This window comes from Paenibacillus sp. ISL-20, assembly GCF_018613005.1.
Taxonomy (GTDB): domain Bacteria; phylum Bacillota; class Bacilli; order Paenibacillales; family Paenibacillaceae; genus Paenibacillus_AQ.
The window spans coordinates 115,344-173,014 of record NZ_JAGGRD010000014.1; the positions used below are offsets into that span (position 1 = coordinate 115,344).

At 46.7% G+C, this 57,671-nt stretch carries 54 protein-coding genes and 4 pseudogenes (1 of these 58 only partly in view); 12 read left to right on the forward strand and 46 right to left on the reverse strand.

Annotated features, from left to right (window positions below; translation table 11 throughout):
* Window positions 1-290, reverse strand: the 5' end (the start) of a protein-coding gene (locus tag J7E85_RS09050) for a dihydrofolate reductase family protein (RefSeq protein ID WP_215157024.1). The gene continues 298 nt to the left of window position 1, outside the view; 290 of the gene's 588 nt are visible here — the first part of the coding sequence; its start codon is at window positions 288-290; its stop codon lies beyond the left edge, outside the window.
* A 377-nt stretch (window positions 291-667) separates the two neighbouring features.
* Here J7E85_RS09050 and J7E85_RS09055 point away from each other — a divergent pair, with 377 nt between their 5' ends.
* On the forward strand, window positions 668-3,040 hold the full coding sequence (locus tag J7E85_RS09055; protein ID WP_215157026.1) for an S-layer homology domain-containing protein: 2,373 nt from the start codon (window positions 668-670) through the stop codon (window positions 3,038-3,040).
* A 282-nt stretch (window positions 3,041-3,322) separates the two neighbouring features.
* On the opposite strand, the gene J7E85_RS09060 is transcribed toward J7E85_RS09055, so the two are convergent.
* Genes J7E85_RS09060 through J7E85_RS09070 form a run of 3 tightly spaced genes read right to left on the reverse strand, consistent with a single transcriptional unit; the run spans window position 3,323 to window position 4,664 of the window.
* Window positions 3,323-3,916 carry a YdeI/OmpD-associated family protein gene (locus J7E85_RS09060; protein ID WP_215157028.1) on the reverse strand — a complete coding sequence of 198 codons (594 nt, stop codon included), beginning with the start codon at window positions 3,914-3,916 and terminating at the stop codon, window positions 3,323-3,325.
* A gap of 13 nt (window positions 3,917-3,929) precedes the next feature.
* Entirely contained in the window at window positions 3,930-4,490 is a 561-nt protein-coding gene (locus J7E85_RS09065) for a pyridoxamine 5'-phosphate oxidase family protein (protein WP_215157030.1), read from the reverse strand.
* Window positions 4,491-4,514: 24 nt separating this feature from the next.
* On the reverse strand, window positions 4,515-4,664 hold the full coding sequence (locus J7E85_RS09070; RefSeq protein ID WP_215157047.1) for a hypothetical protein: 150 nt from the start codon (window positions 4,662-4,664) through the stop codon (window positions 4,515-4,517).
* Window positions 4,665-4,951: 287 nt separating this feature from the next.
* Between J7E85_RS09070 and J7E85_RS09075 the strand changes: the two genes are divergently transcribed.
* On the forward strand, window positions 4,952-7,006 hold the full coding sequence (locus J7E85_RS09075; RefSeq protein WP_215157050.1) for a serine hydrolase domain-containing protein: 2,055 nt from the start codon (window positions 4,952-4,954) through the stop codon (window positions 7,004-7,006).
* A gap of 74 nt (window positions 7,007-7,080) precedes the next feature.
* Here J7E85_RS09075 and J7E85_RS09080 read toward each other — a convergent pair whose 3' ends face one another.
* Window positions 7,081-7,485 (reverse strand): nuclear transport factor 2 family protein, encoded by a 405-nt coding sequence (locus J7E85_RS09080; protein ID WP_215157052.1) that lies wholly within the window; start codon window positions 7,483-7,485, stop codon window positions 7,081-7,083.
* A 110-nt stretch (window positions 7,486-7,595) separates the two neighbouring features.
* The gene (locus J7E85_RS09085) at window positions 7,596-8,063 is read right to left on the reverse strand and encodes a DinB family protein (protein WP_215157054.1); all 468 of its coding nucleotides are present in this window, start codon (window positions 8,061-8,063) and stop codon (window positions 7,596-7,598) included.
* 194 nt (window positions 8,064-8,257) lie between these two features.
* Between J7E85_RS09085 and J7E85_RS09090 the strand changes: the two genes are divergently transcribed.
* Both J7E85_RS09090 and J7E85_RS09095 read left to right on the forward strand, forming a co-directional pair.
* Complete coding sequence (locus J7E85_RS09090) at window positions 8,258-9,160, forward strand: LysR family transcriptional regulator (protein WP_215157056.1); 903 nt, start codon at window positions 8,258-8,260, stop codon at window positions 9,158-9,160.
* Between the two features lie 195 nt (window positions 9,161-9,355).
* Window positions 9,356-10,279, forward strand: coding sequence for a S66 peptidase family protein (locus J7E85_RS09095; protein WP_215157058.1), 924 nt, complete (start codon window positions 9,356-9,358; stop codon window positions 10,277-10,279).
* 324 nt (window positions 10,280-10,603) lie between these two features.
* Here J7E85_RS09095 and helD read toward each other — a convergent pair whose 3' ends face one another.
* The 12 genes from helD to J7E85_RS09155 form a co-directional block, all read right to left on the reverse strand.
* Window positions 10,604-13,021: an RNA polymerase recycling motor HelD gene (gene helD, locus J7E85_RS09100; protein WP_215157060.1), complete on the reverse strand. Its 2,418-nt coding sequence runs from the start codon at window positions 13,019-13,021 to the stop codon at window positions 10,604-10,606.
* Window positions 13,022-13,320: 299 nt separating this feature from the next.
* On the reverse strand, window positions 13,321-13,716 hold the full coding sequence (locus J7E85_RS09105; RefSeq protein WP_215157062.1) for a MerR family transcriptional regulator: 396 nt from the start codon (window positions 13,714-13,716) through the stop codon (window positions 13,321-13,323).
* A gap of 50 nt (window positions 13,717-13,766) precedes the next feature.
* On the reverse strand, window positions 13,767-14,747 hold the full coding sequence (locus J7E85_RS09110) for an aldo/keto reductase (RefSeq protein ID WP_215157063.1): 981 nt from the start codon (window positions 14,745-14,747) through the stop codon (window positions 13,767-13,769).
* Between the two features lie 363 nt (window positions 14,748-15,110).
* Window positions 15,111-17,060, reverse strand: a complete 1,950-nt coding sequence (locus tag J7E85_RS09115; protein ID WP_215157065.1) for a beta-N-acetylhexosaminidase — start codon at window positions 17,058-17,060, stop codon at window positions 15,111-15,113.
* 207 nt (window positions 17,061-17,267) lie between these two features.
* Entirely contained in the window at window positions 17,268-19,532 is a 2,265-nt protein-coding gene (locus tag J7E85_RS09120; RefSeq protein ID WP_215157067.1) for a beta-glucosidase family protein, read from the reverse strand.
* Window positions 19,529-22,075 carry a glycoside hydrolase family 3 N-terminal domain-containing protein gene (locus tag J7E85_RS09125; RefSeq protein ID WP_215157069.1) on the reverse strand — a complete coding sequence of 849 codons (2,547 nt, stop codon included), beginning with the start codon at window positions 22,073-22,075 and terminating at the stop codon, window positions 19,529-19,531. Before J7E85_RS09125 ends, J7E85_RS09120 begins: the two co-directional genes overlap by 4 nt.
* Before the next feature lie 48 nt (window positions 22,076-22,123).
* A complete protein-coding gene (locus J7E85_RS09130; RefSeq protein WP_215157071.1) occupies window positions 22,124-23,008 on the reverse strand; it encodes a carbohydrate ABC transporter permease in 885 nt (294 codons plus the stop codon).
* 12 nt (window positions 23,009-23,020) lie between these two features.
* Window positions 23,021-23,890: an ABC transporter permease gene (locus J7E85_RS09135; protein WP_215157170.1), complete on the reverse strand. Its 870-nt coding sequence runs from the start codon at window positions 23,888-23,890 to the stop codon at window positions 23,021-23,023.
* A gap of 347 nt (window positions 23,891-24,237) precedes the next feature.
* Complete coding sequence (locus J7E85_RS09140; RefSeq protein ID WP_215157073.1) at window positions 24,238-25,752, reverse strand: ABC transporter substrate-binding protein; 1,515 nt, start codon at window positions 25,750-25,752, stop codon at window positions 24,238-24,240.
* Window positions 25,753-25,857: 105 nt separating this feature from the next.
* Complete coding sequence (locus J7E85_RS09145) at window positions 25,858-27,468, reverse strand: response regulator (RefSeq protein WP_215157075.1); 1,611 nt, start codon at window positions 27,466-27,468, stop codon at window positions 25,858-25,860.
* Window positions 27,443-29,230, reverse strand: coding sequence for a sensor histidine kinase (locus tag J7E85_RS09150; protein WP_215157077.1), 1,788 nt, complete (start codon window positions 29,228-29,230; stop codon window positions 27,443-27,445). Before J7E85_RS09150 ends, J7E85_RS09145 begins: the two co-directional genes overlap by 26 nt.
* A 97-nt stretch (window positions 29,231-29,327) precedes the next feature.
* Window positions 29,328-30,314: an alpha/beta hydrolase gene (locus J7E85_RS09155; protein WP_215157079.1), complete on the reverse strand. Its 987-nt coding sequence runs from the start codon at window positions 30,312-30,314 to the stop codon at window positions 29,328-29,330.
* A gap of 240 nt (window positions 30,315-30,554) precedes the next feature.
* Here J7E85_RS09155 and J7E85_RS33940 point away from each other — a divergent pair, with 240 nt between their 5' ends.
* A complete protein-coding gene (locus J7E85_RS33940; RefSeq protein ID WP_251035584.1) occupies window positions 30,555-30,917 on the forward strand; it encodes a site-specific integrase in 363 nt (120 codons plus the stop codon).
* Window positions 30,856-31,026 (forward strand): tyrosine-type recombinase/integrase, encoded by a 171-nt coding sequence (locus J7E85_RS34800; RefSeq protein ID WP_353049478.1) that lies wholly within the window; start codon window positions 30,856-30,858, stop codon window positions 31,024-31,026. The genes J7E85_RS33940 and J7E85_RS34800 overlap by 62 nt, the downstream gene beginning before the upstream one ends.
* Window positions 31,027-31,492: 466 nt before the next feature.
* Here J7E85_RS34800 and J7E85_RS09165 read toward each other — a convergent pair whose 3' ends face one another.
* The 13 genes and pseudogenes from J7E85_RS09165 to J7E85_RS09220 all read right to left on the reverse strand — a co-directional run bounded on the left by J7E85_RS09165 (window position 31,493) and on the right by J7E85_RS09220 (window position 41,176).
* Complete coding sequence (locus J7E85_RS09165; RefSeq protein ID WP_215157081.1) at window positions 31,493-31,855, reverse strand: DUF4181 domain-containing protein; 363 nt, start codon at window positions 31,853-31,855, stop codon at window positions 31,493-31,495.
* 232 nt (window positions 31,856-32,087) lie between these two features.
* Window positions 32,088-32,408 (reverse strand): annotated as a pseudogene (locus J7E85_RS09170) (glycosyltransferase); the annotation flags it as partial.
* Window positions 32,409-32,474: 66 nt separating this feature from the next.
* Window positions 32,475-33,350: an AraC family transcriptional regulator gene (locus J7E85_RS09175; protein ID WP_215157083.1), complete on the reverse strand. Its 876-nt coding sequence runs from the start codon at window positions 33,348-33,350 to the stop codon at window positions 32,475-32,477.
* A gap of 90 nt (window positions 33,351-33,440) precedes the next feature.
* On the reverse strand, window positions 33,441-33,860 hold the full coding sequence (locus J7E85_RS09180; protein ID WP_285228802.1) for an ADP-ribosylglycohydrolase family protein: 420 nt from the start codon (window positions 33,858-33,860) through the stop codon (window positions 33,441-33,443).
* A 13-nt stretch (window positions 33,861-33,873) separates the two neighbouring features.
* Window positions 33,874-35,388, reverse strand: coding sequence for a DUF4179 domain-containing protein (locus tag J7E85_RS09185; RefSeq protein WP_251035586.1), 1,515 nt, complete (start codon window positions 35,386-35,388; stop codon window positions 33,874-33,876).
* The gene (locus J7E85_RS33945; protein WP_251035587.1) at window positions 35,343-35,684 is read right to left on the reverse strand and encodes an RNA polymerase sigma factor; all 342 of its coding nucleotides are present in this window, start codon (window positions 35,682-35,684) and stop codon (window positions 35,343-35,345) included. Before J7E85_RS33945 ends, J7E85_RS09185 begins: the two co-directional genes overlap by 46 nt.
* Window positions 35,685-35,807: 123 nt before the next feature.
* Window positions 35,808-36,629 carry a DUF5643 domain-containing protein gene (locus tag J7E85_RS09190; RefSeq protein ID WP_215157085.1) on the reverse strand — a complete coding sequence of 274 codons (822 nt, stop codon included), beginning with the start codon at window positions 36,627-36,629 and terminating at the stop codon, window positions 35,808-35,810.
* A 284-nt stretch (window positions 36,630-36,913) separates the two neighbouring features.
* On the reverse strand, window positions 36,914-38,164 hold the full coding sequence (locus J7E85_RS09195) for an MFS transporter (protein WP_215157087.1): 1,251 nt from the start codon (window positions 38,162-38,164) through the stop codon (window positions 36,914-36,916).
* Window positions 38,165-38,283: 119 nt separating this feature from the next.
* A complete protein-coding gene (locus J7E85_RS09200) occupies window positions 38,284-38,679 on the reverse strand; it encodes a VOC family protein (RefSeq protein WP_215157089.1) in 396 nt (131 codons plus the stop codon).
* A gap of 102 nt (window positions 38,680-38,781) precedes the next feature.
* A pseudogene (locus J7E85_RS09205) lies at window positions 38,782-38,988 on the reverse strand (SRPBCC domain-containing protein); the annotation flags it as partial.
* Window positions 38,989-39,325: 337 nt separating this feature from the next.
* Window positions 39,326-39,823, reverse strand: a complete 498-nt coding sequence (locus J7E85_RS09210) for a DinB family protein (RefSeq protein ID WP_215157100.1) — start codon at window positions 39,821-39,823, stop codon at window positions 39,326-39,328.
* A 233-nt stretch (window positions 39,824-40,056) separates the two neighbouring features.
* Entirely contained in the window at window positions 40,057-40,284 is a 228-nt protein-coding gene (locus J7E85_RS09215) for a hypothetical protein (protein WP_215157102.1), read from the reverse strand.
* 117 nt (window positions 40,285-40,401) lie between these two features.
* Window positions 40,402-41,176 (reverse strand): annotated as a pseudogene (locus tag J7E85_RS09220) (TerC family protein).
* Window positions 41,177-41,822: 646 nt separating this feature from the next.
* Here J7E85_RS09220 and J7E85_RS09225 point away from each other — a divergent pair.
* Entirely contained in the window at window positions 41,823-42,230 is a 408-nt protein-coding gene (locus J7E85_RS09225; protein WP_215157104.1) for a FixH family protein, read from the forward strand.
* A gap of 6 nt (window positions 42,231-42,236) precedes the next feature.
* Here the strand turns inward: J7E85_RS09225 and J7E85_RS09230 are convergent, their stop codons facing one another.
* Window positions 42,237-42,923: a sulfite exporter TauE/SafE family protein gene (locus J7E85_RS09230; protein WP_215157106.1), complete on the reverse strand. Its 687-nt coding sequence runs from the start codon at window positions 42,921-42,923 to the stop codon at window positions 42,237-42,239.
* Between the two features lie 300 nt (window positions 42,924-43,223).
* Between J7E85_RS09230 and J7E85_RS09235 the strand changes: the two genes are divergently transcribed.
* Window positions 43,224-43,763 carry a hypothetical protein gene (locus J7E85_RS09235; RefSeq protein ID WP_215157108.1) on the forward strand — a complete coding sequence of 180 codons (540 nt, stop codon included), beginning with the start codon at window positions 43,224-43,226 and terminating at the stop codon, window positions 43,761-43,763.
* A gap of 87 nt (window positions 43,764-43,850) precedes the next feature.
* Here J7E85_RS09235 and J7E85_RS09240 read toward each other — a convergent pair whose 3' ends face one another.
* From J7E85_RS09240 to J7E85_RS09255, 4 genes are all read right to left on the reverse strand, one after another.
* A complete protein-coding gene (locus J7E85_RS09240; protein ID WP_215157110.1) occupies window positions 43,851-44,486 on the reverse strand; it encodes a flavin reductase family protein in 636 nt (211 codons plus the stop codon).
* A 147-nt stretch (window positions 44,487-44,633) separates the two neighbouring features.
* The gene (locus J7E85_RS09245; protein WP_215157113.1) at window positions 44,634-45,065 is read right to left on the reverse strand and encodes a disulfide oxidoreductase; all 432 of its coding nucleotides are present in this window, start codon (window positions 45,063-45,065) and stop codon (window positions 44,634-44,636) included.
* 366 nt (window positions 45,066-45,431) lie between these two features.
* Entirely contained in the window at window positions 45,432-45,668 is a 237-nt protein-coding gene (locus J7E85_RS33950; RefSeq protein WP_251035588.1) for a hypothetical protein, read from the reverse strand.
* A 20-nt stretch (window positions 45,669-45,688) separates the two neighbouring features.
* Window positions 45,689-46,162 carry a MarR family transcriptional regulator gene (locus J7E85_RS09255; RefSeq protein ID WP_251035589.1) on the reverse strand — a complete coding sequence of 158 codons (474 nt, stop codon included), beginning with the start codon at window positions 46,160-46,162 and terminating at the stop codon, window positions 45,689-45,691.
* Window positions 46,163-46,270: 108 nt separating this feature from the next.
* On the opposite strand from J7E85_RS09255, the gene J7E85_RS34530 reads away from it, so the two are divergent.
* Entirely contained in the window at window positions 46,271-46,399 is a 129-nt protein-coding gene (locus J7E85_RS34530; RefSeq protein ID WP_285228803.1) for a hypothetical protein, read from the forward strand.
* Window positions 46,400-46,450: 51 nt separating this feature from the next.
* On the opposite strand, the gene J7E85_RS09260 is transcribed toward J7E85_RS34530, so the two are convergent.
* The 7 genes from J7E85_RS09260 to J7E85_RS09290 form a co-directional block, all read right to left on the reverse strand.
* Window positions 46,451-47,995 carry a right-handed parallel beta-helix repeat-containing protein gene (locus J7E85_RS09260; RefSeq protein WP_215157115.1) on the reverse strand — a complete coding sequence of 515 codons (1,545 nt, stop codon included), beginning with the start codon at window positions 47,993-47,995 and terminating at the stop codon, window positions 46,451-46,453.
* Between the two features lie 139 nt (window positions 47,996-48,134).
* Window positions 48,135-48,449, reverse strand: a complete 315-nt coding sequence (trxA, locus tag J7E85_RS09265; protein WP_215157117.1) for a thioredoxin — start codon at window positions 48,447-48,449, stop codon at window positions 48,135-48,137.
* Window positions 48,450-48,504: 55 nt separating this feature from the next.
* Complete coding sequence (locus J7E85_RS09270) at window positions 48,505-49,395, reverse strand: class I SAM-dependent methyltransferase (protein ID WP_215157119.1); 891 nt, start codon at window positions 49,393-49,395, stop codon at window positions 48,505-48,507.
* 427 nt (window positions 49,396-49,822) lie between these two features.
* The gene (locus J7E85_RS09275; RefSeq protein WP_251035590.1) at window positions 49,823-50,524 is read right to left on the reverse strand and encodes a hypothetical protein; all 702 of its coding nucleotides are present in this window, start codon (window positions 50,522-50,524) and stop codon (window positions 49,823-49,825) included.
* A 20-nt stretch (window positions 50,525-50,544) separates the two neighbouring features.
* Entirely contained in the window at window positions 50,545-51,255 is a 711-nt protein-coding gene (locus tag J7E85_RS09280) for a fluoroquinolone export ABC transporter permease subunit (protein WP_215157123.1), read from the reverse strand.
* On the reverse strand, window positions 51,252-52,106 hold the full coding sequence (locus J7E85_RS09285; RefSeq protein WP_215157125.1) for an ABC transporter ATP-binding protein: 855 nt from the start codon (window positions 52,104-52,106) through the stop codon (window positions 51,252-51,254). Before J7E85_RS09285 ends, J7E85_RS09280 begins: the two co-directional genes overlap by 4 nt.
* Window positions 52,103-52,735, reverse strand: a complete 633-nt coding sequence (locus tag J7E85_RS09290; RefSeq protein WP_215157133.1) for a TetR/AcrR family transcriptional regulator — start codon at window positions 52,733-52,735, stop codon at window positions 52,103-52,105. The genes J7E85_RS09285 and J7E85_RS09290 overlap by 4 nt, the downstream gene beginning before the upstream one ends.
* Window positions 52,736-52,896: 161 nt before the next feature.
* Between J7E85_RS09290 and J7E85_RS09295 the strand changes: the two genes are divergently transcribed.
* The 3 genes from J7E85_RS09295 to J7E85_RS33960 all read left to right on the forward strand — a co-directional run bounded on the left by J7E85_RS09295 (window position 52,897) and on the right by J7E85_RS33960 (window position 55,093).
* The gene (locus tag J7E85_RS09295) at window positions 52,897-54,141 is read left to right on the forward strand and encodes a cation:proton antiporter (RefSeq protein WP_215157141.1); all 1,245 of its coding nucleotides are present in this window, start codon (window positions 52,897-52,899) and stop codon (window positions 54,139-54,141) included.
* A 198-nt stretch (window positions 54,142-54,339) separates the two neighbouring features.
* A complete protein-coding gene (locus tag J7E85_RS33955; protein ID WP_251035591.1) occupies window positions 54,340-54,828 on the forward strand; it encodes a hypothetical protein in 489 nt (162 codons plus the stop codon).
* On the forward strand, window positions 54,821-55,093 hold the full coding sequence (locus J7E85_RS33960) for a hypothetical protein (RefSeq protein WP_251035592.1): 273 nt from the start codon (window positions 54,821-54,823) through the stop codon (window positions 55,091-55,093). Before J7E85_RS33955 ends, J7E85_RS33960 begins: the two co-directional genes overlap by 8 nt.
* A gap of 146 nt (window positions 55,094-55,239) precedes the next feature.
* Here J7E85_RS33960 and J7E85_RS09305 read toward each other — a convergent pair whose 3' ends face one another.
* The 3 genes and pseudogenes from J7E85_RS09305 to J7E85_RS33965 form a co-directional block, all read right to left on the reverse strand.
* A complete protein-coding gene (locus J7E85_RS09305) occupies window positions 55,240-56,493 on the reverse strand; it encodes a glycosyltransferase (RefSeq protein ID WP_215157143.1) in 1,254 nt (417 codons plus the stop codon).
* Window positions 56,490-57,107 carry a TetR/AcrR family transcriptional regulator gene (locus tag J7E85_RS09310; RefSeq protein WP_215157145.1) on the reverse strand — a complete coding sequence of 206 codons (618 nt, stop codon included), beginning with the start codon at window positions 57,105-57,107 and terminating at the stop codon, window positions 56,490-56,492. Before J7E85_RS09310 ends, J7E85_RS09305 begins: the two co-directional genes overlap by 4 nt.
* A gap of 133 nt (window positions 57,108-57,240) precedes the next feature.
* A pseudogene (locus tag J7E85_RS33965) lies at window positions 57,241-57,621 on the reverse strand (YdeI/OmpD-associated family protein).
* Window positions 57,622-57,671 lie beyond the last annotated feature (50 nt).

Here is a 57,671-nt window from a genome sequence, read left to right on the forward strand (position 1 = left end):
ATGTAAGTTGCTTTATGGTCGCTCCCTTTTTGCGTCCTAGAAAACACATATTTTTCTTTACTGTGAACGATTGACCAAAATTCTTGTTCAGTTTCCGGATGATCCGTTTCAGGTGTAAATTGCCCCCATAAATCATAACTTTTTCTGCCATACAAAATCGTATCGATTTGATTTAAAAAATCCATAAACCCCATCTCCGGGTCCATAATGCACCAATCTACTTCCCCATTTTTCCCTTCAATAAAACCATCTAACGTAACTGCTAAATCTAAAATGATTCTTCGGCTCATGATTTATTACTCCTTTCGGGATTTACCACTCATTGTAGCTTATAATTATGTCATCTAATGTCTTATTTAATAAGAACGGGACGAATTTTTTAAGTGTCAGAATGATCTTTCGGTTTATAGGATAAGGTGTCTGTGACTGGATCTCCGCCTTCTGTTTTTTTACTTTCATTCTTGTGTCCATTGACCCAGTGCAAGTATAGACCTATTTCCTAAAAAATTGATTGCAAGCCGTGAACCTCGGCATATATGATAAGATCACGAATCCGTTACGGATTCCATAATCCGGCATTGATTCTGCCATTTCATGAGGGGGATTTTATCTGAAACGCAAACTCATCGTCAAAGCAATAACCACAGCCGCGCTGCTGAGCGCATGCGTGTATCCCGTCCACGCGGATTCCATTTCGCTGAGCGATATCAATCAATCCTATGCCAAGGATGCGATTCTGGAATTAGTGGAACAGGGCATTATCAATGGAAAGGGCAACGGCAAGTTCGATCCGACCGGCAAAATCGAGCGCCAGGACTTTGCCATTATCTTGGCGAAGGCATTAAACCTTGATGTGTCGCCGAAGCCAGCGGATTCAACGTTCAGCGACGTCCCGCAGGACCACTACTCCTACTCATTCGTAGAGGCTGCGGTTAAAGCCGGCTTAATCAAAGGCCAGGGCAATGGGGAGTTTGGCATGGGACAGAACCTAACACGACAAGACATGGCGGTGTTGTTTGTTCGGGCATTGGGCGTTGAGGTTGAGGGCATGGGCAGCCAGCTGAAATTCTCCGATGCGGCGAGCATCTCCTACTATGCCAAGGATGCCGTTGCAGCCGCCATTGAGCTTGGGCTTATGAACGGCATGAATGGAAAGGAGTTCAACCCAGTCGGTCAAGCGGACAGGCAATCGGTCGCCTTAGTCGCCAATCGATTCCTGAAAGTGAAAGAGCAGGTAGATACCCCGTCAGAACAGCCAGTCCAGACGCCCAAACCCGACGAGGTAACACCTCCTCCTGCTGAGAAGCCGACGCAGAATCCAACGCCGTCTACCGGAGGCAGCAGCGGCGGATCAACCGCGCCAAGCTATCCGAATCCGGGCAACCCAAGCTCGCCAGATAGCGCTGCTCCGATTGTAAGGCTTTTGTCTGCCTCCTCCGTTTTCATAGGGGAGAACGTGGCGGTCACTAGCAATGAAACCGGGTTCGTTTACTTAGTCCCCTATTCCCTAAACGCCAACACGAAAGCGCAGCTTGAAACCTCTGTCGCCGAAAAGCTTGCCAGTAAATCCGTCGTTGCAGCAGCTCAAGCGGAAACACTCATTGCAACGGCGAATCTGTCAGCGGGCGACTACAAAGCGTATGCGGTCGACGCTGCAGGCAATGTGTCCTCGCCAACCGGCAAAATTACGCTTTCAGCGCTGCAGTTGGAACAGCCGGCCTTGCATTTTTCCGATGCACGGACGCTCGTAATCACATACAATGAGACCCTTAACCCCCTCTTCGTTCCAACTGCCCATGAATTATCGGTATATACCAAGGATGGTGAGTTACAATTACCGAAAGAGGTAGAACATATTAACATTACGGGCCGAACCGTTATTGTTGCCCTAGCGGAATCACTGCCGATGGCAAGGCCGGTGGAGGTCGTATATGATCCGTCTTCAGCCGCCACCGCGATCCGCAGTGCAACAGGAACGATCTCACCTGCATTCGGGCCGATCATGGTTCAGTATTTGCCGGACAACGTAAGGGAATTGTTTGAAGCGCTGATCACCGAAGCCGAGGCGCTGCGCGACACCTCAATTCCAGGGAACACAGCCGGCACTTACCCGTCGTTCGCGTTTGAGCAATTAAACCAGGCGATCTTGAACGCCTACTCCATCGCAGACAACCCGAATTCGCCTGCTGCAAGTTTGGCAATCGGTTATAACGATCTAATCCAACAAATGAAAGCCTTCAAAAACAGCCGAATAGAGCCCCTGAGAGTCTCTCTTGCCGAGGAAAATGCATCGTTTGTATTAAATAGCAACATGTTGCGCGTGAATGGCATGTCAGCCCAAATTACGGACTCCTCGCTAGACGAAGATCGATATGATATAAGGAATATTAGAAACCTTATCGAGGTAACGAGAGGCGATGCTTTCATAGAATTGGAAATTCGTTATGACTCTGTCACTAATAGGTACGAGATTCAATCAGAAGGCCAAACGATAGGACATATCGAGATCGAGACTTCGGATCCATCGCTCATCCAGTTAACCGCCCGTGATCATGGCATCCATGTAGCACCTGCTCCGAATGTCGATCAAGACCGCCCGGTCTCCCTGATCTTTAAAGTTTTCGAGAAGGATGCAGAAATCGGCAAAGTCGAATTGCCCATCCGATTTGATTCCGAGCCTCCAACGGTTACAGAAGTTACTTACGACAGCGCTCAAGGACTCTTCTTATTCCAATCCAGTGAACCGGTATACTCTTATCCTCAGACCATTCAACTAAGAGCACAAGTGGATTATTCCGGTAACGGCGATTTCAGCCAAAATTCCATCGATATCTTCCCGTTAGTGGACGGAGAAGACTTCAAGATAGAAATCACACTGGATAAACGCGCCGTCACGCTCCAGCTTACCCGTATGGGCATTTCCAAGCTGGCCACCCAGCTTCCAGGTGGAAAGTTCAAAATCATGATTAACGGCATGAGTGATTTCGCTATGAATTGGCAGCCGGAGATTCATATCATTGACGCGCCGGAAACACCATAATGAACAAATGGAAGCCCGGATTTTTCAAGGAAGTACCCAAGTTGTTCATTGCTACACGTATATCCTCACTCTCGCAAAGTTAGATGGATTCGTTGTGTCAAAAGAGTTGAATTCCCTTCCAACATACAAAATCCCACTGATTCTTAATTTGATCAGTGGGATTTATTATCTGTGCGGACCCTTTAGATGAATATGTATTAATTTACTTTATAACAGGCAGCACCTTTGTATGTGGGGCAGAACTGAGTCAAATACTCCAGGCTGTTGCTCGTGTGTTGTCGATCAATCATTTAATCCCTTTCCATTCAAGATATGCGGGATATATTTTTCAACCCTGGACTCTCGCGTTTTGGATTGCTTGGGTGCAGAAAAATACAAAATGTAGGCTCTTTGCCGTCCCGGCGTTAATGCTTCAAAAGCCGTTTTCAAGCCTTGAATTTCAACGAATTTACTTTCTAATTCTTCCGGTATGATATATTCCGTATTCTTTTTAAAGCTCACTTGCAAACCGGCTTTCTCAACTTCGATGGCTTCAACAATATATGTTTTCAGGATAAGTTGCATTTCATCGATCTCTTGAACATTGGTGAACCGAATCTGACGCGCTGCCTGAACATTCGCCGTTTGCTGGATTAGGATTTCATGGGGATCTTTTAACAACGCGCCTTTATGAAACAGAAGCGCACAGTAATCCTTAAAGCCATGAATCAAAACGATGTTTTTATCGTCAAGCGTGTAACAAGGATGCATCCACTTAAAATCCTCGGTCAGTCCGCAGTCAAGAACGATTTCTCTCAGCAGATTGAATTCTTCCTTCCACTTCTTAAGCTTGTTAAAATAGGGATCAATCTTGGAATTCCTTTCACCTTTTATCATCGAGGTACCCCCTTTATGTCCTTGTTCGTTTCGCTAGAGATGTCGGCAATTGGTCGAGGCTGCTCAAATTCTTTTCTTGCCAGTAACTGTTCAAGCCTTCTTCACCTTTGTGCTCCGCCCACCGTTGGAGTGTTTCTCTCTCCTTTTCGTACGACATGAATGGTACCGCATAACCGCAGGACGTCTGGACTTTATGTATATCGACTGTAATGATCTGCCGGACTCCAGGCATCGGCTCGAACATTCCGTATAACAACTCCCACTCGGTGTGTTCCGGAAGAATTACCGTTCCGGTTCCGTACAGGCGCAGAATATTCGGAGGTCCCTGGAATGCGCAGAACATCATCGTGATACGACCGTTCTCTTCGAGATGGGCACTGGTCTCATTGCCGCTCCCGGTCAAATCCAAATATGCGACCTTACGATCGGACAAAATCCGGAACGTGTCGTATCCCTTCGGCGACAGGTTGACGTGCCCATCCCGCGACATGGGAGCCGTGCCGACAAAAAACAGGTGCTGCTTTCGGATAAAGGCCATATGCTCGGGGAGCATGGCCGGAAACTGTTTTCCCATCGTATCCCCTCCGATGAACTTGTATTAGGTTCGTTTCACGCGTGAACACCGACCCAGGTCGAGCGCTCTGAGGCGTTCGGACGGATCGCTGGCTCCGGTCGTGATCTCGCTCTTGGCTATACGTTCATTGTATTCGAAGCCGCCACATAAGTATAATATATTCTTATCACGCATACATACACTCCGGTTATGAATAAGGCGACTAACTCTTCACAACTGTTACGGATGCGCTCTGCCTCGATTATAGTAATGCCTTGTTCGTTATCGACCAACAACATGCCCTTACATTTTACAACTGAATTTCCCCTCCCCCGCTTATTTATACATCGATATCTAACCCATATCTCTTACGAATCTTGCGTCCTGCTTCCTTTTTACTTTGACTTTACTTCATTTTTACTCCCATCTATTAAGCTAACGTGAGGTAGTAAATACCGAATTTATTTTAGGAGGAATTATTAATGAAGAAGATAGCTTCTGTGTTAATCACCGCTATGCTTTTTGCATTACCGGTTACACCTACTTTTGCTCAAGCGAATCATGATACTGTTAAGCAAAAGGCTCAAGCACTGGCTTCGGAGATGGTGTCCAATTATGATGTAAGTGGCTTGCAGTATGCGATTATGGATCATGGATCCATTGTGTTATCCGATAGCGCTGGTGTATATGATAAAGCTACCAAGGAACCGATAAACAAAGACACCATGTTTGGAATAGGCTCAGTCAGTAAAATGCATGTATCTGCTGCAACGATGATGTTAGCTGATTCGAATCAAATTGATATTGATAAACCACTGATCAAGTATATCAAGGAATTTAAAATGGCGGATGAACGATATAAAAAGATTACACCACGGATGTTAATGAATCATTCTTCAGGGCTTTACGGTAGTCACTATGCGAATAGTATATTTTTTGATGATAATGATACGAAAAATCATGATGAATTATTGGTAAAATTACAATCAGAAGTTTTAAAGTCAGACCCAGGCGAATATTCAGTATATTGTAATGATGGCTTTCAACTGCTTGAATTATTGGTTGAACGAGTAAGCGGTTTGAGTTATACCGAATTCATTGAACAATATATTAGCACCCCGCTGAATTTAGACTCTACTAAAACACCACTCGATTCATTTGATAGAGAACGGCTGGCAAAAACTTATTTTCCTGGAATGAATCAGGCTTTACCCGTTGAGAATGCCAATATCCTTGGGACAGGAGGCCTATACTCCACGGCGGAAGAAGTAAGTAAGTTCGCTGAAGTATTAATCGGGAATCGAACGGATATTTTATCCGAGAAGTCAGCAAAGTCTATGCAGAACCATGAGTATCGAAATGGAATCTGGGTTTCTGAAGAGACTAACACCGTGAATTATGGTCTTGGTTGGGATGCCGTTCGTTTAGCACCTTTTAGTGATTACGGAATAACGGCATTATCCAAAGGTGGGGATACTGTTATGTATCACGCAGCTTTGACTACCCTACCCGATCATGATATTTCTATAGCTGTGCTTTCATCGGGAGGGAGCTCAATTTTCAATAATGTGTTTGCATCTAACGTTTTATTAGAATATTTAAAAGATAAAGGCATTATTAAAAATATTCTACCCGAAAAAAGATTTGAGTCTTCCTTGAAAGTAGAAATGCCATCGGAATATCTCTCTTATTCTGGAGTATACGGTTCAGTGGGCACTACAATAAATATTGGAATTAAGAACGGAGAGATTGATTTACCTGCTCTATCAGGGGGAGAGATACCACCACAAAAATATGTATACACGGGCAATGGACAATTTAAAAACAAGGATGGAAATGTAGCCATTAGTTTTGACCAACAAAAGAATGGAAAAACCTATTTAAAGGTTAACGCGTATACGAATCTTCCGGGATTAGGTCAAACCGTTGCGGTAATGTATGAATATCAAAAGCTGGATCCCAATCCTCTAAATGATACAACTAAAAAGGTATGGGAGCATAGAAACGGAAAAAGTTATTATGCATTGGATGAAAAGATAACTTCTGGATTTTATCTAGCACCACAGGTCTTAAATAAGAAAATATCCGTTGATGTGGAACATGGGTACGCAAACGGCACTAATATTGTGGATGTGAATCAAGCCGTAAACGCAGTTGAAATTCCTATCATGTATGGAAGGGATGCATTTGATTTGAAGTTCTATACATTGAACCGTACGGAGTATGTAATGGTCAATAGTCAATCCTATATCAGTGAAGATGCGATTCAACCCATATATGCAGGGAACTCCTCGATCAGCAGCATACCATTCAATGGTCAGGCTGTTTGGTATAAGATTGATGAAAAATCAGCCAATCGAGCCATGACTCTGGAGGCTCCTTCAAGTGGAGGATTTGCCGTTTATGACGGAAAGGGAAATGTTGTGAACTTTTCAAAGGCAAGCAACAATCACTCGGTTGTACTACCTGAAAGCGGGATGATCGTTTTTGGTGGTAAGGCGGGAGATGTATTTCAAATTAATCTGAAGGCTAAGTAGGCTAGAACTTGTATTGGGAAGCCTTGATCCGAATGGACCCAGCTTCCCAATATGCACGGCAGTGTTTATATCGATTATGGGGTCTCGTAGTTTTTTAACGGCATACCTACGTATTCCCGGAAGGAGCGAATCCGCTCTCCCTCGAACTCGAAGACGATTGCAAGCTCATTACGAAAAGGCCGCCCATTCAACAAACCTTCCGAGCGAAATACCACCACCCCGTTGTCCTCACTCTCAAGCTCGATGAGCAGAGTCAGTTGCATCTGAAATACGGAGCGCTCGAACCTGATCAATTCTTCGAACCGCTCTTTGCCTTGCTGTTCGTGGTTCCATCTCTCTAACGGAAGCGGAACGAAGAAATGGAAATCTTCCGTAACCGTTGTAAGAAAATCGGCTGTGTCCCCTGTTTCTAAAGCCTGCTTAAAAGCATCAAACACTTCACAAGTTCGGGATTGGACTGAGTCTAGAGATTTCTCCATGAACAAATCCTCCTTATTAAAAGGTTTATTGTACTCTCTAAATATTGAGTTTTCATTGAGTCGTTTTGATTGGTGAGACGCCATGTAAAAGGAATCTTGCGTAACATTGGTTAGTGCGACACAACCTTTAGCTGGCTCGATATCGTTCCTAGGTGAATGGCTTCGTGAATCAGAGCGAAGTTGAACAACTCGCCGGCGGTGTTGAATTGGAACGGGCCCAAAGCATACGGATTCGAAAGCTTCTCCCCCAGCATTTCAGGTGTCAACTCAGATAAGCGAGAAAGCTGCGCGGTTAACAACGCGACCAACTCTTCCTTCGATGGAGGAGTAAACGTCCAGTCCAAGGGCTTTGTTCCAGAGTTAAACAGCGTTTCGTACGAACCCGGTATAGCAGCCGGAGAGCCGAAGCTTAGCGTAGAATACTTATCCATCCAATAAATCACATGGCCGACATTCCAACGGATTGTATTGTTGAATCCTAGCCCTTGAATGTCGAACAGTTCCTCAGGGATCGCCTGCACCTGCTGCAGCACCACTTGACGTACGGTTGTTGCCGTGTTGATAACCATGTCAGACATGTTAATTTCCTCCTTTGTTATGAGAACCTTTTGATATTCCCAGTTTAGATCTCATGGAACCTTCCATCAATGCAGTGGGCGTTACCGGAACGTTAAGTATCAGTTAACGATTATTCGTTGACAGAAAAACAAGATGGAGCAACAATAATCAGTGAACACGATACAGCGATACAATAGAAAGCAGGTGAAAATCGATGGAGTTAAAACAACTGCAATATTTCATGGCCATATGTGAAGAGCTTCATTTCACGAGAGCAGCCGAAAAAATGGGTGTCAGCGCACCCAATATCAGTCAGCAGATAAGAAGATTGGAAGAAGAATTAGGGGTTCTGTTGTTCGATCGTGTGGGTAAAACAATTGTTCTTACAGACGCTGGAGCAATTCTTCGTGAACATGGTGCTGCCGTGTTCACGCATCTGCAGCAAGCGGGCGACGCCATTGCTGATCTGAAGCAAATGCAAGGCGGATCTCTTTCCATCGGGGTTTTGCCCGGTGACGCGGATCTCATGTTTAATGCCTTGCTACTGAACTTCCATCAAACCTATCCCACCATCTCCCTGTCCCTTTTGGAAACCACAAAAGTAACAGAACAAGTTCTGGACCGAAGCATCGATGTCGGCGTAACCATTGGACCTGTTATCGATGATCGTCTCACGTCAATTCCTCTGTTTCATGAAGAGTTCTCATTAGCAGTAAGTATGAATGATCCCATTGCCACGGAGAACTTCATCCCCTTGAAGAGGTTGCAAGCCTTAAAGATGGTCATGTTTCCAGCCGACCACCAATGCCGGAAGCTGATCGACCGATTTTGCATGGACAACGGGTTTACTCTACAGCCGCACATGGTGACAACAACGTTATCTTCCCTCCTTCAGATGCTGCAGAGCGGAGTTGGCGCTTGTGTTCTGCCGCGACTTCTATTGGAGAATCTTCACAATCCCGACATCAAGGTTGTGCACCTGAGGAACCCTACGCCTTCTCAGGACATTTGTCTGATCTACCGTAGCGACAGGTATGTCGGATACGCCATGCGTACGTTTATCAAAACTTTGAGAGCCTACATCGAGACAGCTATCCATCATTCGAAGTCTTCATAGAAGGCAGCACTTTTCTGATCCTTCGGCGATATAGCATGAGAAACGAGCCGGCAAAGTCTGCCCCACTTCTTCTATCTCAACACAGAATACGTTCATTCAAAATCTTTTTTAGTACTGCACTGCGAATCTTGCCAATATATTCTATAGACATGATTACGATAGCTTCTTCTATTCTCAGGGAAGGAAGACAAGGATATGCCGATACGTCCGCCAATCTTGCAGAGGGGCGATACCGTTGGAATCGTTACCTTAGGTAGCCCGCTCGCTGCGAACATCATTAATGCACGGATCGAATATTTGAGAGCGATGGGGCTTCATGTTGTTTTGGGTCAATATGTATATGCACAAAACGGATTTCTTGCCGGCACAGACGAGCAGCGGGCTTCCGATTTAATGATGATGTTTCGAGATGAGCAGGTGAAAATGATACTGCCCACCAGAGGCGGTACAGGAGTGGCCGGAATTCTTCCGTACCTTGATTATAATGAGATACGAAATAACCCAAAAATCGTTACGGGTTACAGCGACATCACGGTACTATTAAATGTACTGCATCAATACGTGGATTTAATAACATTCCATAGTCTGCTGCTTATTGACTTTAAACCCGAAACGCCGGCTTATAATTTCGATCAGTTTTTTTCTGCGACATCCGTATATTCATTAACCCGGTCTATCTTGAATCCACAGGGGATGCCGCTGATAAGCCGTGTTCCTGGCAACGTTACGGGGCAGCTTGTAGGTGGTAATCTGACATCGTTTGTTGATACGTTAGGCACGCCTTTCGAAATCGATACACGGGGGAAGATTCTCGTTCTTGAAGAAACACATGAACCCACCAATACCGTCTACAGGTACTTGAATGATTTGAAGCTTGCCGGAAAATTTCGTGACTGCATCGGCATTATTATGGGAGAATGCTCAGGTTGCCAGGCGGCTTATGGCAAATCCTATGAAGATGTAATCAACGAATTTGTTGTACCTCTCGGTAAGCCGCTTATAACGAACCTTGCTACAGGTCATGGTTTTTATAAAGCCGCTTTGCCGATTGGCGCAACCGTTAATCTCGATTCAGTCCATAGTAGAATAACTACAGTTGAACCTACCGTCAGCGTTTGACATCGGCTAAGACGATGAGCTGTATCATGTCTAGCGACAAGCCTCACAGCGCGAGCCGGCAAGGAAAGTCCTCTGCCCTTATAATGATGTACGGTTCAGACTAACAAGCAGTAAAAAAACAGCCTTGGCCGACTAACGGCCTAGGCTGTTTGCATATGAGCGAGTCGGGGCCTATGTTTGCGTAGGAGCTTACATGATCCCTGCTTTCTTCTCACTCGAGCTGTCTATGGATAATAAATTATGGTCGAGGAACAAATTGATCTGTTTTCGAAGATTGGCTGAATGATCAGCAGTTTATCTCGGGAAGGCGTCATTCCCGATCCGTCAATATGTTGCTTTCTCATACAAATCATCAGGCAATGCCTGCACGAACGGTGACCAATCTCCTGTTGTATATACATGAAGTCGGTGCATGGCCCGCGTACATGCTGTATATAGAAGTTTGCGATCGTTTTCCCGGCTGTAAGCTTGAGATGATGCCTCATAAATCAGGACTGCATCAAACTCTACACCCTTGGCGAGATATACGGGAATTACCATCGCTCCTTTTTCAAAGGTGGCCGTCTCCTTCGTAATGAGCTGCAATGCTTCGCTACCTTGCACCCGTAACAATTCAAAGGCTGCGCGGCTTTCAGCCGCAGTCTTCGTAATGACGGCAATAGAGTCAAAGCCTTCGGCTTTAAGTGCCGCGATGTCTTTCAGTATACGTTCGTCACGCATCTCTCCGTCCTCCACCTTCATAAGAAGAGGCTTCGGCCCGCTCCTTTCAAAAGGGACGATTTCCGACTCATCGGAAAGCAGTACTTTCGTAAAATCCACAATCTCACGAGTTGAACGATAGCTGCGCACGAGGTGGATCAAGCTTGTTTCGGCTTCTCCATATAGCCGAAACAGCGGCGAATCGGAATCCTGCAGCTTCGTTGATTGCGTAAAGATCGCCTGCCCGAAGTCACCGAGTACCGTCATGCGGGCACGCGGAAATAGTTTTTTGAGATACTCATATTGAAACGTGGAATAATCCTGCCCCTCATCAACAAAGACATGCCGAATCTCCGTGTTCGTCCGAACGCCTTCGATCAGTTCTTTTAGATACAAATACGGAGTCGCATCCTCATAGAATAATTCGAGCCGCTCCAGCTTTTCTTTGGTTTGCTTACAAATTTCAGGCCATAGAACGGGGATCTCGGTCTCATTTGTCTTCTCTCGATAAGCAACTTCATCGTCAAACATTTGGACGTATAGGCTTTGGACATCAATAAACGATAATTTCTTCACGTGTTGTCTTAGCGGTTTGAAGCTCTCCTTCACGATCCTTTGACTGAGCAATTCTTCCTCCCGCTCGGCGAAGTCAAAGTCACCTTCATCTTCTCTGCGCTTATTGTTTATTTTCTCGTGAACGACGGCATAACGCTCGGCGATGTCAAACACTTCCCTATCCTTATGCAGTTCGCTGAAAATTTCCGCATATTGATCGTTGTCAAGGTAATGAAGCTCCCCTTCAACCCAGGACGCCCCGCGCTCCTTGCGTTCGAGTAGCGAAAGTTCCTTCAGAAGCCATTTCTGCAGGAGATCGACACGATTGGCCAAGCTCAAGGAAGGGTCGTAGCTGTAAAATTGGGTTCTCATTTGCTCTGCGGTTACCAGATCACGATCCCGAAACCGAATGCTTTTGAATAACATGCCTCCCCGCCCCAGCCACTGCGCATAGTTCTGCAGGGCTCTCAAGAAAGCCTCGGAAGCCTTGTACTTCATCCCCTGAAGGCGAGCCTCATAATCGGGAGTTGATTGTGCGGTCAGCACATATTCGATCTGATCGAAGGGATCCTCCAGACTTAAGGATGAACCCAGCCAATATTCGATATATTCCTGCAGAGTCGTCTGCTGCATGTTCTCCTCGCCAAGCTCGGGAAGGACAGAGGATACATAACTGTTAAATATTTGATTTGGAGAGAAAAGAACGATCTGGTCAGCCTTAAGCGAATCGCGGTTTTTGTACAGCAAATACGCCACACGTTGCAATGCCGCGGAGGTCTTCCCACTCCCAGCCGCCCCCTGCACGATAAGCAGCCGGCTACGATCGTTTCGGATGATGGCGTTTTGCTCCTTTTGGATAGTTGATACGATACTCTTCATTTGAGAATCCGCGCCTTTGGCCAACATTTGCTGGAGCAACTCGTCGCCAATCGTTACGTTCGCATCAAACAAATGACGAATTTGTCCATTGTGAATCTGATATTGCCGTTTCAACTCCATCATACCTGTGATCTGCCCGACCGGCGTGACGTAAGAGGCCGCACCGGGGGAATGGTCGTAGTAGAGACTCGCAATAGGACTGCGCCAATCATACACCAGGAAGCTTATTCCATCTTCATCGACGAAGGAAGATACGCCGATATAAATCTGCTCACTCACATTCAGGCCGTCCTCTAGAAAATCGACGCGCCCAAAATAAGGAGAAGGCAACAGCCGATGTAAGCTCCTCCATTGTTGCGTCAGAAGCCGGTGACGACGTTCCCTTTCGGATAACACCGCAGCCTGTTGTTTAATCGTATAAAATGTTTCTTCAAAGTCTTCGTCCGAGCTCGTGTTGACCGTAACCTCTTCCCAGAATCGCCTGCGAATCTCAGCAGCCTGATCGCGCATCCCGGTAACGCTTGGTTCCAACTCGTCGATCCTAGCCCTCAGCTTTTCCCTTACCTGATCTAGCCGTTCTTGTTCTAACCGCCATTCCTTCGCTTCCATGTTTTTCTGAACACACTCCTTTTCAATCTGGTATGAAAAAAGTGCATTGACAAATCAGGATCACCGATATACAATTAAATTAGGAACAGAAATTAAAATATCGGTTTTATCATAATTTTCAATCGCGCAAATGATTATAGCATAGCGCTTTTTTGTGTTCAATAGTTTTTTATTTCCCTTGGCGTATCTGCCAAGTTTTTTTATTTTCCCGTAAAATCGAACTCGCTCGCCCCCTCCCTATCACAAAATAGAAAAAACCGCGTTGTAGGTAGAGGTCCCGCAACCCGGTTTTATCAGCGTTAGTCCGCTGGCATTCTAAGTGTTTTTTCTTTTTTTATGATGGTTTGTTCATATCTTGCGATTTTATCGTTGAGCCGAACCAGCGTGTTCGTCATTTCTTCGACCTTGTCCGCAAGCCGGTTGCGCTGCTCAATCAATAGTCCTTTTCTTGTTTGGAGCGTATCGTCTCCTTGTTGAAATAGCGTAACATACTCGATAAGCACCTCGACCGGAAGACCCGCGCTTTGACGCATGCATTTAATAAAATCAACCCACTTGATGTCTTCCTCCGTATATTCCCTGATACCGTTTTTATTCCGGTTTACTGGCGGAATCAACCCAATTCGCTCATAGTAGCGAAGGGTATCCTGGGAAAGCCCAAACCTTTCGCTGATATCTTTAATCGTCTTCGTCATGTCTTGGTTCACCTTCTCTTCTATCGATACCGATTCCTGATAAGCACAGGTTATAACGCGCCCACAATCCGGTGAGGTACATACGGCTCTTCAAGTGAGGCAATCTCCTTCAGTGTAAGATTGACCGAAAGAGCAGCTGCAGCATCTTCGAGATGCGATATTTTGGTCGCACCGACGATGGGAGCTGTAACCGGTTGTTTTTGCAGCAACCAGGCAAGAGCAACCTGCACACGGGGAATGCCTCGCTCTGCCGCAATCTGTGCAACCCGTTCCACTATTACCCGATCGGCATCGGCAGTCGCATCATATTTGGATTTTTGAACCATATCGGTTTCGGAACGGTGCGTCGATTCTGACCAATCGCGTGTCAATCGTCCCGATGCTAGAGGGCTGTAGGGGATCACGCCAATTTTTTCGGATTTGCACAGCGGCATCATTTCGCGCTCTTCTTCGCGGTAAATGAGGTTATAATGGTTCTGCATCGAGACGAACCGAGTCCAGCCATTCATCTCGGCAACGTGCTGCGCTTTTAGAAACTGCCATGCATACATGGCCGAAGCTCCGATATAGCGGGCCTTTCCGGCTTTCACCACATCATGTAGAACCTCCATCGTTTCTTCGATAGGCGTATCATAATCCCATCGATGGATCTGGTACAGATCGACATAATCGGTACCCAAGCGCTTGAGGCTTTTGTCGATTTCACTCATGATCGCTTTTCGGGAGAGCCCCATGCCGTTAGGACCTTCGCGCATACGGAAATGAACTTTGGTCGCGAGGACGATTTCATCCCGATTGGCATAATCCTTCAATGCGCGTCCCACAATCTCCTCACTTGTACCGTCTGAGTACACATTCGCCGTATCGAAAAAGTTGATGCCGAGCTCCAATGCCTTTTTAATAATAGGACGGCTGTTCTCCTCATTAAGCACCCATTGATGCACCCACCGCTCTGCTACGCCAAATCCCATGCATCCAAGACAGATGCGGGATACGTCGAGCCCGGTATTCCCTAGTTTCACATATTCCATGAAGATCCCTCCTTATATTTAAGTCTATCACCTGGAGCTAACTCTAGGTCAATACGTATTTCATGATGAACCATCTATCTATATTGGGAAATGTTATTTTAATTATGATTTTCTAATCCGCACAGGAATTAGAAAAAATACTCCGATCTGCTTCCTCGTTATGCGCCCCCCCCCCCCGGAATCTTCAATCGTTTTTATGACCTTTGCCGGTACTCCGGCAACAATGGTATGATCAGGGACATCTTTTGCAACCATGGATATCCAGTCAAAATAAAGAAAGAGGCTGCCCTACAAGTCACCAAACATGACTTCGGACTACCTCTTTCTCATTTTATGGGGTATGAATGTATGCAGACTGCTGCTCTAAAACCTATTCTTAAGCGGCCGAATCCCTTCGTATTGGTCAAGCAGCCTATACATCGCTTGGGTGCTGGTCGCAAGACCACCTTCCCTATGGCGGATCCGCCATAATCTATTAAATTCTTCAATAACCAGCTTGAGCTGAGATTCCAGATCAATGATGCAGTTGAGCTCATCTTTTGCATCAGTCATATCGATCCGGCACATATATCGGTGAATCCCAACCGCCTGTTCAATCAACCGCAGGGTATTCCGCAGCTCGTCTGTAAGGACGTCGGCATCAGGAACTTGAAGATCAAGTTTTTCCAGCTGTTCTTTACGATTCTCCAGCCACTCCAGGATGTCTTGGTATTGAAAATCCAGCTGAAACGAGCTGACTGTCGTTCCATTGAGCTCTGCAAAAATCCGCAAAAACAAACTTAGCTCTTTCTCCAGCCGCTCTCGGCTCTTTAATCTGCGGGTCAATAAAGCACTCAGATAGGTGCCGTTATCAAGCGAGCTATTCTCCAAATGGTAGTACCGTCCCAATTCCATTAGGAAATGCCCGATCTCTCCGCTGGCGTCTTTAAATACGTACTCCGTCAGATAGTTCTTCAATTCATCTTCAAGGTGCAGGTTGCCTTCCGTATACCAGCTTAACCCGGCTGCATAGGCATACCCTGGATAGCTGATCGCCGGAACCTGCCAATGTCCGTTATCTCCCCAGTCGGTCACAATGAGTCCTCCGGCTCCGTATTTCCGACCTTGGACTGCTGCGTCGGCGATATTGTTCAGCATATTGTCGGTTCGACCGGACAGAGAGGACCAAGAGCTCGTTCCAGGACAGACATAATAGGAAATTCCGTTCTTTTGCAGCATGCTGCAGTGCTCGGCAAATGAAATGCTGCTGTCATAATTCCAATCGAGGATCGTCACATCATCCGGGATCCGTCCAACCACTTCCGGATGGCGAGTCAATACATCTCCCCACATCATCACTTTCTTCCCATGGCTTCGAACGATGTCCATCACGCCCTCTGCATACTCCATATACAACGGGCCCAATCCGATCGCGTCGCAACGCTCCTTGCTTTTGCCGGATCCAAGACCAAACGGCTCATCCATATTGATGTTTACCCAATCGGATGTGAACGCAGGCAGCAATTCGTCGAACATTCCCCGGATCAAATCCAAAGAACGTTGGTCCACGGGGTTCAAGGTGGTGGGAGGGAATGTCAACGGATACGGAGCATCAATCGGCATTCCGTCCGGATGCTCCGCAAGCTCACGGTACGCCGGTTTACTCAGCCAGTCTCCCATATGGCCCAGGCAATTCTGATTGGGCACCAGATCGATAAACCGGCTTGCAGCATATGCATCCAATCTGCGGAATTCTTCTGCTGTCATCGGTGTGCTTTCCGGGAACGCCATCTTGTGCTGCTCATATTCGAAGCAGTATCCCTCCATGTACAGCTGGAGATGATTCAGCTTTACCATCGACATCTGGTCGATCAGCTGGAACAGCTCGGACAGCTTCGGAATTTTACTGCGCCCGATATCCAGCATCAATCCGCGTACCGGAAAGTCGGGTTCATCTTCAATTCGACAGCAGCTCCATGTAAGGCCATGGCGAATGAGAAGCTGTTCTATGGTAACCACCGCATAATGCAATCCGGCCGGTTGACTGTACTCGATTCGAAGTCCCTCATCATCCCAATGCAAAACATAGCCTTCCGGGTGTAGTCCCTCCCGCAAAGAGATCCCTATATGAATGGGCAAATCTGTGGAAGCACCATGCTGAGAAGAGCCTGCCAACGCCTGCTCCACTCGAGTATTCAGTCTCACCTGCTCCACGGCTGGGACAGCTCGTTCCTGAATGTCATACGTAACGTTGGCTGACCAGCTCTTCTCCCCACCCAGCCATTTCACAAGACGCGGCTGTGGATACAACGGCATGAATTGCTCTTGTTTCATTGAATAGACACTTCCTCTCCCTGATTTGATACGTGAATAACACTTTGTATAATGGTTAAGGTTATGGGGAATTCTTCCTTCAATGCGGCTCGCGTCCCCTCATGTTTCATTGCGGTTAACTGTGTTGCATTGTTTGTTATATTACGGGTTATACCGCGTTCCACCGTCAAACTTTTGAATCAGCTGCTTGAACCATGTCATAGTAAATCAGCTGTTCAGGTAGTCAATGAGGTCACTCAGCTGCTTCTCTGTTGTTTTCCCCCCACTGAATGACAGCAGCCCGCGCAGCGGCATGGCATCCAGAAATGCCCTGAACATTTCCCCATTGGAGCCGTCCTCAAGCGCCGATGCAAACGGGAGCTTTCCGATAAAATCCTCCACAAAAGCCGCGCCTTTGGCGGCCATTTTCAAATCCGATACGGTGGAGTTACGATGGAATACGATCTGCCGATCAGTTGTGGACTCCACCTCAACAATCTCCGTAAGCACGATATCCCGGGAGGACTTGCCGATTCGAATCTCAAAATCGCCGCTCTCGACAACCCAGTCCTTCAGCTCGATGTCATAATAGGCGAAGCTTCTGTGATCCAGCTCGAAGATAATGGTCTTCGCTTCCCCTGGTGCCAATTCCACCTTGTCAAAGCCCTTCAGCTCCTGTTCCGGCCGAATCACGCTGCTCTCCATATCATGAACATAGAGCTGCACGATCTCCTTGCCTGGTCGAGCACCCGTATTCTTTACGTTTACGGTAACGGTGAGCTTTTCCGTATCCTTTAGCCGCTTCTTATTCACCGTTAGTTTGGAGTATTCGAATGTGGTATAGCTCAGCCCGTGCCCGAATGGAAACAGGGGATCCAGCTTTTTCGTGTCATAATAGCGATACCCGACAAACAGGCCTTCGCGGTATTCCACCCGGTCGCCTTCCCCGGGAAAAAACAAATACGAAGGATTGTCGCTTACCGCAACCGGGAACGTCTCGGCCAGCTTCCCAGAAGGATTAGCGTCACCGAACAGAATGTCGGCGATCGCTCCGCCAATCGCCTGACCGCCCAGATACGCTTCCAGCACCGCTTTGGATTCTCCAAGCCACGGCATCTCCACCGGTGCGCCGTTGCTGAGCACCACGGCCAGATTCGGCTGGACTTTCGCTACCGCTTCGATCAGAGCGATCTGATTCGGCGGGAACCGCAGATGCTTCCGATCGAATCCTTCCGATTCATAGCGGTTCGGCAAGCCGGCAAATACAACGGCAACGGTGGCCTCGGATGCGATGGCCAGCGCTTCCTGAAGCAGCTGTTGGTCGCTATCCTCTTCGTTCAGTTTATAGCCAGGCGCGTAATGGATCTGCGCATCGCCGGACGATGCCTCCAGTTCCTCCAATATATCGTCCACCCGTGTCGGACGAATCTTGGAGCTGCCGCTGCCCTGATAGCGTGGCTCCTTAGCTAATGCGCCGATCACGGCGATACGGCCGCTTCGGGCCAAAGGCAGCATCCCGCCTTCATTTTTAAGCAGCACCATGCTCTCTTGAGCTACCTCACGCGCCAAACGATGATGCTCCGCCTGATCAAAGGTCGCATCCGGTTTCCGCTGATCCACCGCTTTGAAGATCACGGTAAGCAGACGCTCGACCGCCGCGTCCAGCTTACCCTCGGGCAGCTGACCGCTTCTGACGGCCTCCACAATTTTTGCATCCCCCTCGCCGTGGCTTGACGGCATCTCCAACTCCATGCCTGCCGCGAGCGCCTTCGCCCGCTCATTGACCGCACCCCAGTCCGAAATGACAAACCCTTCATGGCCCCACTCATTTTTCAAAATATCGGTCAGCAGGGTTTCATTCTCGGAAGCGAATTCCCCGTTCACTTTGTTGTATGAGCACATAACGGTCCATGGCTGTGCTTGCTTGACGGCGCCCTCAAAGCTGGCTAGGTAAATTTCACGTAGCGTCCGTTCGTCAACCACGGAGTCCGACGTCATTCGCCGATGCTCCTGGTTGTTGGCCGCGAAATGCTTGAGTGAGGTTCCTACCCCTTGACTCTGCACCCCCCGGATATGATGGGTTGCCATCTCGGTTGATAGATAAGGATCTTCCGAAAAATACTCAAAGTTGCGGCCGCATAAAGGGGAACGCTTGATATTAGCTCCCGGCCCCAGCAGTACGGCTACATTCTCCGCCTGGCATTCTATTCCCAGCGCTTCGCCCATCCGGTAGATCAAGTCACGATTCCATGAGCTCGCTACGCCCGCCGCCGACGGGAAGCATGTTGCAGGCACGCTGTCGAACAAGCCCAGATGGTCGGACGAGGCCCGCTGCTTACGCAGCCCGTGCGGTCCGTCCGTCACCATGACGGATGGAATCCCCAGCCGCTCCACCCCTTTCGTATGCCAATTGTCCAGGCCGGAGCAAAGACTCGCCTTCTCCTCCAAGGTCATCTGCGAAATCAATGCTTTCAAATCCCGCTGCTCACTCATTTCCATTCCTCCTCCGCATGATTCAATCGATCCAGCAATTCAAACTCCATGCCTTCGCATACATTCCGGCTACTGGATCCGATATACACCTTGAATTTGCCGGGCTCAGCCGTGTAGCCGGATGCCGGCGACCAGAACGTCAATTCCTCGCCTTTAATCTTAAACGTAATCTCCCGGCTCTCTCCCGGTGCCAACCATACTTTCCGGAAGCCCCTCAGCTCCTTGACCGGCCTCACAATACTCCCGCAGCAGTCCTGAATGTACATCTGGACGACTTCCTCCCCGGAAACAGCGCCCGTATTCGTCACCTTTACCGATACCGTGATCGTATCGTCCGCCGTCATTTCGCAGCGGTCCAGCCTGATCCCTGAGTACTCAAAACTCGTATAACTCAGCCCATGTCCAAAAGGATATAACGGGTCATTCGGGCCATCTAAGTATTTGGAAATGAATTTATCCTTTTGATTCGTTTCAGTTACCGGTCTGCCGGTGTTAAAGCCGTTATAATATACCGGCACCTGTCCGATGCGGGCAGGGAAGCTCATCGTCAGCTTGCCCGACGGGTTGTAATCCCCGGTCAACACATCGGCGATGGCGTGACCTGCCTGCGAGCCAAGGAACCAGGTCTCCACAATGGCATCGACATGCTGGTCATACCAGTCCAACACCAGCGGACGGCCGTTCGTCAGAACAAGAACCGTCGGTTTGCCTTCCGCGATCACGGCTTCCGCCAGCCGCTGCTGCGCCTCGGGGATGACGATATCCATACGGGAAGCCGCTTCACCCGACATATCGCTGCTCTCACCTAGCGCCAGAACGACGAAGTCCGCCTTGCGGGCCTGCATGACCGCAGCCTCGATTCCGCCGTCAATCGATTCATATGCTCCACTTCCCTGAGCGTACAGGAGGCGCTCCGCAGGGATGCCTTTCCCCAGCATTCCTTCATACAGGGTTACGGTTTCATGACCATATCGGGAGAACTGCCATGGTCCTAGCAGGTCCTTGCTATCGGCGAACGGACCAATCAGCGCGATCTTGCCGGCTTCCTTTATGAGCGGAAGCACGCCATTATTTTTGAGCAGAACAATCGAGTTCTGGGCCAGCTCCCGGCTTGCCTGAAGATGCGCTGCGTTAAAGTGATATTCGATTTCTTTCTCTGGGCGAATATATCGAAACGGGTCGTCCATTATGCCGGTTTTGTACTTCAAATATAAAATGCGGCGAACGGCATCATCGATCTGCGGCTCGGTCACCTTACCCTCCCGGACAAGCGCAGGCAGATGATCGAAAGCGCGAGTCACCATCTCAATATCCATTGTGGCATGAACGGCTTTTTGCGCAGCCTCCTTTGTGTCCTTCGCGTGGCCGTGAACCCGAATCTCGTCCACCGAGCCGTAATCCGAGATCAGGATCCCGTCAAATCCTAGCTCCTCCCGCAGCAGCTTTTTCAGTAAGAACGTATTGGCCGCAACCGGGACCCCCTGATAAATATTAAAGGCATTCATCACCGAGCCGGCTCCCGCTTCCAGGGCAGCCTTAAACGGCGGAAGGTATACGTTGCGCAAAGTGCCCTCCGAGATATCCACACTGTTGTAATCTCTGCCGGCTTCCGCGGCGCCGTAAGCAATGAAATGCTTCAAGCAGGCAACTAGCGTCTCTTCACTGTACAGGGACTCTCCTTGGTAGCCTGCAACTTGAGCTTTGGCAATTAAGGCCCCTAAATACGGATCCTCGCCCGCTCCTTCCGACACCCTGCCCCAGCGGGCGTCACGGGTAATGTCGACCATCGGGCCGTGGTTGAATATTGTGCCGGAAGCGCTGGCCTCCTTAGCGGCGATCGCGCACGCTTCTTGTATTGCTTCCATATCCCAGCTGCAGGACCATGCCAGCGGTATCGGGAAAACGGTCTGCGAGCCGTGGATCACGTCCGCGTGAAACAGCAGCGGAATGCCGTGCGGCGATTGCTCCACCGCTATTCTCTGCAATTCGAATACTCTTGTAATGTCGAAGGCTCCGAGCACCGACCCTGCTCTGCCCTCGGCAATCAGCTTCTCCGGCGGGTCGGATTCCACTGCATTCCCGAAGGAGAAATTGGAGGCCTGGCATTGACACATTTGACCGACCTTTTCCTCCAGCGACATGTCTGCGAGCAAAGCTTCAACAGACTCTGCGATCTCTTCATCCGTGCGTTCCCGAACCCCGCTCTTTCGGTACGCTGCTGCTTCCTCCATCAAGGATTGTGCGAGATAGGGCCCCCGCCCCTTGGTGCCCCGAAGCGGGAAGCTCCCGAAGGATGGGATGCGGAGCTCACCTGTGAAAGAATCCTCATCGAACGCCAGCTCTACTGAAAGATCCTCATCCGGCTTCCAAAACACCTTGCCCAATCCCCGTATTCGGTTGCCCTGCACCGTAACCGTCGGGAATGAGAGCGGAACCGGAAGGGGCTCCATTACAGCATCGAGGGTGTAGGCAGCTTTTTTGCTGATTTTAAACTGTATTTTCATTCGCGGCTTGTCGGTAATACAATGCCAAATGCCTATCATATCTGCTTCACTCCTGTTCTTGATCATCCTGTTTTTATACGGTCAGGTTTAGCCCTTTACCGCACCTATGGTCATGCCTTTGACAAAGTATTTCTGGAAGAACGGATAGGCAACGAGGATCGGCACCACGCCGATGACGGCCACCGCCATCCGGAAAGTCTCGCTCGGCAGCTGCTCCAATGCATTCCCTGAATTCATGCTGCTGTTGCGGGTCAAATACTGAATGTCGCTCATGATCCGGTTGAGAAGATTCTGGAGGCTGAACAACTCCGGATCCGTTACGAACACTAATCCGTTATTCCAATCGTTCCAGTATGCCAGCCCCTGAAACATGCCGACCGTGGCCATAATCGGAAGCGACAGCGGCAGAATGATCTTGTAATACATCCTGAACTCACCGGCTCCGTCCATGCTGGCCGATTCCAGTACCGCCGAAGGAATCGTGGTGGCGAAGAACGTCCGCATCAGCAGCACATTGAAGCCATTCATGAGCAGCCAAGGGATCAACAGGGCAAATAGCGTGTTTTTCAAATCGAACAGCTGGGTATAGACCAGATAGGTTGGAACCAATCCCCCGTTAAACAGCAGCGTGAAGAATACAATGAACGACAGTACAACGCCGCCGGGAAGATCCTTTCGGGAGAGCGGATACGCCAGCAGTGAAGTCATGACAAGGCTGGCGCTCGTACCGATCACCGTGATCAGGATGGTAATCCCGTATGCGTGAAGGATCTGCGCCGATTCTCTCCATAAATATTCATAAGCGCCCAGGCTAAACTTGGAGGGAAAGAACGAGTAGCCCTCCATTGCAATCGTGTGGTCATCCGTGATCGATGAGATAAACAGCAGGATGAGCGGAAGAATGCACGCCAGGGAAAAAACAATCATGATGATGTGTGCAGCCCATTGCAGGCCTCGAGATTCGTTTTTCATATGGATCGCTCCTTAGAACAAAGCATTGTCTTTATCGATTTTCCGCACAACATAATTGGATACCAGCACGAGAACGAAGCCGACCAGCGACTGATAGAATCCCGCCGCGGAGGACATGCCGATATCACCGAGCTGCATCAACCCGCGGAATACGTAGGTGTCGATGACGTTGGTGGTCGAGAATAGAGCGCCGGAATCCATTGGCACCTGGTAGAACAATCCAAAATCGGAATAAAAGATGCGTCCGATGCCGAGCAGTGTCAAAATAGTGATCACCGGCGTAATCATCGGCAGCGTGATCTTGCGGATCTGCATCCATTTGGAGGCCCCGTCCAGCTTCGCTGCCTCATAGTATTCCGGATCAATGCCAATGATGGCCGCCAGATACACGATGCAGGAATACCCCGCTGCCTTCCAAATATGGACAAAAGTCAGAATGAAAGGCCAATATTTTGGCTCGGTATACCATGAGATTGGATCAAGCCCAAGTGCCGGAAGCAGCGTCTTGTTCACCATTCCCGTATTCACGCTGAACATGGCGTAAACCAGGTAGCTGACGATAATGATGGAGATGAGAAACGGCAGAATGATGACGCTTTGATAAAAGCGTGACGCTACTTTGTTGCGGATCTCGTTCAGCAAAATCGCGATACCGACCGAAACGATCAACCCGAGCACAATAAACGCGGCATTATATAGAATCGTGTTTCTCGTAATGATGAACGCATCATCCGTTTTGAACAGGTACTCAAAGTTTTTGAAGCCGATCCAGTCACTGTCCCATATCCCTTTGCTGTAGTTCACGTCCTTAAAAGCGATGCTAAGACCGAACAGCGGCAAATAATTGTTGATGAGCAGGTAGATCAGACCCGGCAACATCATGATGTATAGCGGAATATACTTCCGAAGGGATCTCCGTCCCTTACGGCGTGTTGTACTCGTCACCGCACTTCCCCCCCTTTGCGGCCTAATAGCCGAATCTATATCTTCATTTTAAAGTTCAAGCCGCCGGGTCACTACCGCTTAGACGACTTCACATTTGTGCTTTCCCGACTTCACCGGCACCATAGTAGAACCAAGGGCACGGGTAGTTGTAATGGAATATCCCAATTCCATCGGAAGCGCTTCTCCTGCACGTGAAAAAAGCAGACCGCCAAGGATTAACCCTTGAGAGGCCTGCTGTTCATGCTTTTAATTTATCGATGTTTGTGACCGTTCGTATGAGAGCTTTACCTCACACCGTTCGTTTTAGCCCATTCATCCAATTGCTTCTGCTTCTCCGCAATAATCTTGTCGATTCCGGCAGATTTCAATTTGGAAATGAACTCTGGCAAAATCTGTTCCGGGTCTACGCTACCCGTCTCCAGCGGCATTTTATATTGCGTAATGACATTGCTCACGGCAGCGTACTCGGTCTTCACCGGAGAAGCGTCAAACAGGAAACCCATGGCTTTCGAGCGTTTGGAGCTCTTGTTGAATTGATCCGTCTTGGTCCAAATTTCCGGATCGTCGCCATTCATGACATAGGACAGAAACTGATTGCCGAATAGCCAGCCCAGTGGCATTTTATAGCCTACCGAGTTATAATCCATGCCCTCTGGATAATCGACCACATTGTCGAAACCGTCCACCTTCACATAATGCGTGCCTTCGATCCCCCAGTCATACAGGTTCACAATATCCTTGTCGGTGTACATCAGATTCAAAAATTCCATCGCTTTCTCAGGGGTTTTGGAATTGACCGGAATGCCCCACATCGCGCCTGTTACCGTGCTCGTCGTCCCTACAGGAGGCACGAGCTCCGCAGTAACCAGATCCAACCCGGATAACTTTTTCTCGCTCTCCGCAAAGCCCGGTTTTTGCATAGCCATATAGGCAAAGGCCTTTCCGGCTTTGATCATATCAAACCGTGTTGCCTGCGTCGTTGCCATATCCTGTGGAATCAATCCGTCGAGATACCACCCGCGAATTCTTTTGACAAAGTCGGCGTATTCCTTCGTTTCATAATAATTGACAACCTTAAGGTCGTTGTCATAGTTCGGAAGAACACCGATCGTATCGTTCAGGCTATCATAGTTGACATAATTTTCTCTGAAGGACTGCCCTGCCGCACCAGTAACCAGAGGTGTCATCGTTGGCCCTTCCCCTTCCTTAACCTTTCGCAGCACGGCTTCCACATCATCGAGCGTCTTGATCGAGGCAACGTCAATCTTGTATTTATCAACCAAGTCTTTGCTCATCGTCAGCCCGTAGCTCGCCGCCAAATCCCGCACCGTCGGCGTCCCGTATATCTCGCCACCGATCCGCGTTGCTTGTAAATATTCCTTACCCAAGGAGTCGACAATACCCTGACCATGCTGCTCAAGCAAGCTATCCAGCGGTTTCAGCTGACCTTTTGCTACGATGTTGCTGAAGTTATAGCCGGATAAGTACAGAAGATCCATTTTCTCATCGCTTGCAAACATCAGATTGGTCTGCTGCTCCCAGTCTCCGACAGAAATATGCTCAAATTTGACCTTGGCCTGGATTTTCTCGACCGTGATCTTGTTGATGGCTTCCTCCACCTGCTGCATATCCTTCGGAATGGAGCCTGCCACCGGCAGCACAACCGTCAGCTCCGTGAGGTCTTTTTGTTCACCGGCCTTCTCATTGCCTTTGTCGGTTGCCTTACCGCCCCCGCAAGCCGACAATATAAGGACGGCACTCAAGAGCATCGAGGATAGTCCAACTAATGATTTTTTCATCTGTTCCCCCTCCTTTGTCATTTATGTGTTTCTAGCTCTATTGTAAAAGGGGACGACTTCATGCACTGCTCTTTTAACGACTTTTCGCTGTCACTTTACCGACTTTCACCTAGAGCTTACGCTGCCGGAATGCTCCTGTCGGTACTCCAATGGACTTTTATCCATATATTTTTTGAACATGCGGGAAAAGTGAGAGAAGTTGGCATAACCGATCCGGGTCGCAATCGAACTGACGGACAGCTCGGTATTCGCGAGCAGCCCGGCAGCCATACTCAATCGCTGCTGGAGTAAGTAGTCCGAGATGGACATGCCGGTCCCTTTCTTGAAGATTCGGGTCAAATAATCAGGATTTAAAAACACATGGCTCGCGATATCCTCCCTCGACAAATCCTCGGATAAATGCTCGCGGATATAAACTTTTACTCTCTCTACTACGCTCGGCGAATGCTCCACCGATAATGCAAAATCCATCGCCCTTTCTACGATATGACGGATCCAGGCCAACGAATCCGTAGATGAGCGCGCTGACCTGGCATATAACTCCAGGGAACGACTGTCCCTCAGAAGCTGATGCGCCTGGATGCCCTTCAGCTGGAGGACATAATAGAGCATTTGCTGAAAATCCTGAATGAATTGATTCAGTAAATCCGATGTGAGCTGGTTACCTTCGACCTGAGCACTGATGTAGGCTTCCGCTTCCTTCAGCACCTGTCCGCTCGCCCCCTCTTTTAAGAGGACCGCCCACATGCTCATATCGGGAAGAATTTGCTGGTAGGCATATGACGGCTTCTCGTCCTTTAACATAAAGACATGATGATCGTAAGCGACGTTGCTTTCGTTCATCCGATCCAATTGGATATACATCGAGGCAACGTCATGGCCATGAGCCGACTCCCCGATATAACAGGAAACCCCTGCATAGAAGTATTTCCTGCAAGCTTCGATGTACGTTTCGCACCTGCCCTTGCTGGTCTCATCATCCGCCGATGTCGAATCCCTGTTGATCAAGGCGAGCCATCGTCCTTTCTCCACCGGCACCAGCATGCCATGCTCGGACCGCTCCTGGATGAGCTCCTCAGCAGATTTGCGTATCGCGTATTCAATAATTTTCTCATCCCGCAGCGTGACTTCCTTATACCATCGCCGAATCTGAATCAGTATGGGGGTAAAGATCATATCCTCCGAATACGGAATATTCCGATCCTCTGCCTCTTTTTTAATGGCAGCGGAGCCGCTCGGGATCGACTGATTCAGGATATCAAGCCAAAATCGTTCGACCAGCAGGGGCTGATGCTGCATCCAATACTTCCCGTACTGACTAAATTCGGATTGCTTACGCTTCTGCTCGAGTTTCTTGATCGCTTTCCGTACAACGGATTCAAGATCGGCAAATGGGACGGGCTTCAGTAAATAATCAAAGCTGCCCAACTGAATGGCCTGCTTGGCATATTGAAAGTCGGCATGACAGGTAAGGAAAATCGCAACGATATCCGGATTATATCCCCGTACCCATTCTAATAGCTCCAAGCCGGACCCTTGAGGCATTTCAATATCGCATAACAGAAGATCCACATGCTCCCGCCGGATGATTTCCATTGCCTGGCCGGCGCTATGCGCAGTGAAAATCGTGGAAAAACCCAGTTGCGCCCATTCTACACCCTTTTTCAACCCCTCTACAGCAATCGCTTCATCATCCACGATCAGTAAATGACGCATAGGTGCTCAGCTCCTTCCCATCCTGTCCAGGGCTTAACGGTATGACCAGCTCGACGACCGCCCCGTGGGGATCGTCGTTATAGCAATCCATCGTCGCCCGATTCCCGTACTGCAGGCGCAGCCGTTCCCGTACATTCCACAAGCCTATATGCTCTCTCCCGGCGTCTGCCTCTTGTCCGCCGCAGCGGATCGCCTCCAATACCTCTTCCGAAAATCCTTCTCCGGTATCTCGAACGGTCAAGCAAACGATCGGCTCTTCCGCCAGATCGTCGAGGACCGCTTCAATGACCAGCATCGTCCGTACATCTGCCCTTACGGCATGCTTGATCGTATTTTCTACAATCGTCTGAAGCATCAGTGGAGGAACAGGGGTTTCCAGCAGATAATCCGGAACATGAATTTCGCTTTCGAATTGATAGGGAAGCCGCAGCTGCTGAATCCGCAAATAATTTCTCGTATGCTGCAGCTCATCCTTTAATAGAACCAAAGCCTGGTTATTGCTCTGGAACATATACCTGAAATATTGAACCAGACACAGCGTCATCTCCTGGATCAATTCGTATCGCTTCACCTGTGCCAGATGGTACAAAATATTTAGGGAATTCATGAAAAAATGCGGGTTGATCTGGAGTTGAAGCTGCTTCAGCTCCGCCCGCTGCTTGCTCAATTGCTCTTCATAGATGTCGATCTTAAGCTTTTCAATTTGCGACACCATGTGATCAAAGGTACGGTATACCAGCTGAAACTCCTCGGGAGCGGACGGAATCTTCTCGATTCGTAAATTGAAGTTCCCTTCCCCGATTCTCCGCATCAATTGAACGATCTTCTGCAGCGGCCGGAGCAGCACCTTTCGCAGGAACCACAAGCTTACCGGCAGCAGCAGAATAGCGAATGCGGAGAGGATGGCAGCCGTCTTTTTGAGATATGGTAGATTTTCGAGGGTCAACTTGTCCGGAATGACGGCGACCATGCTGAGGTCCGCTTTATTTGAAGTCTCCCCCACGACGAGATAGTCTTTGTCCTTACCTGACATGTAATAGCTGTTGAAACCATGTGTGAAATCCAACGCTTCATCCTCCAAGGGCTTCGTGCTATAGAGCCGCTTTCCATGGCCGTCAACGAACAGCATAGCCCCGGTTTCACCCGTGTTCAGTACGGACATCGGCGACATCAATGTCTTGAGGGATACCCAGGATCCAATACTGATATGGTCATCCCTGAGCACTTTGATCGCATAATAGGTCCCTTCAATCTCTTGCAGCTGCCAGTACGCCTCCATTCCGTAGAAGCGGTTTTGGCTCGTACTGCTCTGCTGAAGGTAATCTCGCATTTTTAATAATCCGTTATAGGTCATGGACCCTTTGTAGGCTTCCACAAAATCTTGCCGCGGCAAAGAATATACGAATAGCCCGTCGATGTAAGGGTAAACCGAAAGATCAGAGGACAGTTTCCGGGAAACATCGCTTTTGGCCATCATATACGCATTGTCCGGCACAGCATCTTTCAACGTAAGCACACTGACTTCCGATCTGGACAGATTCACCAGATGCCGCTCGATCTCCGAGAGCTGGTTATCGATCTGCCTCATTTGGATGGAGATCATATTTTTATTGGAGACCGCTACCTGGTTATGAATGACGTTGACACTGTAATAACTCATATAGATCAGTAAGGCGATTAAAGGGATTGACACGCCCAAAAGGCCAAGCACGAGCTTGACGCGAATCGAATTCCAAGGAATTGCCTTGATATGGCTGTACATAATGAGACTCCTCTCCCTGGTGTTGAGCTATCCCCATCTTACTACTTCTCCCGTCAAGTGTTGAAGCACCAGTCTTTGTCACTGTTGATCCCAGCCTTTACAATTGCTCCTCTAGAAAGGATAACGTCATATCAAAGCACTCCATGGCCTCTAGGGTGTTAAGCTGAAATTGATATTCGTGCTGCACTACGCCATGAGACAGCGGGTAAAACAATGACTTCACGGGTACGTTCGCTTCTTGAAGTCGTGCTTCCAATTCCTTACCGTGTTTTTCAAATGAACCGGTGTTGCCGTCTGCAATAAAGGTTGGCGGAAAATCACTCGTTACATGGTTTGTTGTTGAAGCATCTTCCGCTTCGGTCCCATCTTTCCAATTCCGTGTTCCCATATAGGCCCACCCCAGCTGATTCAGAAAAAACTTCTCCAATCTGCCGGTTACGCTGGCCAGCTGTTTGACGTTATACGGACCGCAATATAGCAGCGCCGCTTGTATGGAATCCTCCGGAGCCACTTGTGAAATTCCTGTTCGCTTCGCGAGGTCGGCATTGGTCTGAATTGCGATGAATTGGGATGCAATTTGGGCGCCAGCTGAGTCTCCGCCGACAATAAGGCGATCCAAATCCAAGGACGGGTAACTCTTAAGTTTCTTCAGATGCTGATAGACCTCCGTCATTTGAAGGACTGGTGCCGGGTATCGTGCCTCAGGAGCCACCTCGTAATTCATGCTGACGACCGCATAGCCTTTGCTGGCCATCATCGTACACCAGTAGGCGGTACCCGATTTATCCCCTGACACAAATGCGCCGCCGTGAACCCATATAATCGTCGGCAGTTTGCCGGCATGATCTTTGGGCAGGTATATGTCCATTTCGTTGGATTTGAATGTCGAAGGATACGGGAGGTCTTTATGAACCTCTACCACCTGCTGAAGTTCTGCCCAATTCGAAGGTGCAGCGGGCTCTGCCTCCGGCTGGCTGCGAAGCCAATGGATAAATGGAACGGGAGTTAGATTTACTAGCAGAAGCCCTCCTATAATAACAAAAACCATGATGGACAGCATCCATTTTACAATTTTCCAAATCAATATGCTTCTCTCCTTAATGCTTCTTCGGTGACGATATTCTACCTCTTTCCATCCGTGCGATCTACCGTTTATCCGACTTCTTCGTTGTCATATGACGACCTGCTAAATGACGCGTAAGAGTGTCATGTTTAACCTCTTCTCCGTTTTGCGACGAAACCCATTTTTGCTATAATAAAATTGCATTAGTTATACCGAAATATTTGATCGATATGATCGCAGGTCAAGTTGTTTATTTCCTACTTGAAGGATCGCGAATACTCTAAAGATACTCAAAATGGTAATCTTCACGATTTGAAGCATTTCCTTTTGAGTTTGGATAACAAAACTGTTGGTGATGTTACGGAAATTGATGTGATGAACTATCTAACCCAGGTCAGAGAAAGTGGTGCTGGCGCACGCTACCGTAATCGCAGCCAATCAGCAATCCGCTTGTTCTATAAAGTGATGGTTCGATTTAGAGTTACGGATCATAATCCCGCTATGGATATTGAAAAAGCAAAGGTCGAGAAAAAGACAGTCCACCTATCTTCAAAAACAGTTCATGGATGCCTCGCTGGAACTCATCAAAGGAAGACATTTGATCAGGGATGTTACAATCGTTGAATTGATGGTATATGCGGGACTGCGGGTAAGCGAGATCGTAAGATTGAACATACCAGATTACGACAGGGAAGGTTCTCATATTGGGGTACTGGGTAAAGGAGGCAAATGAAGGTACATCCCGCTTCCAATCGAACTGAATCAACTTTTGGAATTATATTTGACAGAGCGAATCGCTCCCCGGAACACCAAGGATCCTGCATTCTTTGTATCACAATTTCGCCGACGGATTAGTAAGCGAAAGGTTCAACCGAGGAACGTGCCATGTATAAAATCCAGTCGGTTATTCCTATAGCACTCACGGGTAAGGACTAAACTTCATTCTCCTCCCTCCTCACAAAAAAAGCCGCGATTTCCGCGACTTTGTATGCGTAGATGTTCTTGTTCTCCGACAGGAACATTACGGACTCCTTTTTCAAAGTTATGAGAATAAAGACCCCCACTCTTCTCCCCATGAAGTCGATAAAAAAAGCTTCCCATCGCCACCCTTTCGGGTGACTATAAAAAGCTTAAACTGCTCTGTTATGGTTTGTTTTAGATGAAAAGTTTCTTATAGAATTTCCGTTTTTCTTATGTTATCACACAAATAGCTCAACACCCAGGAAGAGGAGCAGACCGCATACACTTGTATATGCACTGAGGAGGTATTGTTTGGAATCCTTATTGAGGCGTCTTTCAACAACGGATCTGAATGCATGTAGAATAGCTATTACAAGAATAACGTCCTGATAAGCCGATAATCTCCATTCCATAACAAACCTCATGTAGAAAAGGCCGATTAGAAAAACAACTACAATGATGGACTCCCCAATTAGATGAAATCGATTAATATGCTTATACAGCAGCCCATCTGAATCGTAGGATATCTTCAGCTTTTTTTTGATCCATAAGTACCCGGACGAAACGACGATCACATACAAAATGATACTGAGTAGGAACATTCTAAAGTCCCCCCTTTCCCAAAATAGAGGCCAGTATCACTCAAGACCTAACTTGCTGTTTATTCAAATTACACTTATCTGGTAATAAAGGTTTATCATTCCTTTAAAATACACTATTTTCTTATTTGAATCAATGCGTAAACAAAACAGCACCTATGGAAAACAAGGTGCTGTTTTGAGTCTGAGTCCAATGATTGTTCCAACGATATCTGCTTCTTAAGCGCCGCATCAAAAATTTTTCAAGAAATTGTTTGACAATGCCTTCCGTCAGAATATCCGCTAAATGAATCATATGGATCTCGTTTTTGTCAGTTGCTGCAATATCCGCTTTCCAATCTCCTTTGATACAGCTAACGACGATTTCCGTAATCAACTGAAGATGCGTATACAGCATATCTTGCAGCGTTTTAAACTGCCAGTTCGGATTCGCTGCGCTTAAAAATTTGGCGATATCGTCGGCGTTTCTATGCCAATCTGCCTCTAACTTGGTCACATCTGCCTGATTGCCCGCTTTGGCAGCGTCTACAATTTTCACTGCGATCAGAATGTGCTCCTTCTGAACAGGTCGATTGGATATGGCACTGACAATATAGCTTCTTGTCCATATATGGAGTGTTTTCTACCGGACTTTAATTACAGGAACCCATAACTCGACTTTTTTTTCTTCTGTAAACACCTGTTTTCCTATACCTACTTCGATATCAGGACCTACTTGTATCACTGGCCCTTCAACTTGTTCATACCCTGAGGAAGGAAACCATTCTCCATAAATACGGTGCCATTTCTCCTTCCCCCACGGGACCATAACTTCAAATACGACCCATGTCATAGCTGGTACAGATAATTTAGAGAAGTATTCTGGACAGGGTTCTGTTGAAGCAACTCCCATGTAATAATCAAAATCTTGCTTCAGTCGTATTGCATCTCCAACATTCACATGCAAAATTCCATATGGTTCTAAATTGTTAAGTGCTTTCAATAAGTTGTACGTTTCCTTGTCTGTTGATCCCCAGACCTGTGCCACACCAGGATGTTCTCCAGAATCTACTGGTGTAACTCTATTACTTATCCCAACCACTTGAAATGCGTCCTTTTGCTCAATTCTAAACCTCATGGGCTCACTACCTCCTATTGATAATCGAAAGGTCATTGGAGGATAAGCTTGTAGTGAATGGCTGGTATTTCTTGCCTCTGTTGGTGTAATTCCATGTAATCCTTGAAAAGCGCGAGTAAATGCGTCTGGAGAATTGTAACCGTACTTAATGGCAATATCGATCACTTTGACTGTTCTGTCCTGCAAATCAAATGCTGCGAGCGTAAGACGTCTGCGGCGAATATATTCTTGAAGAGGAATACCTGCCAGGTATGAGAACATTCTTTTGAAATGAAAAACCGAACAGTAAGCACGTTTAGCTATCTCTTGTTCATCAATCTCATTCTCGAGATTCTGATCGATGTAGTCTAATGCTTCATTTAATTTTTCGAGCACATTCATCCAACGACCTCCCTTCATCCTTAGAATAGCAGGGAATGATATCAGACATCCGGCAAATCCTGTTCAATTTCTGCAGGGTGACAAACAACTCTATGAAGTTTTCAGTGCATACAGCTGCGAAATTATCCGATCGAGTCTCTCTTGGATGAGGATCGCTTCCGCATATCGGGCAGGAATGCCCTCATATCCGTAGTAGATACCTGCCAACCCACCCGCGATGGCGCCGATCGTATCGGAATCTTCCCCTAGATTTGCCGCCTTCTGTACGACGCCTGCAAAATCTGATGTTTGGAGCAAAATATGTAGTACCCACCGGAAGGTATGCACCACAAAACCGCTTGCCGGGCAATCCGGCTGTGCTTCAATGATGCCTTCGTATTCGCTTCCCACCACCTCGGCCATGATGGCTGCTCTTAAATTTTCGCCCTGTAGAAGGCGTTGCGCCGTTCGGTTGTACATAACGCAGACTTCGGCGCACCTTGGATCATAATGCGTCATCCGTGACTGCATGATTGCCACTCGGTCATCGTAGTGAACGGATAGGAATTGTAATGTCTTGGTTTATCCGGACCGGGGCAGCTTCCCGGAACATTACAATTTCATAGGTTTCCAGCTTAGGAGCGAAAACTCGTACTTCATAGTAATCGTCCTGTTCGCTTCTCACTCGTGCTTCCCCTGAATCTATCCCGATGCCTTTATCGAAATGCTCCTGTAATTCGGGATTTAAACTCACTTTGGCTTCGGGGTGCATTGCAAACAAAATCCCCAAACGCTTGTTATGATCGGTACTTTCCTTTTTAATTTTTAATCGCAAATAGTCATTCTTGTAACTTGCCCCGGTTATCGTTAACTCCTGGTCTTTAAAGCGGACTTTCTTTGGATATGTTTCGTCTAGTGAAAGGGTAAACGATCCGCCCGGGCTCTTTTCTGTCAGTAACACTTGATCCAAGTGCAGCGTAAGAGACTTCACCGACTCATCGAAGTAAGGGGAGCCGGTAAACATAAGCTTGTTGCCGTTCATCCGTTTCATGCCGGGAACATCCACCATGTTCTGAGGAGTGTCCGTATGCAATTGGTACTTCTTCCCCTTATCATCCGTTACATATGGGACGGCTCCAGAATGGCCGAATAGCAAATAATAATCCGCTCCATCCGCCAGTTTGATATCGAGATCGGTATTGGTCGGTGTAATTTTTATATGCTCCAGCGTCATTTCCCGCAAATCCGGGTCCCCCGCCACCTTGACAGTCTGATGAAGCGGTATGATACGATCCTCTAGCCAGTCCGTATGATGAAAAGGAACACTCATCTTGAGTGTATCTGTTGTTTGTTTGTCGTCTTCATCAACGTAGGGGCGAATACTGATTTCAAATTGCAATTCTTTAGGGTTTTGGTTTAAAAATATGTTGACATCCTCTGGATTTACTTCACCAATCCGGCTGATGACCAGTATCGGCTCCTTTGCATCATCGCTTGATTCGATCACAACGCCAGCGCTGCTTCCTCCATCAGCAATTTCAGGAATATTTACGGAATAGGCCGGTGCTTCCCTGTTAAGATCTAAACTGCCGTCCTGTCTTTTAAAGACATGTTGTTTCAAACGGTCGGATTTAATGAACACTTTATATGACAGCTTATCGCTCGTCAAATATACATCGCTGATGCTGACTGTCACCCCATCAAACTGTTTCACGACAGGTTCAAACGGACTGTAGGCATGGGATTGGGCGTTCTCAACGCCATCATGTTCGCGCAGCGTGTCCAGCCAATCCGAAACGATGGAGAAGCCGGGAATCCCTTTGACCATAGCCGCAAAAGCCGGAGACTTCTGCACGGCAAAACCCAGAGATAAGGACAATACCACCATGCAGGCTGCAGCTATTGTATACCTTCTTCTGCCGCTTCGCTGCCGGGTCTTCGTCACCACCATGTCCTCCTCCGGCTGCTGATAACAAAGCGGTAGCTCCTTGGCAAATTGAATTAAAGATTTTTTCAGTACGGCTTCGAGCGGTGATTCATGCTCGTCCGGAAGCTCCAACTGTCGATATTTCCCGAAACATTAGCGTGCCGTGACCTTTGTCTGACCAGATCCAATGCACGGCAGGCCGCCAAATGATTGAACCAGGATTTGAAATTCCTTATTTTTTCCCCTTTGATAATAGCTTGATAAGCTTCGATCAGCGTGTTCTGTACCGCATCCTCAGCCAAATGAGTGGAGCGCAAAATAGCCGCGGACGTACTGTATACTCGGCTCAGCAGAGGTTCCACCAGCTTAAAAAAAGCATCTTTATTGCCTTTCCGGCACAACTCAAACAATCGTTCTTCGCTTTCCATCCTGTCAACTCCCAAAAGTACTATACTATAAAGGCGAACAGAATGGAGGTTCGGTTCATTATTTATGTAAAAAAACAGAAACGGCACTGATGGCCGTTTCTACTTCCTGCATATGGTTGGCTTTTACTGGAGCTTAATCCTCATCTCCAACTCTTTCAAAAACGTAACAGGCGTCATTCGCTTGGTCATCACCTGAAGGGGCGCATTTCGATCAACCGCCGGGAATTCAAGTTCGTAGCGGTAGACACCGTCTTTTAAGCCGATCAATTCCTTACGAGTTAAATCCAGGGCCTTTCCATTTTCCCCGAGCCAAGTTCCAACGTTTTGAATGGATGCCGTCTCCCCTTCGATCGACAACGTTAGCACGGTCCGGTTCTTTTCGAATTTCACACCCGTTACGGTCATGGTTCCGATCTTGCCCTGATCCAGCTTAACCGGATAGGTATCCGATAGCTTCGCCGTTACGGTGGCTTTTTTCGCTAATTTTGTACCTTTATCATCATAATTGCCTCCTACATAGGGCTTGATGATAAGTTCTTTCGGTTTGCCCTTTAAAGTGCCCAGTCCCTCTTTATAATAACGGTCAAACGTGCCGTCCGGCTTTTCGCGCATTTTGTCTTCCGCCTGAATACGGTCGTAAATCCATCCGTTGCTGTCCATGACGACATAGTTCATAAGCATAATATTGCGGTCCATTTCCGGATCCATATGTTCAGGGACATTCCGTGAAATGACATATTCCATGAATTGCGGAGTAGCTGTTAAAGATTCCAGTTCAAATACGGCTCCCCCGTATTCCTTTATAATAGCCGGATTCAGCTTGAATCCGGAGCTTACTACGCTTTGCCCTGCTTCCGCTTGGGAAGCCGCATGAACGGCGTGCGACGACAAAGTTCCTCCGATTAATGACGCTGCACTTAGATATACGATGGTTGTTTTTTTCATGATTATTTCCTCCTTTATCTGATGAAACAAAACACACGTCCGGGCCCCGTTATCAATTTGGACAGGACGATGCATTGTTGTTTCTACACTTTATAGGCGAAGGAAATAACAAGAAGGTTCAGACAGGAATCATTTTAGTCCGATGGATAGATTCCGAGTCACGCCATACTGCCCGTAGCTTCATGAGCAGCTTGTGCTGGAAGTTAACCACCGGGAAATGAAGAAGAACCGACTCATTTTTCATAGCCGGCTCTTTTGCATCAAACCTTATAAATATCGCGAGATTATATCTCTTGTGCAGTAAGTACGTTATCCGGCGCTTTTTGGTTCATGATTGGCACCATGACCAGTGCACCAAGAAGAAATAGTAATCCGGCCCCGCCATATATCGTACTCAGCGAAAAGGCATCCTTTAACGCACCAGCAAAAGACATAGAAATGACCATCATGCCTACGAACATCGGATTCAGAACCCCATTCACCCGACCGACAATGGAAGCATGTGACCATTTCAGGATCATGGTGCTGATTCCGATATGAATGCAAGGGAAGACAAGCCCATTCAGAAATTGAACGGTCAGCGTGACCGTAACGCTCGTCGAATAACCGACAATGGCTGTGCAGACCGCGCCTGCCAGCATGCCTATTGCAAGAAGAACCTGCGGCGGAACCCGCTTCGCAAAGACGGCAACGATCCCCCCGCCGATCAGCATGGCTACGCCATTCACCATCAGCAGATACTGCAGGAACTCCTCGCTCCTACCCAGCCGCTCCGTTACGATAAACAGGTTGAGAGCTTGGGCTACGCCAACAGCAAGTCCTGCGAGAATGAACGCGAGTCCGAGCATGCGCAGCACTTGGCTTTGCCAAACATAGCGGAAGCCTTCCACGAAATCTTTACGGAATTGCCCTTTGACTGCGGCCGTTTGAGATTTCATATTATCCTCAGGAAGGCGAATCAGGACGAGTGCGGAAAGCAGAAAGACCACGCCCATCACAGCGATTGATGTTTCAAGGCCAAACGTGCTGTAAACGAAGGTGCCAAGCATAGGGCCAAGCACCATGAAGATGGCCATCAGCGATTGAAATAAAGCCATCCCTTGCTGCAGTTGTTCTTCAGACACATGATACTTAAATAACCGCATACTTGAAGGTTGCGAGAACTGCGAAAGAATAGCCGAGATGAATGCGACAAGGTAGACGGATTGCCAAGAACCGTAATGTATGGTCAGAAGCACTACGAATACCGAAACCGCGGATAATAAATCGCACCAGATCATCGTTCGCTTTGGCCTCCAGCGGTCCGCAAATGTACCTCCGATGAACGAAAAAACAAAAATAGGTGCGAATTCTGCTACGCTGATAAGCGAAATGGCGTATGGATCGTTATTTGTTCTATCCGCAACATACAGGAGGATCGCGAAATTACGTACCCAGATGCCGATCTGCAGAAGTACGCTTGATAATAAAATCGTCTGCAGGAACCGATTGCGAAGAAGGCTTGGTGCATTGGTGCTGTTGTCGTGCCTATTCAATCTTTTCAACCTCCAATTTGTCTTAAAAAGATGTCCGCCTTGATTATGGGTATGTCTCTCCTTTCCATTCCTTATTATAAGGACCTCATTATCGTTGACCTCCGCCTGAAGACTGAAATCTATATCAATTGCTGCGCTATCTCCCAGACATGTCCTGCCGGATCTGTGAAGGCAGCAGTGCGTACCCCCCATGGTCGGTCCACTGGACCATTAAGTAGAGTAACGCCTTGTTTACTCAATTCATTACATACTGCATCCACATCTTCCACCCTAATGGTAAACTGGAAGCGAGATCCGGATTCTCGGCTTGCAACTGTTCCAGGATGGATCAGACCGTATGCCTCGGAAATATCCAGAAGGTTAATGCTCATATTTCCGAAATCAAATACTGCAGACACATCGTCTTCATATATGGCGGAAAATCGAAATACTTCTTGATAGAACGCTCTCACCCTTTGCAAATCCTCCACAAACAACGTTATAACATCTACATTCATCGACCCTAATGTCTTCATGCGTACACTCCTTCAACATTCAGATTCAATCGAAAAAAGCTTTTGTCTCAATTAAACAAAAAGCCGCTAACAGCAGTTTTTACATCGTGATTAAATCTAATTTATAAACTCCCATGTGCCGCCCTGCTTCATATCAAACTGCTGAGTAGTCATCGTAAAACCTTGAGGCCCCCACCACTTCGACAAGTGCTCCTCCCTCGTCCAAGCATCAAACACAAGATCGCGTGGAGCATCAAATATGCGGGTGATCACAATCTCGCATTCACCTACTTGCGTTGCAATTGGGTTTGTTGCATTGTTTTGGTTCATGTCCATCCCTCCAAAATGAATTTGACTTGTCGACAACTACTATTCTCGATCATAGCAAATTAATAATGCATGGATTTCTTACAGATTGCTCTTTTGAATAACACAATTATTACACTTGGAAACGCCCAGTTACCATAATAATGGGTTTAATAAAACAACGCGTTATCTTCATGCTAGACTGCCGAGGTCGATTGGAATTAGAGTATCATCTACTCGGTTAGGATTATCATTTTCAATCCATATCGGCTGACAAAAAAAAGCCGCGATTTCCGCGACTTCGTATGTGTATATGTTCTTGTCTCTTACAAGTACCCTGCGACTTTTCGGCGCTTTTCGTTCACTTGCCTTCCTCATCGGCTGAGGGACCGTAGATGCCCGGTACCGGAATATCAAGCAGCCGTAAATATACACCGAGCTGAGCCCGATGGTGAACCATATGGCTTAAACCGAAGGTGCGAAGCGCGCCCGCCCGCGGTTGGCGCAGAATGATATGGTCGCCGTTCCGCAAGGTCCATTCCTCGGCGAGCGCTTTCTCGTCGCATTCGGCTAACAGCTGTTCAAGCTTGATAACGTTCGCGTCGAATTCCTCCAGCATGTCTTCGCGTCTTTCCAAAGCTTCCCGCCGAAGCGGCACGGTCGAAAGATCGAATTCCGGGTAAAGAAAAATCGCGACTTGCCAGTTGAGCAAGTTGATCAGGTGCGTGGCGAGCCCGCCTAACGTCATGGATTTGACGTGCGGTTTCCATGTCATATGCTCCTCGGGTAGGCATTCCAGAATACGGCGCGTATGGGCCAATTCGTGCAGAGCGTCTCCGACGATCAGTTGTTTCACCATAAATTCCCACTCCTCCTTAATATGGTTAGCATACTATAAACCCGACCGAGTGAAAAGGCTTGTCCCGGTCGTTTGGCATCCGATGACGAGGCGACATTTCCAGAACACATGTCCCTCCTCTGCATTCGAAGACTCAGTAATCCCCGTCATCGGCCGCTGGCCCAGGAGCGGACGGCTGATCGCATCCGCGTTATAGCCGAAGCCGTGCCAGCTACTACTATTATCAGTAGATATCAGTCTTTATCTTCGTATTCAGCCCTTAAGTACGTTAAAATCTCCAAGGTACTCGGTTTTTCTTCAATGCCTTCGTTCTGAAGCATTTTTACGTATAACTTCCTTGCTTCGGCTAGTGTACATCCTGTTTTCTCTTGCACATATTTACAGAACATGGAGCACATAGTTCTTTTGTAAACCAAAACCTCAGCAGAATCAACCGTTACGCCATTTATTTCATAATACATATTTCAAGAACCCCTTGGTCTGTCTTTATTTGTTATCAATGAATCCTATTCAATCTGATGCAAAATGGCCCTCCGATACGGAAAGGCCATCTGCCTGCAATGAAGGAAAGCACGGAACTAGAGTTGACCGGTCTGTGACTGTTTATTTTTCACAGGCGCAAACCAACCGAGAAGAGCTATCGCCACCAAGACACCATAGAAGATAATGGTCCAGACTGTGCTATGTGGGAAATCATGATTTAACACCCCTATATCTTCATGGGCCAAAGTAATCACTGCGAGCTTGACACCGACCCATGCCACGATAGCATAAGCCGTGGTCTCCAGTGCTGGCCGCTGCGCAAGCAGCTTTACAAACCATGTGGCTGCAAATTTGATCAGAACGAGCCCGGCGATTCCGCCAAGCACGACAACCAAGAATTGTCCTCCGTCCATACCACCGAAGTCTGGAAGCGGGGAATCTGGGAGACCCAGTGCCAAAGCCACAGCAGCAAGTATGGAATCAATTGCAAAGGCGAGATCTGCAATAGCAATTTTGCTTACCGTTGGCCAGAAGCCTTTACCGGCAGCATCTTTCTTTACGTCCTCGCGAATATTCGTGTTTTCCTTACCGAAACGCGCTTTGATGATGTGCTTTAACCCGAGGTATAGAAGATAAGCAGCTCCGATCGCCTGTATTTGCCAGACATTCGCAATAAACGATATTGCAAACAGAGCAGCGAAGAAAAACAAAAGCCATAATGATCCCATAATTAATAGCTTTCTTCTTCTGGTCCTCCGGTAAGTGCTTCGCGATCACTGCCAGTACAAGGGCATTATCCGCCGATAGTAAACCTTCCAATCCAATAAGAATTAGTAATGCCCAAGCATACTCCAACCAAAGTGATTCCAACAGTACTTCTCCCCTCTTAACTGAGAATATTTATGGTTAAACCTCTGACTAAAAAAGATCTAAGCTCCAGTTAAAGCAGCAGAGGTTTTTTCCAGTTTTGATTATGCCATGACTCCCTTTCGTTATTACGTTGTCAAGTAATGTCTCGTTTCATTCATTTATGGCAAAACTTTTCAATCTACTGTATATAAGGCGACTTTCGAATCAAGAAATAAAATCAAAAATCCCCTTTTCCAGGGGATTTCCTTATGTACTCTTATTTCCGCCAGAAAATTGAACAGTCTGCCTTATCTACAATTAAACTCGATCATTTTCTCAAGTAATGAGAAATCAACCGGACTTTCCTACCGGATACGTATCAATTCTTAAGATTAGAGAGCCTCCTTCCCATCCATCAATATTCCATCCAAATCCCAAACGATCTTACAAAGTCCACTATCAAAAAAATCTACAACCATATCACAGGGAAGTTCCTACATCCCTAGAAGGTTGCGGAGGGGGATTAAGTTCCAGTACGGATTTCTTCTCCAAATTAGGTTACCGGCACATATACAGAACTAGAGTCTCATCTATATGTGCATGTTCTGACCTTTTCTTACATACCTATGAGAGAATACTCATGTTTTCAGGCGAAAGAAGGGATATCATGAAGACAAGATGGGGCATGGCTTTTCTGTTGCTCTTTATGATCGCGGCTGTGATTCTGTACCGGCAGGTTCACGATCGTCCCAAAGTAGAAGATCTTTATACCGATGGGCAGCTTCGCATGGAAATACAATCCGTTCAATCCGTTGCCGAACCCATGAAGGAAACATCCTTTCAGGTTTTCATTACCGAGTTACCTGAGAAGCCAGTTGTTAACGCCGATATTGAACTCAACCTCACCATGCCCGATATGTTTTGTGGTGTGTTCCCCGCTGCAATTGTCGAATCCAAGCCAGGTGTATACATCGCAACTGCCGTGCCTGTTATGCAAGGACTTTGGCATGCGGAAGCGATTCTTCGTTGGGAGGATCAATATGTCACAGTAAGGACGTTGCTCAAAGTTCGCTAGTTCTTCTTACCATAACCATGGGTGAATACCCGGAATCCATCCGTTAGCGCTTAGTCCCTTTAAAATAGACAGCATTCCCATTATAAAGGCTAGAATTCCGCCGAATTTCCGCATTCCTCTGCGCCACTTTTTCGTTAGACTGCCGGCAGACACCGCCGTTAGGAGCAGAATGGGAAAAGTCGAAAGTCCAAATACCAGCATGATCATGAGACCTACCAGACTAGAACCGGATGCCGCTGCATTCATCTGCATCGCATAAGTCAAACCGCATGGAAGAAAACCGAGCAAAAGGCCGGTTAGAAATGTCGCAAACAACTCATAGCGCTGGCCAAGCCGTTCCAATTTCAGGTGAAAAAAAGAGTGTCTCGGCAGATGAGCGTTATAAATGGGCAATGTGTACCGACGAAATGTCCACAGCAGAATGAGCAGTCCTCCAATGATGCTGGCCGCTCCTTGGAAGCCTACAAAGCTGCCAGCCACATCCAGAAAGGAGCCCACCATCCCCATAAAGCCTCCAATCACCGTGTACGTTGTCACTCTGCCAGCGTTGTAGGCTAACACAGAAGCAAGCGGAGAGCTGCTGGATCGAAGGGCCAGAGACGAAACGATCCCTCCGCACATAATCAGACAATGAGGCGCCCCCATCAAGCCAGTCAGTGCTACTAACAGCAATCCGCTCCCCGTCAATGCCATGCTCTTACACCCCGCTGTACCCATAACTGGGGGCCAAGCGATTTATCGACATTTCCCACACATACGTAATTTCGCTCCACGAAGCATTCCATCCCCCTTCCTGACCGCACCTTATATGCCGTTCTTCATGGGATCGTGCATCCATTCATTGTATGAAGGTACGCGAATATTAAGAATAGCTATAAAGCTGCGTGATCATGGGATTGGAGAAATCAAAAATAAGTTTTCTACTTAAATATTGATGGGTTACAAATTATGGTATATGCTATAAGCACTACAACCGAAGAGGTGCATATCCCAATGAAAAAGACTTTTGTATTACTTCTGATGCTGGCATTGTTCATTCCGTCACAGGCTTTTGCAGCATCCGTTTCTACGTCTGAGATTCATAAACTGTACTTTAAAGATTATAACGTACAGGTAAAAAAAGTGAAGGCTGCCCAAAAAGTGTACAAGCACCCTGTGTGCGTAAATGTGACCTCGCTTACCAATCAATACAAACAGCTTTCTACTGAATACAGCAGCCTTAAGAAGACTAAAGCCAGTAAAGAAGCATTGACCCAAGCGAAGATGTCACTTGATAAAGCAAAAAAAAGTCTTAGCGAAGCAAAGAAAACTTGTAGCAAGCAGACATCCGACATGAAAAAAAGAAGCAACGTCATGCTAAAGAAGTTGAACAAATACAAATCCGACAGCATTCAAGAGATCAAGTCTTATATGCAAGGCAAAAGTAAAATGTCTTCGGAAGAGTTCAGCAAGTACATATCTGGAATGAACACTTACATCAATACCAGCATTGAAGAAATTTTAGTTTTCCTTGGAGCACCAGCGGCAGGTTGAATCCTGTCGCTTTTTTTATTGCAAACTTGTTGAGTTCAAGCCAAACGCTAGTCCCACATGGCATACCCTTATATGCCACACCACTCATTACATATCCATGCTTTCAACTGAATCAGGTCCGAATACCGGCGCTAATTTAGATGCAGACAATTGCTCACTTAAACCAAAATATTCGCAAAAGTTCATAATCATCGGATTCCATTTCGAAGGATTGATATAATTTGATTGGGCATCTATAAGAAGATCCTCCTCGATATGAACCTTTTCAATATGCACTTCGATGGCAACAAGCGAACTTGGTTCTTCAAAAGGATGGAGCTTTACAAACCTGGCTTCCAGATGGACGGGGCATTCTTTCACACGCGGTGCTTGAACAAGCTGGGACGGAAGTTGAGTTAACCCTGCGACACCAAATTTATTCGCCTCGAACTTATATCCCCTCTCTGCCTTCGACTCAGGGACTGGGTTGCGACCTGTCAACAGGGTCAGACGATCAACGGCGGGAATCAAGTCAATCGACGGAAGATTAAGCACACACTCACCTTCACGGATCATATTTTGAACAGTCTGAGACTTGCTGCTCATTCCAAGCATACATGATTGATTGAGCCACCAGGCAGAGGACATCGGAGCCAGGTTGGGGGTGCCGTCTTCGTTGATCGTACTTATCAACACGATCGAAGTCCCGAAATAGTGAATTTTGGGGTTGATTACTTTATGCATAACAGATTCCATCTCCTCGTCATGATTTTTAAGTAATGTATCACAAGCTGCTTATTGGAGGATAGGGATATGGAATAAGACCGCAAGATATAAAAAGTGGGTGATGATTGAAAACAGCCGACCATTAGGCCGGCTGTTACGTGTCATTTACTTATCACTGGTTGTTTGTTGCTTCTGCGAACGCACAGCCATCAATAGAGCTACAGTGATGAGCACGAACGCGGCAAATGCCAGCATCGGAATGGTCAACCAGCCGAACCAATTCAAGTAGTCATTCAAGCAGGACACCGGCCCGCATGCGGCAATTCCCGACTCTTTGGGGAGTTTTTGAATGATACTATGGTATGTAGATATGCCTCCGCCAATGATAACCAGGGGCAGGATGTATGGGACGATGTGCGTCTTTTGCCGATATGCTGCGATTCCCAAAACAATGACTAATGGATACATAAAGATCCGTTGATACCAACATAAGACGCATGGCGTAAAATGCCATACTTCACTAAGAAACAAACTTCCGCTAGTTGCTACAGCTGATACAGTCCATGCAAAAAATAACCAAACTCCTGTTTTATTCATTTTTCAAGCTACTTCCCTTCTATTCCATTCTTGTTCCAGCAGCCTTACGACTCGGTATTATTACATGATTTTCTCATTTTCTCTTAATTATCTATATATGAAAATGGCTCATTCGGGCTATATGTTTTCGCTAATTCTGGGATTGGCCTGCTGGCTAAGTCACGGGTAGATGAGCTTCAGGACAGCAATATTAAACAACTGGAGAAGAAATACTTGCAAGTTCCTTAAACTCGTTATCATGATGAAGGGCATGCGACAGTTCATTACAACGTACAATCTTGCCGTGTTTAATCTCAAAAATGGCGATAAGCTCTATTAATCCGCGTGTTCCGCTTTTCTTGGTAACATCAACGGTGTATCGCAATGTCAAAGTCTGAAGCTCTTCGTCATAGAGGGTATCGTAAATGGAGAAACGGTAATTTGGTCTACTGTAACTTTTAATGTTGTTAGGTGATTCTTAAATTCTTCCATGTTTATCTTGTTGCCATCAGTCACTTGAACGTAGTCGTTATGGAAATAATCAGGTATTTTCACAAAATCAAAATTAACAATAATGTCGTTATACATGTGCGAAATAAAACGAATGGCTTCCTGCTTGTTCATTTTAGTCATCTCCTGAAGAGTTATTTGGATTCCGAAGTCCTCAACCACGCATTAAGAAAGCGAATAATAACATCGATTTCTTCATCATTAAAATGACTGAACAGTTCGTAGTACTTCTCTTCAGCCTGGTAATGCAGCTTATCATGCGCAGTAGCCAACTGCTTCCCTTGATCTGTGGCTTCATAATAAATTTCTTTGAGATTGTCCGTTTTCTTTGCAGTCACGACCAAATGGTGTTGAATCAATGTATTTATGGCTTTAGTTATAGCGGATTTTGATAAATTTAGTTCCGTGGCTAAAGACGTATTATTCAATTGACATGGGTGACGCTTTACTAAAGACAAGATGTGAAGTTGCGTCATTGACCAATTTTTTACTGAATCTGAACCGACAGTGTTTTCGATCAACATGCTCCGATTCCGAATATTCTTCTCTCGATTCATGATGAAGTATTGGACTGCTTCAATCGCCTCTTTGCGTTTATTTAAGGTCATAAAAGTCACCTCCTTTGGAATTATTGTTAACCATTCAACAATAATAGTTTACCGATAAACAAAATTATGTCAAGCAGAAACTCTCTCAAAGTGCTAGAGGAAGAACTTATGGAAGAGAAAAAAGCCGCCAAAATTGGCGACTTTTTTGATGAATGCGTTCCAAGATGCAGCTCAAAATACATGCCAAACATCCGAAATAAAAACGTTCCGAATGCTGCCGAACCCGCTTGCTATTAGGCACTCTTAACATTTCAGCTCTGTTTTACCCGTTTCTAAAAAAGTATTGCTTTACTCATCTGCGCCGATGTTCACATTGGCCCCTTGCACTCTTGGCTCCCCGTCAATGTCCTGCGTTCCGATGATCGCGTGATCCGTCGAACCAGCATCAATCGTTGGGGACGAAGACTGAAGATGGAAATCGCCACCGGGAGCATTTACGAATTTAGGATCCATGAACAAAGAATGCGCATCGTTGCCGGTTCCCGCTTTGTATGCGGAGAAGCCAGTATAGTCTTTGCTCTTCCATGTCCAGAATGCATCTGCACTACCGCCTGGAGAATAATATAGATTGTAATCCACGACGTTTCCTGAATTTTTGGCATATTCATTGTAGATCAGTACACCTGTGGAACTGGCCACAAAGATATTGTTCTTGATCACGTTATTTCTCGTATCATACTGGACATAGAGCTGGCCGCTACCATCACCCAAGATATCGTTATTGTAGACGGTGTTGTTCACTACCTTACAATTCACTGTTGAGCCCCGCTCCTCGTCGTATCCACCCATGGCGATCCCTGTCAACCGGTTATTGTACACCATGTTGCTTCGGATCGTAATATTGCTGGTGGATTTGCCCGCATGCTCGGAGGCAATTTCAATGCCGATATCATTGTTGTAGCTGTAATTCTGCTCAATGATGCTGTCTTTGCCGCCATCAACATAAATACCGCCAGCTGAATTACTGTTATTCGGGAGTTTTTTCCCATAAGAAGGATTATTGTTGGAAGAAATGTTGTATACCCGATTACCTTTCACCAAGCCATTTCGGGCCTGGTCGTATACTTCTTCCGGCGCTGTCCCCTCGAAACCAATAATATCGATCCCGATGTTGTCGTTATCGTGAATAATATTGTCCGTTACCGTGAACTTATCTACATTACCATTCAGTACCAGGGTTTCACTGGAACCCAGGACAAGATTGTACAGCTCATTACCATGAATCATAATGTCATGAAGCGATTCCGGAGCTTTGGTGCCATATACGGCGATACCATGAGCATCTCTGCCAAGCAAATCGCTGCCGGTTGGTGTGACCGTGCTCTTGATATCATGGATCTTGTTGTTGGTCAGATTAATAAAGCCGCCTGAGCCTTGAACATAGATTCCAACAGGCACCGCATTTCTGGAAGTCGTCGTATAATTGCGAATCTCCAAGCCCTGAATAGTAATGTAATTCACATCTTTTATCTCGATTAGCCCTTCGATCCCGTTGACTGAAAGTCCAGCACCATCAATGATGGCTTTCTCCGAACCGTAGTTCGTGAAAGTAATGGGACCTTGTGAAGCTGTCCCGGAGCGTGTTATCTTGAGCTTCTGATTGTATACGCCGTCCCGAACGTAAATCATGCTACCCGGATCAGCCTCGTCAGCCGCATGCTGCAGCGTCTTCCATGGCGCACGGATCGTCCCTGGATTGGAGTCGCTGCCGTCGCTGGCGACATAATATTCTGTACTGGCTGCCGACACGGCGGTAGGTTGCACATTTCCAGAATCTAAACCAATTACAGTCATGCTCAATCCCACGAGAATAGCCTTTACTAATTTCAACATCGTTCCTCATCTCCCATCGGTTCATATTTATATTACATTGAGGTCATCCCTGAAGTCACGACGAATATGTAAAAGCCAAAAAAGCCGCCTACAAAGCACGACTTCTTGTGCATGCATACTGTGATCCCTTTGAGATCCTTTAATTGGAGGCAGTGCGATGTTTCAAGACATGTTTCGGCAATATGCCTGATTCTTTATAAAGAAGCTTCCCATCTTTGAAAATAAGGGTGGTCGGTATGCTCATAATCTGATAATGGGAAGACGTCGCCGGGTTATCGTCTACATTAACTTTAACTACTTTAATGGAACCTTTGGCTTCCCTTTCAAATTCCTCAAGAACGGGTGCAAACATTCTGCACGGACCACACCAAGAAGCCCAAAAATTCACTACGGTTACTCCTTCGGTTTGGACCATCCCTTTAAAAGTAGAATCTGTTGCGTGTTGAATCGCCATCATTATCATCCTTTCATCTTCTTGGTCTGACTACGTAACACGTGCGTAGTCTCGATCAAATTTTTCTTGTGTACATGCTTTGATCCTGCATTCGAACCAGTACTTTGCCATAACGACCACTCTGTCGGATGGTTACTTTGCCGGACGGATACGCTTGCTCCAAATAGTCTGCAACCAATTTCCGATTCTGATCATCTGTAGCAAGACCGTGACTGCGAAGCCAGTTCATCATTTCTTGTAACGCCGCTTCTCTTGTAACTTCCGTCGTTTTCGTTTCCCGTGTGATAAGAGACTCATAGGAATAGCCTTTGAGATACAGCAAATGAAGCAAATATCCGAACTCCAAGTGCTTCGATTGGAAGGGCTGACCGGTGATGAGCGGCCAGATTTCATTCACCAAACTGAGCTCCATAGAACCTGCCGGCATACTGATATAACAATAATCCCGGGCGCATTGTAGAATCTTTTCGACGCTATCCCAATCCAGAATGACCGGACACATCGAGACAAAGACAAGATTGAAGGCATTGCCCCAGTCTCTGGCCAGCACGTCAATATCTTCAAAAGGTTCCGGTACAATCTTCACCTGGTCATCAGCGAATTTTGTGATATTTCCCTTCAGCAATTCGATCAATGGCAGAGAGGACTCTACGGCAGTTACGCGGGCCCCTCGCTCTGCAAACGGCACCGAAAATACTCCCGAAGCGGCGCCAATGTCCAGTACAGAGGCGTTGTCGAATTGAACCCCTTGTCCTTCAAGCCAATTCATGATTCGTGTGGTCCGTTTTCTTCCCTCTTCATTAAACGATTGCTCATTGAAAGTCTTCGCCTTATGATCAAAGGATCGGGTCGGTTCGATTCCGGTCTTTTTCATCTTGTTCACAACGCGTTCGCCGTGTTCTTTCCATGCCTTCTCCCAAATGGCTTCATTAAAAAAATCATTCATAACATCCATCTCTCTTCCGCTATAGTTTCTGAGGGCAGTGAAAAGCCCGCCGAGCCTCCTCCAATAAACTCCACATCGAATGTTGGTTGATCATTGTTTTTTTGTTTGTGGATCTACATTATCCATAATTGAAGCGAAAAATAACCTTCTTGCATACGCTATTGTTCCATTGCTTATAAGCCTGATCCGGTACGAACTGGATTATGGATATTTAATATCCATATTAAACGATTCAACTTCAGTTTGCAATACCAGTTTTTAGTCGCAATTTGCTTTATCTATATGCTGACAGTGGACTCCGGGAGCTGAATGGTATAACCGGCTGTTAGACACGAGTAACAACAGCCGATCATTTCGATCGGCTGTTTGCTGTCATCAGATATGACATGAACCAATATCTTTATTAAGCGATCCATGGTGACCCCAGTTAAGATTGTCTGTTGTTAAAAACCGATACCATAAAATATAAGTACACAGCATGCAGGAGCAATCCGATCGAACAAAAGAGTATTGCTAGGAAAGGCTCATCCTGCGTCATGAAATAAAGTACCTTGGCAGGCCAATACGTTGGGAGCCAAGCGCCTAACATCTGCCAAGCTCCTGGAACGAAGTAAGCCACTACAGGGCCTGCTATGAACAGCCCCCCTATTTTAGACAAGGCTAATCCTTCCACCTTGTTCGCTGAGAATGCAGCCAGGAACAACGAAAATAATGGTGCCTCCAATGCTAACAGCAAAACCCCTAGTTTATCCCAGTGGATATCCGACAAAGTGGAAAAAGACAAATATACCATGGATAAGCCGGTGCATAACAGAAAAGGAAGTGTCACTCTATATAGCAAATAACCTTTACGCATTATAGGAGTAACCGCATAATATGCAATCACATTCTCATCACGTTCGTCGAGCATAAGGAGGCCCGTGAGCATTCCTGTCAGCATAGGGATCGTAACAACCAATAGCGATGCTGCAAAGCCGCGATACGGCTCCAGATGAAATGAATAGTTTACATCAAGCCAATGGGCGGCAACAGGGAATCCAAACCTTGATAGAAACAAGAGGACCAGCGGACCGAACAAAGCTGCCAGCAGAACGGGATCCTTCCATGCATGCCGTAGATCCTTTATCATAAGGGTTTTATATCTCCCCATTAATGCCCCCCTCCCTCACCTACCCGCATCAGCACGTGCCGGGTATAGGATCGCCTTGCCCAGAAGTAAGCCGCAAAATTCCAAATCAATAGGATGCACACAGAATAAAGAACGCTACCAGTAGCTAGGCCACCACTGGGAGACACCAATAACCGGAGTGTTCCTTCGGTCGGAAGGACAAGAAACAGGTCTTCATGCCACAATTGAAGAAAACCCAACAATGGAAGGATGAATGGCAGCGCGTAGACCTGCACCATCAGAATAAAACCGTTAATTGTCCGCTGGCGTGCCGCCACTCCAATCGACAGCAAGGTCATGAAGGTTGAGGTTAAAACAATACCCGCAGAAAAAGCAAGCGGATATTCCGGGAGACTGCCGGTCGCCAAGTGAATGACCCAGCCTGCCGCAAGGGATAACACCGACAGAGACGCCGCCTTCGCCAGCAAGTATTCCCGAATGTGGACCGGCGCTACAAACAGCGGATCGTGGACACCTTGGTCCCTCTCCAGGAGGACCATACCGCCAGCCATGATAAGTCCCAGGGCGGCGGGATCACTGAAGGTCAGCACAATCGCTGTTTTCTCTTGGTAAGCCTCGGGTATGAATCGGAGCAGAATCCAATAACAGGAACAGACGAATACATAAACCCAATAGAAACCGTGGCGCCACTGGAAACGGAGATCGAAAACAAATAAGCATAGGCCTTTCATACAAGCTGCCTCCCCGTAACCTCAATGAAAATTTGTTCGAGCGATGCCTCTTGCGTATGAATGGTCTCGGGAGGGAACTCCTGTATGAGCTGAAGAAATCGGCTGTTCTCACCGATGCCATCGAGAGAAAATAGGGCCTCCTTTACATCACCATCCCTGCTGTATTCGACTCGGACCTCTTTTCTTCCCTTGCGAAGTTTCAATCTTCTGGGTGAATCGATTAATTTGATTTCACCGTCGACGATAAAGGCTACCCGATCACAAAGCTCTTCTGCCGCTTGCATATGATGCGTTGTTATAAGAACTGTCTTGCCGGCAGCCTTTTTGGCAAGTATCAATTCCTTCATTCGCTGGGCATTGACCGGGTCTAATCCGGAAGTAGGTTCATCCAGAAATAGAATTTCTGGATCATGCTGTAAGGCCCGACAGAAATTCAACCTCATCTTCATGCCCTTGGATAGCTGGGAAACCTTCATATTTGCGGCATCCGCCAGATCGACTTGTTCCAACAATTTCATGGGATCCTCCGTCTTCCCACTGTAAAGGGAACGAAAGAGCTTTAAATTTTCGAGAACCGAAAATTTGCTGTAGAAGTTCGGGAATTCAAAAGCTACTCCAATTCGCTCGTAATAATCGGGACCCTTATCCCTGATCTCGTTACCCATGACTTTTATACTTCCTTGATATCCTTTCAGAACACCGATCAGCAGTTTTTGCGTCGTGCTTTTACCAGCACCGGACGGGCCGAGAAACCCAAAAATTTCGCCAGGCGGTATGACAAAATCAAGCCCATGCAGGGTCGGCACTTTTTGATTCGGATACGTGTAATGAAGGCCTTTTACTTCGATCACGACGCTCCATCTCCCTTCGCACCTTTAGACACCGCAAGCATGCCGGCAGATAATAACTCGACTAACAATTCGATTGTAGATGTAAATTGCTCCTCTCCAATCTCTTTCTTGTGCAGCGTAAGCAGTGCCAAGGATCTGATCATGCCCACGATGGATTCGGGTGCCGTACCAGGTAAAATGCCAGCCTGCTGCCAAGCCGTAATGACAGGCAAGAGCGCGTCTTGATCCTCCGTAAAGTTACGCTCCAGCAGCGCTTTCGGCAGTTTCCTAAACAACAGCTCCATCTCCCCGCGATCCATCATCTGCCGAAGCAGCGGGCTTTCATCCATCATCCTTAGTGAAAATAAGAGAAACCGTTTAATGCTTTCCTTGCTGTAGACCTCTTCTGAAGAGAATAAATCCAGGACAGCATTGCGGATTCGCTGCTCCTCCTCCAGAATCAATTCATAATATATTTCCTCTTTCGATCCGAAAAACATGTAGAACGAGCCTTGAGCAATGCCGGCAGCCTTCGTTAAATCTTCAACGCTCGTTTTGCGGAGACCCGCCGTTTCGAAATGATGGCGTGCCTCAGTCAACAGTTTTTGGCGAATCCATTCGCGTTCCTCATCCGAAAATTTTCTGGGCATGCTGTATTTCACTCCTTATTTGAGCGTTTCGTGATTCTGTGAATAAATTTATTTTATATTCATAAAATACTCCTTCAATTCCCGTTTGTCAATACATTTGGTGTTACGGGACCTTTAGGTTACAATAAATGGAGATTTTATCCTTTGACGAGGGGTGCGCTATGCATCATTTTAATGAGGTTTTCGTTCAATTGCTGATTTTGCTTGCGATATCGATGTGTGTTATCGCGATAGCCAAAAAAATGAATCAGCCTTACTCAATTGCACTGGTTATTGTAGGCCTGCTGCTTGGTTTGATCCATATACCGGTATTGGATGAAGCCGAATCGTTTATAACCCAATCGAATGTGTTTCAGGCGATCATTATCTCCTTGTTCCTGCCTATCCTTCTTGGAGACGCCACGTTAAAGCTTCCGTTCTCCCATCTTCGTAAACAAGGAAAGCCGGTGATTGCCCTCGCGTTTGGCGGCACCTTGCTCTCCTTCCTTCTTATTGCCCTAGCCATGTATGGGTTTATGGGATTGCCTCTGATTGTTGCATTTACCTTTGCGGCTTTGATGAGCGCCACGGATCCGATCAGTGTCATCTCCATCTTCAAATCTTTAGGCGTACCCAAGAAAATTGTGACCATCATCGAAGGGGAGTCGCTGTTTAATGACGGAATTGCCGTTGTGTTATTTCAGATCTCCTCAGTTTATCTGCTCACGTATATGGAAATGGGTTGGGTGGGAATCGGCAGCGGGGTACTGCTTTTTTTAAAGTTTAGTGTTGGTGGTATCGCGGTTGGAGGCGTGTTGGGGTATCTATTCTCACAGCTCATTCGCTTCTTTGATGATTATCCGCTGGAGATTGCTTTCTCTATGCTCCTGTTCTTCGGAAGTTTCTTTATTGCCGAGCATTTCCAAGTATCCGGCGTGATCGCCGTCGTTGTGGGTGGCTTAATTTTCGGCAGTTACGGAGCGCGCATCGGGATGTCGGATACAACCAAGATGAACATTAATTCGTTCTGGGACGTCATCACGTTAATTGCAAATTCATTGATTTTCTTAATGATCGGTCTCGAAATCAAGCATATTCACTTCGCGGACAAGTGGGCGTTAATCGGGGCAGCCATTCTTATCGTTTTAATTGGAAGAACATTGGCCGTCTACGTGAGCCTGTATTTCCTGAAATCCTTTCCTTCTTCATGGAAAGTGGTTTTGAATTGGGGCGGTTTAAAGGGCAGCTTGTCGATCGCACTCGCCTTAAGCTTGCCCACAACCTTCGACGGTCGCGACGATATACTCGTACTCACCTTTAGTGTTGTCCTCTTCTCACTTCTCGTTCAGGGGTTAACCATCAAATCTTTGGTTAAGAAGTTTGGATTAGCCAGCCCCATGAAGGAAAAAGACGGGGCAGATACTTAAGAGCCCTCCGTTCACGATATGGTTTAATCATCACTAACTGTTTACTTTTAGCAAACTTTAGCATAATATTTATTACGATAAAGAAACGGAAACTCTCAATCCTGAATCCGACAGCTGACCTCGTCAGCGTCTTGGGAGAGAACACTCTTACTACTTTGACTTGTCCATAATCCGTACAGCCAAGGCCTGGAAGCAGATTTGTCTCTGCCTCAGGCCTTTTTTGATAAAAGCTGTTGTGGAAAGCATAAACCCTCTGCAGAAGAGAAAGGAATGATTTCACTGTTGAATAATGAAAAAATACTTGTATGCGTGTATTACGGTCCGAACGGAGAACGCCTTATCCGCCGAGGCGGCGAATTAGCCAAACTTCTTCAGTGTCCCCTGTTTGTGTTGAGCGTTATACCCTTACGTGAAGATGAGCTCGATCAGGCACAAGAAAGATATATGGCTGAGTGGCAAATGAAATGCGACGAATATGGGGCAACCTTTATCGTCAAAACGAATGAAAATCGTAAGGCTTCAGAAATCATCGCCGAAACCGCCAAGAATCATTATTACCCAACTCATCATCGGGCAATCCGGACAAACGCGATGGCAAGAAATTACGCGCGGCTCGTTTGTCAACGAACTCCTAAACCAGATAGGCGAAACGGATTTGCACATTGTAGCGGTTCAAAGGATGGATGATCAAATGGCTGATACCCATGAACGGGGAATACGAGTCACCGTGTTCAAAGATGGTTCTCATTATCTGCTTGGCAATAAAGAATCCGAAGGGGAGCCTATAGCCAATGGGCTATTTTTCAAAGAATTAAATACCGATTTTGACACCGGTTTGCTGAAAATAAAAACAGATCACGAGATCCAATATTTAAAAATAAGTCGTGGAAAAGTGGTAGACTCGTCTTTTTTCCAAAACAGAGAATTGGATGAGAAACCCAGCGATCATTAAAGTATGGGAGTGTAACTGTGAGAAGACCATATATGAATTCGAACGATCGAAATACACAACATTCCGCTCCTGACAACATGGAATTCTTCATCATCAAGCTTTAAAAATTAACACAATTGATATCGGCAGTATGCTGGCAGCATCTCTCAAAAGTGAGCGTGTAGCCGTCTTTCAATAAACTCTACAGTTCGATCAACACCTCTCTCCTCTTGAATTTTTCCTGACAGTGCCATTGAATTGGCTCCCAGTGTTGAATGACTCGTTAGGGCCGCTATTCGCTCAGCCAAACTGGCTACAGACATTGATTTTTCAGGAATCGGCTTGGTCGATACACCTAACTCATACATACGTTTTGCCCAGAAAGGCTGATCCGCATTAAACGGAGATATGGTCATCGGCTTCCCTGCCTTCAGAACGGCCGCTGTCGTCCCTGCTCCACCATGATGAATAACGCCTGCAGCGCGTGGAAACAGCCATTCATGCGGTGCTTCCTGTATACACAGGATGTTTTCGGCCCCATCGCCTTGCATTCCACTCCAGCCAACCACAATAATGCCGCGTTGCCCCGTTCGTTGTAATGCTTGCATGGTCATTTCCAGCACACGATCCGGATGCTTTAGAGGCATGCTGCTATAACTGATAATGATCGGCGGGGGACCTGCCTCGATAAATGACTCCAGCTCACCTGGTGGTCCCCAATCCTTATCTTCCAGAAACCAAAATCCCTCCATACAGACTCGATCCTTCCATTTCGGGTCAAATGGCATAATCGAAGGACTACAACCATAAAGCACCGGGATATCACGTCCGTTTACGCACAAATCATCGGAGAATATACTTCGCGGAGGTAAATTCAACGTCTCGCTTCTCCATGTATTCATCAATTTCTTGAAGGATAATAGCATTAAACGGTTGAGGTGATAGCTTTTTTCATTTAACCATCGATTTCTGAAGGTGAAAGGTAAAATGGGATTGGTAAAAGCACCTGTCGGTGCAATGATCGGAATCGCATGAGCCGCGAATACGGGAATATTCAACTTTTGGGCAATATCATATCCAGCGAATGCTTTGGGATGGTAGATGAGGCCATCCGCATCTTGAGAAGCGGTCCACAGGTCATCGAGCATTTGCTGCATCATAGGATATATAAGCTTTTTCATCTGCTTCATAATCTCGAAGGGATTGCTACCCAGCATGCGTTTTCCTTCCGCAGATTGCGCTAGTTTCATGATATTTGCGCGTATGGGTGCGAAACCGACACCATGCCCTCGAACAAAGCCTTCGAAATCCTGGGATGTGCATATAACCACATCATGTCCGTTGTTCTGGAGACCTCGGGCAAGGGCAATGAACGGCTGCACATCTCCCCTTGTTCCGATGGTGAGCAACTTGATTTTCACTCATTTCCCTCCTTACGATAAATGCCGTACCTTAACATATCCAAATAGGATTTTGTGTCTAAAACCGCACTTATCTCGAGTTCTCCTGTAGAATTCTCGTCAAACGATTTAGCCATTTGCTTTGTAATTAGAGATTCCAGGGAGAGCAATACGAATTCGATAGCTTGTTTGGGGTCGATTCCTTCTCTAAAACGGCTCTGATCGATCCTGCTTGTAAGTAGGTGTATGGAATCCTCGTTCATTTGCTGTTGTTTGACCAGAAGATCCGCTTTCAGCTCTTCCGGCATAACCATAAATGTTTTAGCCATAAATCCAAACCTGATGGGGTCACTTTTAAATACATCCATCTTTTTTTGAGATAATTGCTCTATCGCCTGAAACAGATCCTCGGAGAGGTCCATGGGTGACGAAGTCAGTGTATGGTAGTAGTGCTTCAAGCATTCATCCACCACCGTTAAATACAAAGTTCTTTTATCCGAAAAATAATGGAACAGAATTCCCTTGGATACGCCAGCTGCTTTGGTAATTTGATTGGTTGAAGCTCCTTCATAGCCCTTGTGATAAAACTCTACTAAAGCTGCTTGCAAAATGGTTTGTTTTTTATCCGACTCCATTGTTTTAGTACTCCACCTCCACCGATTGACCATCTGGTCTATATAATTCGACCCTATTGTAATACACGTTGACCATGTGGTCAATAGTGTGGTGTCTTACTTGCATTATCACCAATAATCGATCTTACTCATCTTAATATTCTAGTAGGCGTCCATTGTCATGCCATTGACCGTTCATTTTATTTTCTCTAGTGTTTGTTATAAATTTGTCTAATCTGCTCTTATATAAATCCGGCTAACTTTTACAGCTTTGAATATTCAGTTCGGTCCATGAACTTTTTTTGCTTCTAGGAGACAGTCTCTGCGCCAGCTCCGTTTCAGATATTTTCTTTTTAACTCCATCGATCCACCCAAAGCATAAAGATTCTTCGACCGCGTCCAAATATAACAGCGTTTCTGCTTGTGGCATCATGCTTACTACGACCCAACACGATTTCTCAGTCTTACTATGTTCCTGTAGCCAAACCCACAATTCTTCTCTCGATTTTACTGAAATCAGATTTTTAATTTCCATAGATAGCGTACAGTCTCCTTTTGACTTGTCATGGATTTGATGTATTCCTA

Coding starts and splice junctions, on each gene's coding strand:
- J7E85_RS09060 (WP_215157028.1), bottom strand. CDS start 3,916: ATGATAAAAGGTGAAAGGAATTCCAAGATTGATCCCTATTTTAACAAG.
- J7E85_RS09065 (WP_215157030.1), bottom strand. CDS start 4,490: ATGGGAAAACAGTTTCCGGCCATGCTCCCCGAGCATATGGCCTTTATC.
- J7E85_RS09070 (WP_215157047.1), bottom strand. CDS start 4,664: ATGCGTGATAAGAATATATTATACTTATGTGGCGGCTTCGAATACAAT.
- J7E85_RS09075 (WP_215157050.1), top strand. CDS start 4,952: ATGAAGAAGATAGCTTCTGTGTTAATCACCGCTATGCTTTTTGCATTA.
- J7E85_RS09080 (WP_215157052.1), bottom strand. CDS start 7,485: ATGGAGAAATCTCTAGACTCAGTCCAATCCCGAACTTGTGAAGTGTTT.
- J7E85_RS09085 (WP_215157054.1), bottom strand. CDS start 8,063: ATGTCTGACATGGTTATCAACACGGCAACAACCGTACGTCAAGTGGTG.
- J7E85_RS09090 (WP_215157056.1), top strand. CDS start 8,258: ATGGAGTTAAAACAACTGCAATATTTCATGGCCATATGTGAAGAGCTT.
- J7E85_RS09095 (WP_215157058.1), top strand. CDS start 9,356: ATGCCGATACGTCCGCCAATCTTGCAGAGGGGCGATACCGTTGGAATC.
- helD (WP_215157060.1), bottom strand. CDS start 13,021: ATGGAAGCGAAGGAATGGCGGTTAGAACAAGAACGGCTAGATCAGGTA.
- J7E85_RS09105 (WP_215157062.1), bottom strand. CDS start 13,716: ATGACGAAGACGATTAAAGATATCAGCGAAAGGTTTGGGCTTTCCCAG.
- J7E85_RS09110 (WP_215157063.1), bottom strand. CDS start 14,747: ATGGAATATGTGAAACTAGGGAATACCGGGCTCGACGTATCCCGCATC.
- J7E85_RS09115 (WP_215157065.1), bottom strand. CDS start 17,060: ATGAAACAAGAGCAATTCATGCCGTTGTATCCACAGCCGCGTCTTGTG.
- J7E85_RS09120 (WP_215157067.1), bottom strand. CDS start 19,532: ATGAGTGAGCAGCGGGATTTGAAAGCATTGATTTCGCAGATGACCTTG.
- J7E85_RS09125 (WP_215157069.1), bottom strand. CDS start 22,075: ATGATAGGCATTTGGCATTGTATTACCGACAAGCCGCGAATGAAAATA.
- J7E85_RS09130 (WP_215157071.1), bottom strand. CDS start 23,008: ATGAAAAACGAATCTCGAGGCCTGCAATGGGCTGCACACATCATCATG.
- J7E85_RS09135 (WP_215157170.1), bottom strand. CDS start 23,890: ATGATGTTGCCGGGTCTGATCTACCTGCTCATCAACAATTATTTGCCG.
- J7E85_RS09140 (WP_215157073.1), bottom strand. CDS start 25,752: ATGAAAAAATCATTAGTTGGACTATCCTCGATGCTCTTGAGTGCCGTC.
- J7E85_RS09145 (WP_215157075.1), bottom strand. CDS start 27,468: ATGCGTCATTTACTGATCGTGGATGATGAAGCGATTGCTGTAGAGGGG.
- J7E85_RS09150 (WP_215157077.1), bottom strand. CDS start 29,230: ATGTACAGCCATATCAAGGCAATTCCTTGGAATTCGATTCGCGTCAAG.
- J7E85_RS34800 (WP_353049478.1), top strand. CDS start 30,856: ATGGATGCCTCGCTGGAACTCATCAAAGGAAGACATTTGATCAGGGAT.
- J7E85_RS09165 (WP_215157081.1), bottom strand. CDS start 31,855: ATGTTCCTACTCAGTATCATTTTGTATGTGATCGTCGTTTCGTCCGGG.
- J7E85_RS09175 (WP_215157083.1), bottom strand. CDS start 33,350: ATGAATGTGCTCGAAAAATTAAATGAAGCATTAGACTACATCGATCAG.
- J7E85_RS09180 (WP_285228802.1), bottom strand. CDS start 33,860: ATGCAGTCACGGATGACGCATTATGATCCAAGGTGCGCCGAAGTCTGC.
- J7E85_RS33945 (WP_251035587.1), bottom strand. CDS start 35,684: ATGGAAAGCGAAGAACGATTGTTTGAGTTGTGCCGGAAAGGCAATAAA.
- J7E85_RS09190 (WP_215157085.1), bottom strand. CDS start 36,629: ATGAAAAAAACAACCATCGTATATCTAAGTGCAGCGTCATTAATCGGA.
- J7E85_RS09200 (WP_215157089.1), bottom strand. CDS start 38,679: ATGAAGACATTAGGGTCGATGAATGTAGATGTTATAACGTTGTTTGTG.
- J7E85_RS09210 (WP_215157100.1), bottom strand. CDS start 39,823: ATGGTGAAACAACTGATCGTCGGAGACGCTCTGCACGAATTGGCCCAT.
- J7E85_RS09215 (WP_215157102.1), bottom strand. CDS start 40,284: ATGTATTATGAAATAAATGGCGTAACGGTTGATTCTGCTGAGGTTTTG.
- J7E85_RS09225 (WP_215157104.1), top strand. CDS start 41,823: ATGAAGACAAGATGGGGCATGGCTTTTCTGTTGCTCTTTATGATCGCG.
- J7E85_RS09230 (WP_215157106.1), bottom strand. CDS start 42,923: ATGGCATTGACGGGGAGCGGATTGCTGTTAGTAGCACTGACTGGCTTG.
- J7E85_RS09235 (WP_215157108.1), top strand. CDS start 43,224: ATGAAAAAGACTTTTGTATTACTTCTGATGCTGGCATTGTTCATTCCG.
- J7E85_RS09240 (WP_215157110.1), bottom strand. CDS start 44,486: ATGCATAAAGTAATCAACCCCAAAATTCACTATTTCGGGACTTCGATC.
- J7E85_RS09245 (WP_215157113.1), bottom strand. CDS start 45,065: ATGAATAAAACAGGAGTTTGGTTATTTTTTGCATGGACTGTATCAGCT.
- J7E85_RS33950 (WP_251035588.1), bottom strand. CDS start 45,668: ATGAACAAGCAGGAAGCCATTCGTTTTATTTCGCACATGTATAACGAC.
- J7E85_RS09255 (WP_251035589.1), bottom strand. CDS start 46,162: ATGACCTTAAATAAACGCAAAGAGGCGATTGAAGCAGTCCAATACTTC.
- J7E85_RS34530 (WP_285228803.1), top strand. CDS start 46,271: ATGGAAGAGAAAAAAGCCGCCAAAATTGGCGACTTTTTTGATGAATGC.
- J7E85_RS09260 (WP_215157115.1), bottom strand. CDS start 47,995: ATGTTGAAATTAGTAAAGGCTATTCTCGTGGGATTGAGCATGACTGTA.
- trxA (WP_215157117.1), bottom strand. CDS start 48,449: ATGGCGATTCAACACGCAACAGATTCTACTTTTAAAGGGATGGTCCAA.
- J7E85_RS09270 (WP_215157119.1), bottom strand. CDS start 49,395: ATGAATGATTTTTTTAATGAAGCCATTTGGGAGAAGGCATGGAAAGAA.
- J7E85_RS09275 (WP_251035590.1), bottom strand. CDS start 50,524: ATGATAAAGGATCTACGGCATGCATGGAAGGATCCCGTTCTGCTGGCA.
- J7E85_RS09280 (WP_215157123.1), bottom strand. CDS start 51,255: ATGAAAGGCCTATGCTTATTTGTTTTCGATCTCCGTTTCCAGTGGCGC.
- J7E85_RS09290 (WP_215157133.1), bottom strand. CDS start 52,735: ATGCCCAGAAAATTTTCGGATGAGGAACGCGAATGGATTCGCCAAAAA.
- J7E85_RS09295 (WP_215157141.1), top strand. CDS start 52,897: ATGCATCATTTTAATGAGGTTTTCGTTCAATTGCTGATTTTGCTTGCG.
- J7E85_RS33960 (WP_251035592.1), top strand. CDS start 54,821: ATGGATGATCAAATGGCTGATACCCATGAACGGGGAATACGAGTCACC.
- J7E85_RS09310 (WP_215157145.1), bottom strand. CDS start 57,107: ATGGAGTCGGATAAAAAACAAACCATTTTGCAAGCAGCTTTAGTAGAG.